The organism is Aestuariispira insulae (genome assembly GCF_003385955.1).
GTDB lineage: Bacteria > Pseudomonadota > Alphaproteobacteria > UBA8366 > Aestuariispiraceae > Aestuariispira > Aestuariispira insulae.
In genome coordinates this window covers 55,366-113,036 of the sequence record NZ_QRDW01000009.1, presented here as the reverse complement: position 1 = coordinate 113,036, position 57,671 = coordinate 55,366, and the positions used below count along the sequence as shown (strand labels likewise).

Below are 57,671 nucleotides of genomic sequence, written 5' to 3'. Positions count from 1 at the left end.
GATGCGTTGATCAATGCCTGGATGTCCGGAGATACCGCCGCGTTGGAACGGATCCAGACCGAGGGGTTTGAAGGACATGAAACGCTGATCGAATCGCTGATTTATGCGCGGAACCGGAACTGGACGGGCCAAATCCGGGATATCATGGCGGAGCCCGGAACCTTTTTCATCGCGGTAGGCGCAGTTCATCTGGTCGGCGATCTTGGGGTGCCAACATTACTGCAGCGAGAAGGGTTTCAAGTCGAACGGGACAGGTGAGGCGGTCAGCCTACATCAACCACTGAAATAATCTGGCAGAATGCGGGCCAGGTTTTCCCGGATCCGGTCTTTCAGGGGGCGATCATAAGCCGCCCGTTCGAAGGTTTGGCCGGTCACCCGTTCATAAAGATTGATGTATTTCTCGGAAAACATTTCCAGCGTTTCAGCAGGGATCTCCGGAATATCATCTCTGTAGGGATCACAGCGTTCGGAAATCCACAGTCGCAGGAATTCCTTGTCCAGGCTTTCCGGCTCCAATCCCTGGGCAATCCGATCCTGATAGCTTTCCGCAATCCAGTAACGGCTGGAATCGGGTGTGTGGATTTCATCGGCAAGGGTGATCCGGCCGTTTTCGTCCACGCCAAACTCATATTTTGTGTCAACCAGGATCAAACCGTTTTTCGCGGCAATCTCACGGCCTCGTGCGAACAGGGCCAGGGAAATCCGGGCCACTTCGTCCCAGGTTCCTTGATCCAACAACCCGTTTTCAACGATTTCCCGAGCGGTGATCGGGGCGTCATGATCACCCTGCGCGGCTTTGGTCGTGGGGGTGATGATGGTCGCCGGCAGCTTGTCATTTTTGGACAGACCGTCGGGGAATTGATGGCCGTACATCACCCGTTCACCACGTTGATACATCGGCCAGATGCTGGTCTCGGTTGATCCGGTCATATAGTCGCGCACCACCATTTCAATGGGCAGCATCTTCAGGTTACGGCCAATCACCACATTGGGATCCGGGAAATCGATCACATGGTTCGGGCAGATATCCTGGGTCTGTTCAAACCAGAAACGCGCCGTTTGGTTCAAAACCTGTCCTTTATGGGGGACGGCAGCCAAAATTCTGTCGAAGGCGGATTGGCGATCGGTGGCGATCATGATGCGCCGACCATCGGGCAGGTCATAGGCCTCGCGTACCTTACCGGTGTAATGGTTCGGCAACTCCGGGTAGGTGGCATCGGTCAGCCGGTTAGCAAGCGCGAGGGTGAAATCCGTTGGGGTCTGCGTCATGGCTGTCGCACCTTCAAGTTTGGGAGCCGACCCATTTGGGCCTGTCACCGGAAAGCCGGAAAAATTCAACGGCCTTCGATATCACCGGGCGCGGCTTGAAACAAGCCAATGCGCCATTGTTGCCTGATTAAAGGGAAAAAGAAGAATGAAATGAAATTTTTGGTTATATTGCTGCCTGCTTGTTATACTCCCGGTCGCACAATCAAAATATGGAATTTATCCAGACGGCGCGGCAGGGGGGGAACGTGGATATTAACCGGTTGGAAACTAACTTTGTAGTAAGCTTGCGGTCTGGCACTTGATTGGCAAAATTAGCGCAGAAACCGGTTTTTTGAGAGGCCAAAAGCCGGTTTGGAGGGGAAGTCAGACAAGGAGTTGGCGTTGTCGCGGGTGAGCAGCCTGAAGATCAAACGCGGATTTGAACCTAGAGCGTCCGGTTTCCGGGACCAGGCGGGTATGCGCCTATGATTACCGACCACGCCGCCGTCAGCAAACAGATCCTGCTTCCTGCCACTTTCCAGGAACGGGGCGCTGCGGTTCCCTTCACCACGCCGGTGATCGCTCATGCCCGTATCCGGAAAATTGATCAGGGAGAATTTGAGGCACTTGTGCCGGGGTTGTCTGGCGGACGCGGAACCTATGTCCTGCCATGGAACAATCTCAAGGACATGGTTTCCATGTCGGTCTATGACCGTCAACTGGCCAAAAGCCTGAAAGCCGAAGGGGCCCTCAGCCCAGCAAAAATCCGGAAAATCGCACTGGATCTCTCGAAGAGCGGTGTCTCTGGCTCTGATCGGGCACAGGCGGCTAAAGAAACCCTGGAACAGGATAATGCCGTCCGGATTCGTATCCGCCAGGTGCTGTTGCAGGCGATTGTCGATCGGTTTGGCGATCAAGACGATCCGATTGATATTGCCGCCATGGATGAGCAGGCGGCCATGGTGGCGGCAGGGCGTGTTTTGGGAGGATTTGCCAGGCGTCAGGGCTTTTCCGGTGATCAATTGATTGATCACCTGATTGAATGGACACGGCTTGTGGAACCTATCGGCTTTCCGGAAAAGGATTGTGCCGGTTATATGCGCTGTTTTGCACAATTGCTGCGGAAAATGAATCGCGATGTGGCGGGCTGGGCGCGCAGTGAGCCGCCGAAATCGCAACGCCTGGCCAATGAACTGGCATTGGCAGCCCAATCCGTTGTGGAACAAACTGAATTTTGCCTGGCATCGATTGATGCCTGCCGGACGAACTTGAAACAAACGATTCTGGATTGGCAATCTACCGGGGCGCTGCTTCGGCAGGAGATCGAACGGATCGACTGGTTGTTGGATGGTTGGGCGCTGATCCTGGAAAAATGGTCCGCAGCGGATGGTTGGGAACGCCATCAGCAACGGGCGCTGGTGCTGGAACTGAATCAATTCATGCCGATCCTGCCGCAAGGAGAGCTGACCGATGTTTCCCATCGCTTCTGGAAGGGCGTGATCGCACAGCAGGATGTGGCTGAGCCGCAGGAAAAAGCGTCACATTTCAATTCTGGCGCTGGTTAAGGGAGCAGACGGATGGGGCAAACAGAAAAGTTGGATGTGCTTTCCCTGGCTATGGGCGAGCTTCAGGCGCCTGAGATCATCAAACTGACCAAGGTTTTGGAAAAGGGCGGGAACCGAAACCTGCCCAGCGCCCAACTGTTGTCGGCCTTGCGGCCGCAATTGCGTAAGATCCGGCCGGACCGCAATCCCAATATGCTGCGGCTTTTCTGTCAGCCCTTCGAAGTGGTTTTGATGAATTTGGATGCGCAAGGCGTTCGTCATGGCCGGATTGAAAGGGATGTGATCAAACCGATCTGGTCCCTGGTCACCGAGGCGGAGGATACAGCCGTCATCCAGGCCATGGAACGTCTGGAAAAACTGATCGGCCAGGCGGACGGGAAATCGATCATCATCGCGGCGAACCAGTTTTGGCAGGCGATTGCCGGGCGACTGGATACCATCATCCAACTAGCGCAATCGGATCCATCCGAACAAAAAGCGCTTAGGAAAAGGCTGAATTGTGAAAATGCGATAGGCGTACTTTCGGAAATTTCGGGCATGATTAGGAATGCGGCCCTGATCCTGTCCATGCGCGACAGTTTGCAGGAACGGCCGATCCAGACATTGGATGAAAAACAGATCGAATGTATCCACAGCCATGTTCAGAAAGCGGCCAAGACCAATCCGGGATCGGAGTATTTTGTTCTTCTTGCCGCGCAAGGGTGCTTACTGCACCCGGCGGATGTCTTCACCTTTTTGAAAGAGATGGATGACAACAATATCGGCGATGTCTCCCTAATCGGTGAAGAGCTGGGCAATGTGGTTTTCGACAACCTGGATCTTGCCGCGGACAAGCTGGAAGATCTGGTGGCCAGCGGAGGCAATGAGATCCAGCTCACCGAGGTGGTGAAAAGCTTCACAAATGAGTTGCTGAACGTGCATGACGTGTTGGCGATCACGTCGGATGTTTCATGGAAGCGGCGGATGACCGCATCGATGAAACGTGTGGCCGAGATTGTCTGCAGCGAGATTTTTGAAGGGTCGGTGGAGATGGTTTTGGATGCCTATGCCGGTGGCGATCCGGATCCGGAAGAGATTGCGGCGGCGGAACGGCGTATCACGGCGGTGTGTGATTGCGTGGTCATGTCTGAATCCCTGGCCATCAAAACCCAGGCCGAGCAGATTCATCGCGAATTGCGCCAGCAATTGAACGGCCTTTGCCAGAAGATCGTTGAAAAAGCGCGAGAGGTGGATGGTGATGATGACCGGGCCCGTTTCCGTTTCATGATCGCGATCAAGATGTTGGAGCTTGCCGCCGGTCCGGATCATGCGGAAAAAGTTTTGCTGGAGGGATTGGAATCGCTGCGCGGACACTAAAGGCCGTTGCGGACCTCACGGAACCAGGACAAGTTTCCCGAAAAATTTCTTCTCCTGAAATGCCGCCTGGGCTTCCCGGATCTGGCTCAAGGGGAAAGTCTGGGCGACCTGCGGTTTTAGAGCACCGGTTTCGATATGCCGAACCACGGCTTCGAAATCCGCCTGTCGCCCCATGGTCGAACCAATCAATTCCAGATGTTTCAGATAAAGCTTGCGCAGATCCAGCGCCACCTTCGGACCGGCGATCGCGCCAGCGGTCACATAACGCCCGCCGCGTCTAAGGATTTTCAACAACGCGGGAAAGCTGTCGCCGCCAACGACATCGGCGGCGACATCGATGCTTTCTTCCGCCAATGTGGCCAGCAAATAGTCAGGATTGCCGGACTGGCGGGTGATCACATGATCGGCCCCCAGTTCCTTCAACGGGGCTTCTTTGCCTTGGCTGCCAACGGCCCACACTTCCGCCCCGCGGATCTTTGCCAGTTGCACCAGGGCGGAACCGACCCCACCGGTCGCGCCGGTGATCAGGATCTTTTCCCCGGCGTTCAGCCGGGCACGATGCAACATACCTTCCGCTGTGACACTGGCACAGGGAAAGCTTGCAAGCTCGATATCGCTGTAGTGGGACTGGATCGCCTTGGCATTCTCGCTGGGCAGGGTGACATATTCGGCAAAACCGCCATCGCATTCGGAGCCGACCACGTCGGAATAATAAAGGCCGTCCGGATCTTTCTCTGAGGGATGATACAGCACAAAATTGACCAATATCCGCTTGCCGATGCGACTTTCCGGCACGGTCGCGCCAACCGCTTCAATTGTGCCTGCGATATCCAGGCCCTGGATGCGGGGGAACTGCATGCCGCCTTCTTGCCAGCCGGAGGCCCCGCCTTCTTCATCCGGTTCGCCATAGGCGCCTTCACGGGTCCAGAGGTCGGTATTGTTGACTCCGGCGGCACCGATCCGGATCAGGACTTCGCCTTTGCCTGGGGCGGGTTTGGGCACATCTTCACGATATTCCAGTTTGTCCGGGCCTCCGTACCCTGTGAGCAGGACGGCTTTCATGATATCGGGCATGGTGGCGGGCTTCCGGTTATGGTCGTTTCCAAGAATGGTAACGATGCACCAAATGCGGATCAAATCCAATCTCACGGTTGATCTGGTGTCGGAAGGGGGCAATCCGTCAGAATATTCCCTTTTGCTTCGCCCCTGGCGGATTGTAGAGTGGATAAGCCTTTGAAGTATCTGGACAGAAATTGATGCAGCAACAATTGGAGCATCTGCTGGAAAAAGTGCAAACCCAGCCGCAGGATGCGGAAAACTGGGTCCGGCTGATGTTATTTGCGATCGCGCAACAGGACCGTGTTCTGCTGACGGAAGTGTGCGCGCTGCGCCAGCAGCTGTTCCAGGATGCCGCTCTTTTGCTGTTCCAGACGGTTTATTCCACCTATGCCAAGGACAATCCGACATTGTTGCAGGCCCTGCCGGCGATGGTGGATGCCGGCGGATGGGAAAGATCCGTTGAACTGGTTCTGGCATTCTTTGCGGGCTGTCAGGAGATTGCCCGGGGTGCCTATGAAACCGGTCTGGCCCGCTGGCAACGCATTGATGCGGCGGCATCTGATCATGGACCGCTTTTTGCGGCGATCCCGCATTTGGCGGAAAGTCGAAATCTGGCGGTCTTGTTCAATCCCCGGGAACCACGCCAGGATCCATTGCCGGAGCTGCAATGGCTGCCGGGGCCGCAACCGGATTCGGTGGATGAGGAGCAGGGGCCGGTTTTTCTGGCCTCTTGCGACGGACGGTATTTCGATCGTTTCGGCACCCGTTTTATAGAAGCTATTCGTGCCCATGGCTGGGTTCATCTCCATATCGCGGACCCGACGGATGACCAGCGGCAACAGCTTGCGGCCCTGGCCGGGCCGGGGGTCAGTGTCACAGTCGAAAACACCGGTTCCTGGCGATCCAGCACCTATTATGCCAGCATGCGATTCTTGCGAGCGGGCGCAATCCGGCAGGCTTTTGGCCGCGATCTGATGATCTTGGATGTGGATATCGACCGTGTCAGTGATCTTGGAAAATTGCAGGAAATGTTGACGGAGGCCGATGTCGGTCTGTTTGATAGCGGTCTTATTCTGCCCTGGCTGAAATATCAGGCGGCTTTCGTTTTCTTGCGCGCTGGGCCGGAGGCGGGCCGATTTCTGGAATGCCTGACGGATTTCCTGTTGCGCCTTCTGCCTGAGAGTGGCTGGTTTGTGGATCAATCCGCTCTGTTGATGACGGTCAATGACATGGTCGGCCGGACCGGGGATATTTCCATTAAACCGCTTTGTTATCTGGATGGTTTCCGGTTTGATGATTATTTTCAGTCCGCTGGCAGCCGGGAGGAAAAACACCGCTTCCGCCGTGATGCGGACGATGGGTTGGAGGTGGGGCATTGAAACGCGAAACACTTGATATCGGCCTGTGGCAGGGTCTTCAGGTCCTGTCCCCGCATTCCGATGACGCGGGGTTTTCCTGCGCGGGGTTGCTTGCCCATGTGGCCCGTCAGCAAATGCCCTGCCTGATCCAGACAATATTTTCACGGTCCAACTATGATCCGTCCGACCCGCAGGCAGATGCGGATGTGGTGACCGCTTTGCGCATGCGGGAAGATGATACCTTTGTCACATGGCTGGGGGGCGGCTGTCAGGTTTCCTGGGAAGGTTTTGAAGAGGCCTATATGCGCAAGGCCGGTTTTGCCGAGATCCTTTCGGGCCAATATGATGATGGGGATCAGGCGCTGATGCCGCCTCTTCTGCAGGCGGTCATGGCAAAGATGGCGGATCGGGTGATCCTGCTGGCCCCGGTTGGGATTGGCAATCATGTGGATCATCTTCTGGTCCGGGATGCGGCGCTTGCCTTGTCACGCCATACCGGTGTTGAACTATATCTTTATGAGGATCTTCCCTATGCGGCGCGGTTGTTGCCAAATGAGGTGGCGGATTATCTGGCCCCGATGGGCAATGCCTTGGGATTTCGGCCCTGCCCGTATGTATTTTCCACACCGGACATCCAGGCGGCCAAACAGGCCGGCGCGGCATGTTACCCTTCCCAAATGCAGGGTGATACCGGCGCGCTCATCGAAAAACAAACAGCAGAGATTGGCGGTGAGGCCTATTGGCGGATCGAATGGCAGGCGGCATGAAAAAAACAAATAAGAGACGGATGGGCTGATGGGTATAGAAATTCAGGCGGCACGCGCAATGGCGCATATTTTCAGTCAGGATATTTATGATCAGGCCAGGATGCTGATGCTGGGCCGTCAGTTCTGCCGCTTCGGACCTGATGAAGTGCCTTCTATTCTTGAAGGAAGCGGATATCAGGTGAAAGACGGCATCTCACCGGAAGCGTCCGTGTTCCACCCCAGCCTGATTGCCGCGGAATCTTATTTCCGGTTGCTCGGCTGCGGGGATGTCAAAAGCATGGATGTTCGCCCGGACGAGGGGGCGGAGATTGTTTTCGATCTGAATAATCCGGTGCTGCCTGAGGGGATGAAAGGTGGTTTTGACTTAATTTATGATGGTGGCACCACGGAACATGTCATCAATATTGTCCAGGCCTATGCTCATATCATTGATATGCTGGCGGTTGGCGGGCATGTGATTCACCATCTGCCTTGCAACGGCTATGTGAATGAAGGCTTTTACCAGGTCAATCCAACCTTTCTGCGGGGAATTTATGATGCCAACGGCATGGAGGTCGTGGCCATGGCGTTTTTCCATTGGACAAACGGTGTCGGCGACTGGTCCTCGGTTCAAGTCTACAATATCCAAGACAAGGCCCATCACCAATTTTATGCAACAGACAGCTTCAAAAACCTTTCTGGTGGCCTGGATCTGGTGTGTCTGGCCCGCAAGCGCGAACAGCAGAGCGGGTTCCAATTGCCTATTCAGGACATGTATCTGAAGTGACCGACCGCTTGGGGCGGGGTTTGATCAATCAACCGAAATGATGGTGCGGTGGGTGCCGCCGCCAAAATCAACCACGACCTGCTGGTATTTCTTGGCGGAAAAATTCTCGATCCGGATCGCCGGTGTCAGATGATAGAGCACATTGGCCAGGAATTGCTGGGCTTTGGCACTGGCCGGATCTTTCGCCAGAACATAGGTCGGGAAAGGATCAAAGGTCAGGCACATGAAATCGAGATTCTGTTCGCTGCAAAACTCATTGACCGCCTCGACAACGCCGAACCCATATTTGCGCGACATTTCATTATTGGCATAGTCATGGCCCAGGATCAGCCCGTCGGGCTTTAGTTTGGGCAGGAACATTTCCAGGTCTTTTTTGACATATTCATATTGATGGTTGGCATCAATATAGACCCAGTCCAGGCTTTCATCTTCAAAATTGTCTATTGCATCATGAGAATAGGCCCGGTGGATCTTTACCACGCCAGCCTCCATCTCCGGGCCGACCGTTTTGACCACATGTTCATAACGTTCTTCCGCATTCTCAGTCCGCGCTTCATGGCCGATATTGGCGGCATAATCGTCATCCGCCCCGGACAGTTCCCAGGGATCAATCAGATGCAGTTTTGCCGGTGCGCATTGATCCAGGATCTTCCGCGACAGATCGGCCATATTGACACCCACTTCGGCGATATGGGCATTCTTGGGCAAGAAGGGCAGAAGCTGTTCTCGGAAATTGGCCAGCAGGAACATCGGATCTCCAAAGGTCGGATACGGTATTTTCTGATTCACACTACATCTTTTTTTTCCGGCCTGTAAATCAAGCCGGGGCCGGAGACGTTATGGATGGGCAGAAAAAATCTCAGCGATCAGTCTGTTCGGCGTTCGGTGCCGTCATATTCATGATCATCGGGGACGCGTCGCCGGTCCGGGCCGAAATACTCCTCAGCCTGATAATAAGGAACGGTTGCGGCCAAAAGATGTTCCAGCTGTTTGCGCAGTTTGATGGCGGAAAGCGGCTTCACCCAGGCGGAATCGGCCCCAACCGCAATGCTTGTTCTTAAGGCTTCCTCGGTTCCGTGACCTAGTAGGGTGGCAACCTTGGGCGGTGGCTCCTGTTCTTTTGGCAGGGAGCGCAGGGCCCGGATGAAAGCAGCGCCAAGCTCGCAAAATTCATCGGTCATTTCGACCAGGATAATCTGGAAGGGCGAGGCTTCATGCGATTCAAGGGCTTCAGCCTCTTCCTTGGCATGTTTTGCCAGATTGATGCCCGCCTGCTGCATGGCCAGCTTGGTTACGCTGGCGCTGTTACGGTCGGGATCGAAAAGCATGATCTGAACATTGTCGAGCGGATCTGGGCGCATGTATTTCAGCCGTCTATGATTCTTGGAAACGGGGGCTCACCAATTAGGGATATTATCCTGATTTCATTCAAATTCTGTTAACGGCGACCTTGTGACAGGCATGAAACCGGTCAGCCGACAGAAATCAGGGACCGGTAACGGCTGTCGCCAAAATCAATTTCCAACTGGTCGTAATCCATCTTTTCGAAATTTCTGATCTGAATGGCCGGGGTTAGATGATAAAGAACATTGGCCATGACCTTTTGCGTGGCGGGCGCGTTGATATCTTTTGCCAGTACAAAGGTCGGGAAGGGTTCGAAAGTGAGAAACAGGAATTCTACGGGGTGGGTCTGGCAAAATTCATTGACCGCTTCGACCACGCCAAAACCATATTTTCGGGCCAGGCTGTTGCGCGCATAATCATGGCCCAAAATCAGCCCGTCCGGTTTTAGTTTCGGCAGATAAGTTTCCAAATCCTGCCGGACATATTCATAGGTGTGATTACCGTCGATATAGATCCAGTCCAGGCTTTCATCGGCAAAATCGTCCGCCGCCTTATCGGAATAGGCACGATGAATGCTGACCTGGTCTTGTTCCCGTTCCTTGGCGAACATTGCCATCACGGTTTCATAGCGGGCTTCGGCCTGTTCGGTTTCAGGGGCTTTCCCCTCTGCCTGGGCATAATCGTCATCGGCGGTGGATAATTCCCACGGATCGATCAGATGCAGTGTTGACGGTGCACATTGATCCAGGATCAAGCGGGAAAACTCGCCGAGATTGACGCCAATCTCTGCAATTTCCGCCTGTTTGGGCAGATGGGGCAAGAGATGTTCACGGGTGTTTGCCAGCAAAAACAAGAATTCTGCTCCTGATCAGGGGACGGGTTGCGGGGGATCATTCTGGCCGAGGCTAAAAATTCCTGCAAGCCGAACCGTTCCTTTACCCATTGTTGTGGTAAGGTTTTCCAGCCAAGGAAGAAATGGGCGGGTGTACGCATTAGACTGGGAAAGCTTGAACAATCGTCTAAGACTTTCAATATGAAGATAAACTGATCCGATACGCCGGGGGCAAATGCGTCGGCCTGTTCGGTGAGGGGGAATAATCAAGGAGCAGGATCCATGACAATGACGGGCCAGGACAGTTTGAACACTCGCCGCACGCTTCACGTTGGCGGAAAAGAATATGATTTTTTTTCGCTGGAAGCCGCTTCCGCGGTGATTGGTGATATCGATCGGCTGCCTTTTTCACTGAAGGTGCTGCTGGAAAATATGCTTCGGTTTGAAGACGGGAAGACAGTCACAACCGAAGATGCCCGGGCGCTGGCCGACTGGCTACGGGATAAAAAATCCGATCATGAAATCGCCTATCGCCCGGCCCGGGTCCTGATGCAGGATTTTACCGGTGTCCCGGCGGTCGTGGACCTGGCGGCCATGCGGTCCGCCATGGTGGCGATGGGGGGAGATCCGGAAAAGATCAACCCGCTTTCACCGGTGGATCTGGTGATCGATCATTCCGTCATGGTAGACTATTTCGGCACGCCCGATGCGTTTGCCAAGAATGAAGAGTTGGAATTTAAACGCAATGGGGAGCGATACAGTTTCCTGCGCTGGGGCCAGACCGCGTTTGACAATTTCCGGGTTGTGCCGCCGGGCACCGGCATCTGCCATCAGGTGAATGTGGAATATCTGGCGCGCACCATTTGGTCATCTGAGGAAAAGGATGGATCCGGGCGCACGGTCGCCTATCCCGACACGCTTGTTGGTACCGATTCCCACACCACCATGGTCAATGGCCTTGGCGTTCTGGGCTGGGGGGTTGGCGGGATTGAAGCGGAAGCCGCAATGCTGGGCCAGCCGGTCTCCATGCTGATCCCCGAGGTGATCGGGTTCAAGCTGACGGGGCGGATGCGCGAAGGCATGACCGCAACCGATCTGGTCTTGATGGTGGTCGAGATGCTGCGCAAAAAGGGCGTGGTTGGCAAATTTGTCGAGTTTTTCGGCCCCGGCCTCGACAATCTCAGCCTGGCGGACCGGGCGACGATAGCCAATATGGCCCCGGAATATGGCGCAACCTGTGGCATTTTCCCGGTGGATAAAGAAACATTGCGCTATCTGGAGTTCACCGGCCGCGACCGGGATCAGGTGGCGCTGGTCGAAGCCTATGCCAAGGCGCAGGGCATGTGGCGCGATGCCGATACACCCGATCCGGTCTTCACCGATATGCTGGAACTGGATCTGGATCAAGTGGAACCCTCGCTGGCAGGCCCGAAACGCCCGCAGGATCGTGTGGCGCTCAGCAATGCCGCGCCAGCATTCGCCGAAGTGGCGCGGGATTATGGTCATGTGGACAAGACCCATGTCGTGGACGGGGCCGACTGGGTGTTGGAAGATGGTGCCGTCGTGATTGCCGCGATCACATCCTGCACCAATACCTCGAACCCGTCCGTTTTGGTGGCAGCCGGTCTTGTGGCGAAGAAGGCACGTGAACGAGGGCTCTCCGTCAAACCCTGGGTTAAGACCTCGCTGGCGCCAGGTTCCCAGGTGGTGACGGATTATCTTGAAGCCGCTGGCTTGCAGGATGATTTGGATGCATTAGGGTTCGATCTGGTTGGCTATGGCTGCACCACCTGTATTGGTAATTCAGGTCCTTTACCGGGCCCTATTGCCAAGGCGGTGGAAGATGGGGATCTGGTCGTGGCGTCGGTTTTGTCGGGCAACCGGAATTTCGAGGGCCGTGTCAGCCCCCATACCCGCGGCAATTACCTGGCCTCGCCGCCTCTGGTGGTGGCCTATGCGATCGCCGGCAATATGAAGATCGATATCACCAGGGAGCCGATCGGAACCGATCCGTCCGGCACGCCGGTATATCTGAAGGATATCTGGCCGTCGAATCGCGAGATTCAGGAGGTGATCGCACAATCCCTGACCCCTGAGATGTTCCAGAGCCGCTATGCCAATGTGTCCGAAGGGCCGAAGCAATGGCGGGACATTCAGGTGGCTGAGGGGCAGACCTATGATTGGGACGAGAGCTCAACCTATGTCCAGCATCCGCCTTTCTTTCAGGATATGTCCCCGGAACCCGAGCCGCTCTCTGATGTGAAAGGGGCCAGGGTGCTGGCATTGCTGGGCGATTCCATCACCACCGATCATATTTCCCCGGCGGGCTCTTTCCGAAAGGATACCCCCGCCGGACAATATCTGCTGGAACGCCAGGTCCGGCCCGAAGATTTCAACTCCTATGGCTCTAGGCGTGGCAATCATGAAATCATGATGCGCGGCACCTTCGCGAATATCAGGATCCGGAACCAGCTGGCGCAAGGCACCGAGGGCGGATTTTCCAGATACCAGGGCGAGATCATGCCGATTTATGATGCGGCCATGAAATATCAGGCCGACGGTGTGCCCCTGGTGGTGATCGGTGGCAAGGAATATGGCACCGGTTCAAGCCGTGACTGGGCGGCCAAGGGGACCAGGCTGCTGGGTATCAGGGCGGTGATTGTTGAAAGCTTCGAGCGGATCCACCGGTCCAACCTGGTGGGCATGGGCGTATTGCCGCTGCAATTCACAAACGGGGAAAATGCGGCCAGCCTGGGCCTGGATGGTTCCGAGAGTTTTGATATCCTGGGTATTGAGCAGGAATTGAAACCACGCATGGATGTTCAATGTGTGATCAACCGGGCTGATGGCTCAAGCCAGACAATTGAGCTTTTGTGCCGGATCGATACTTTGGACGAGGTGGATTATTATCGTCATGGTGGTATTCTCCAATATGTGTTGAGGTCCATCCTGCAAGACTGAGCCCGGTTGGCTCTCTCGACCCGGCTTCATGGGAAAGCAGGACGGTTTGGTCCTGCTTTTTCTATTTCCTTCTGTTAGCAGCTTATTATCCATTTACTGTTAGCCTCTTATCGGATTGACCCGGTCTCGAGGATTGTATGGCGGATAAGCGGCAGTTTTGGTTTCTTTGGATCTATATATTTTGGTCAGCCCAAGCCTGGGCAGAGGAACAGATCATTGATTTCCCGACTTACCATGATGTGCCGCCCTTTGTGGTGGATGCGGATGCCGGGATTGGCTTGACCCATGAATTGGCGGCAATGCTCAGTCGTCATTCGGATGGCCGGTACCTCTTTAAGCCGACTGTTGTGCCGCGCAAACGCTTGGATCTGATGCTGGATCAGGAAATGCCGCTGGTTGTGCCCTGGGTCAATCCACAATGGTTTCCCAATATGCCAAGGGAGGTAGCCTTCTGGACCGGCGGTTTCATGACCGACAATAACGCCATCCTGTCGCCGGCAACCCTGCCGGTTGAATATGAAGGGCCGGTGTCCCTGGCCGGGAAATCGGTTGCCAGTGTATTGGGGCATCGGCTGGTCGGGATCGATGTGATGGTGTCTGGTGGAAAGATAGAGCGGCTGGATGTTTCCTCCTTTTGGTCGGCCATGAAAATGGTGGCTGTCGGCCGGGCCAATGTTGCCATCGTGCCCATGTCTGTAGCCAAATATTACATTGTCCGGCGTGACCTGGCCGGCGTTTATCATTTTTCCATCAAACCCCATTCGGCCTATCGGCGGCATTTCCTGGTGACCCGGGACGAAGCCTTGAAAATTTTCATTCAGGAACAGGTGGCGCGGCTGCGCGAGGATCCGGTTTGGAAATCCATCATGGCCGGATACGGGCTATGATACTGGCTGTTTGCGGCCCGCCCAAACCGAACGCGCACATTGCCTCACTTCTATTTGATGGGCCTTGATTGGTGACCTTTGACGGTCCGTTCTACTTTGAGGCCGTGGAACAGTTACCAAGGTTAGGTCTTAAGGGTATGAAAAAACGGATCAGCGCGCTCATTGCCACGACTTTCATTTTTATTTCTGCTTCTGTTCAGGCGGATCAAAAACGCGCGGTCGTGGTTGAGCTATTCACCAGCCAGGGCTGCAGCAGCTGTCCGCCGGCAGAGGCTTTTCTGCAGGAACTGGCCATGCGTGATGATGTGATTGCGCTGGAATATCACGTGGATTACTGGGATTACATCGGATGGCAGGATCCTTTTGCCGACCCGGCTTTTACCGAGAGGCAGCGGGCCTATGTCCGGAATCTCGGGGATCGCTATGTCTATACGCCTCAGATGGTGATTGATGGTGCGCGCCATGTGGTGGGTTCCAGGCGGCACGAGGTCGAACAGGTGATCCGCCAAATGCGCGATGAACGATCGGCTACCCTGCCGGACATTCGCTTCCGTGAGAATAATGGGGAGATCCATCTCGCGATCTCAGGTCTTCCGCAACTGAAGGGAGAGTATGTGCTGACCCTGGTCGGGTTTGACGGATTGCACGAAACAACCGTGAAACGGGGTGAAAATAGCGGGAAACAACTAAAAAATGCCCGCGTTGTGCGCAGCCTGCAGCGGATTGGCCTGTGGCGGGGGGAAGCCGTGACCCATTTTGCCAGCCGGGATGAAATGGCCGGTGATGGCGGCTGTGCCTTGATCATCCAGGAAAGGGGCACCGGCCGTGTCCTGACCGGTGCCCTGATCAACTTCGCTGCTGGCCAGGCCAGCTGACAGCGGGGCAGTCGAGTTTGATCGCTTGTGGTTATTCTATCGTGACGGCGGTGCCGTTGGCGATGACCATCAGCATAGAGCCCTTTTCGCCGATTGCCTCATAATCCAGATCACAGCCGATAATGGCATTTGCCCCCAATTCGCGGGCACGTTCCATCATGTCTTCCATGGCCATGTCCTTGCCGTCTTTCAGAACCTTTTCATAAGACCCGGACCGGCCGCCGACCACATCGCGGATACCGGCAAAAAAATCCTTCACAATATTGGCACCGAGAATAGTTTCACCGCTGACAATACCGTGATAAGCGGTGATGCTCTTCCCCTCGACGGAATCTGTGGTGGTGACGATCATCTCTATGGCTTCCTTTTGAAGTGGAATATCAATACTCTGCCCGCGCAGGATACCAGACGGGCGAAGGCAGACAACCGTCCTTGGGCGGAATAAGAATATAACGCAGCAGATTAAAAGACAGGGGTAGCTGATATGTCGGAAATTCAGGTGATGGACCGAAAGGCGGTCGCGGGCTGGTGCCTTTTTGACTGGGCGAATTCCGCCTTTCCCACAATCATCAGCACCTTTGTCTTTGCCACCTATTTCACCAAGGCTGTCGCGGAAAACGAAACCGACGGCACGGTCTTGTGGAGCAGTACGGTCGGCTGGGCCGGTCTGGTCGTGGCCCTGTTGGCACCGTTTCTGGGCGCGATCGCCGATTTTGGCGGTCGCCGGAAGTTCTGGCTGGCGATCTTTAGTATGGTCTGTGTGACCAGTTCGGCCGGCCTTTGGTTCGTGGAACCCGATCCAGCCTTTGTGCCCTTGGCGGTCGGGCTGGTTATTTTGGCGACCGTCGGTTTCGAATTCTCGACCGTTTTTTATAACGCGCTGCTGCCGGATGTTGCGCCGCGCGATCATCTGGGGCGGGTGTCGGGCTGGGGATGGGGGCTCGGCTATTTCGGCGGCCTCTGTGCGCTAGTCATCTGCCTTGTGGGATTTGTTCAGGCGGAAACACCCTGGTTTGGGGTCGGTGATGTGGCCGCGGGCGGTGTCCGTGCCACCAGTATTGTGGTGGCGGTTTGGTTCGCCCTTTTTTGTCTGCCGATGTTTCTGTGGGTGCGTGAACATTCCAAACATCAGTTGCCGCTGAACCAGGCGGTGGGTGCGGGCGTGAGAAGCCTGTTTAAAACCCTGCGCGAGGTCCGGCGCTATAAAACCGCCTTCCGGTTTTTACTCGCCCGCATGATTTATAATGATGGTCTGACCACGCTTTTTTCCATGGGCGGTATCTATGCCGGCGTGACATTCGGTATGTCCTTTGAGGAGGTTTTGACCTTTGCCATCACATTGAATGTGACCGCCGGCCTGGGGGCTTTTGTTTTTGCCTGGCTGGATGACAGCCGGGGGGCGAAATGGGTGATTGTGGTGTCCCTGACGTCGCTGATCATGCTTTCGATCGGGATCCTGCTTGTGCAGGACAAAATGGTTTTCTGGGGATTAGGATTGCTGATCGGCATTTTCTTAGGCCCGATCCAGGCCGCCAGCCGAACCATGATGGCCAGGCTTGCCCCCGATGAATTGCGCACCGAGTTTTTTGGCCTTTATGCGTTGTCCGGCCGGGCGACCGCCTTTGCCGGACCGTTGATTTTCTCTCTGGTGACAGAAACCTTCCAGAGTCAGCGCCTGGGAATGTCCACCATTCTGGTTTTCTTCGTCGTCGGCCTTCTGTTGCTTCTGCCACTCAAAATGGGCAAGCCCGGGATGGAAGGGTAAGCCTGACATGAACAAGGGTGACACAGGCTCCCTTCACCTGTGTCACCCTTGCCTTATCCGAACGATCTTGAGAATGATCGGTTTATTTACTCAAACGCTGGCGGTTTGCAGCGAGTTATTCCCGGCTTCAATCCGGGCTAGGACCTGTTTGCGCAGATCGCCATTCTCCTGGTCTTTGACCCCCAGCAATCCGCAGACCCGGCGCATCAGATTGGCTTCATAGCTGTGCAATTCGCCGTCGGCATAGACCACCTCCCACATCATCTCCATGATTTTCAGCCGCTCCGCATGATCGAAATGCGGGGCGAATTTGGAGATGAAATTATGGATATCAACGGCATCTTTTTGTTGTTTCTGCGCTTCTTCCACCAGTTTTCGCGCCGTATCGCAATCGATATTGAAATGCCGTTTGCAGACATGGACGATTGCGGATTTTTCCTGTTCATCGAAATTACCGTCCAGCATGGCCGCTTCGACCATCAGGGCGGCTGCTGCGATATGTAATTCATCCAGCGTATGTTTGTTCCTGTCGGGTTCAGGCTCCCCGGCCTTTTCAAACAGGAAATCTCTAACCTTGGACCACATGACCTGTTATCTCCTTACCATGCGCTTCTCAGTTGATCGGTGTCGCGGCGCTCTTTCTTCGTTGGGCGGCCAGCCCCCTTATCGCGTCTGGCCACATCGAACTGCTCTTCCCGGGCCCGTGGTTGAGGCGGGTCCAGGTCGTTATATAGTTGTTGTGCCTCAACCGCCGGACCGCGACGGTCCGAAAGGCCAAGGATTTCTATCACTCTGATATGGGGTCCCTGAGGGAAAGTGATGACGTCCCCGGGCTTGATCATATGCCCGGGTTTCTTGATCGGTTGCCGGTTGACCCGGACATGCCCGGCAGAGACAACGGTGGAGGCCAGTGTTCTCGTTTTGAAAAAACGAGCATACCAGAGCCATTTATCCAGTCGCAGCTTCTGCGTTTCGCCTTCGCTCATTGTTTGTCAAACAACTCCTTCAATGCGGCGAATGGTGAATTCGGGGATTCTGACACAGTTTTTTTCTTTCGCCTATGGCCTTTCGACCCTGGCACTGAATTTTGTGCATTTTTTGACGGCTTTCGCCCCATTTTGGCCCGATTTGGTTGTTTTCGACCGGTTTTTCCGCGCATTAGATAACAATCCGGATGTTCCGGCCCGGCCGGTTTCGTTCCCAGATCCTTCATCATCGCAACCATGTTTTCTTGACTGCATCCGACAGTTTTCAGCATATCCCCGTCAATTGCGAAGGGACCTTTTCGTGCAGCTGCACGCAATGTTGCCAGTAAATGTTCCAATCTGTCCTGGCGCAGGGCAAGGGGGCCTTTGGCCACATAGCCAAGGCGCGGCCAAATTTCGGATGGCGCATAATCCAGTGGCAAACTGGGCCGGGCGCGGTTGGGAATGGCGGGGATCTCAACCCCGGACCAGACCGCCCAGAGAACCGCCCTTAAACGGATCATGTCGGGTTTCAGATACCGGTCGACAAAGATCCATTGCGTGCCGAAACGGACCCCCCGTTTCCCGAGTGCCTTTCGGTCATCCTGCGACAGGGCCTTGATCGATTGCTGCAAATCCGCGATGGCCAGACTTCCCATCCCTTCGCGCAGCTGGAACAGGATGCCGCGCGCAGGGGCAGTAAGCCCATGATCCTTATCCAGGTTCAACTGGCTGAAACGGGCTTCAATCATTCCTTTCAGCCAGCTTTCTAGCCGATTGACAACCCGGGTCTGCAGGCTGGAATCCACAATGTCATTGGCCAGCAGTGTCACTTGGGGTCCAAGCGGATTATCGCCCTTTTTCAGGCTGGCGATCTCATTATCCTCCCAAACGAGGCGGCCCAGGGGATTGAGTTTGATATCCTTGTTCACCGCTCGTTCAAGGCGGGCTGTGCGCGATTGCATTTCCAGGACTAATGCCGGAGCGGCTGCGGCATGCAGGTTCTTGGCTTCCCTGGTGTCGCGCGCCCGGTCCGGCTGGAAACGGAAGCCGTTGAGGCGGCCAACCATATGGCCTTCAATCATAACCCGGCCATCCTTGGCAACGCTGGACAGCAGGCTTTGCCGTTCTTTGCCGCCGCGTCCGATCAGGGTGGCCCGCTTATCCACAAAACGCTGCATCAATTGCTCATGCAGGGCATCCGAGATCGCATCTTCGATCACCCGGGTGCGTTCCTGCCAATGATCGGAATCACGCACCCAGCTGGACCGGTGGGAGACATAGGCCCAGGTCCGGATCTTGGCCAACCTGGCGGTCAGGACATCGATATCACCATCGGTGCGGTCCAGCTTGCGGATATGGTCCGCGACCCAATCATCGGGCAGGCGGTCATGGTCACAAAGCCGGGTATAAAAGCCGCTGACCAGTTCCGCATGCAGATCGGGGGTAACCTTGCGGAAATCTGGTACCTGGCAGATCTCCCACAAGAGCCGGATCCGGTCCGGTGCATCGGCACGCAGCATGATATCCTCATCCCGCATCAGGGCCATCAGGGTTTGGTGGTCCTCGGCCACCCGGGAGCGCATCAATTCCGCCCGGTTGGGATTGGTTTGCAAGGATCTCAGCAGCAATTTGGGTGATTTGAAATCCAGGCGGCGGTTGCGCCAGTAGATTTTCGGGATCTGTTGGAACTCGTGATTTTCGACCGCTTCGACAATGTCCTCGTCGAAATCCCGCAGATTATTTGTGACGGAAAAGGTTCCGTCATTCATATGGCGTCCGGCGCGCCCGGCGATTTGGCCCACCTCTGCCGGGGTCAGGGCCCGCATATGTTGACCGTCAAATTTGCGGATGCTGGCAAAGGCCACATGGTCCACATCCATGTTCAGCCCCATGCCGATGGCATCGGTCGCCACCAGATAATCCACTTCGCCCGCCTGATACATGGCGACCTGGGCATTGCGGGTCCTGGGGCTGAGCGCGCCCAGGACCACGGCGGTGCCGCCGCGATGCTGACGGATGGTTTCCGCCATGGCATAAACCTCGTTGACCGAAAAGGCGACTACGGCGGTCCGCCTGGGCAGGCGGGTCAGTTTTTTAGGTGATGTATAGCTCAGCGTGGAAAAACGTGGCCGGCTTTCAATCTCCACATCCGGCACTAGCTGTTTGACCAGCGGGGCCATGGTGTCAGAGCCCAAAAACATGGTTTCATCCCGGCCCCGGGCATGCAGCAGGCGGTCGGTGAAGATATGGCCGCGGTCCCGGTCGGCGCAGAGCTGGATTTCATCAATGGCCAGGAAATCGACAAACCTATCCAGCGGCATGGCTTCCACGGTGCAGATATACCATTTTGGATGGGCGGGGATGATCTTTTCCTCGCCGGTGATCAGGGCCACGGAGGAGGCCCCTTTCAGGGCGCAGATCCGGTCATAATTTTCCCGCGCCAACAGGCGCAGGGGAAAGCCGATCATGCCGCTGGAATGGCCCAGCATCCGCTCAATGGCCAGATGGGTCTTGCCGGTATTGGTAGGACCCAAAACGGCCCGTATTCGGCCCCGGCGGGTATCGATTACAGTCATAATTTCTATATCTGGACCGCGCCGGGCCGCTGGACAAGTGAAAATACCGCGAACCCGCATTTTTGGGTTTTTCTTAAAACAGCCTTAAGAAAAAAAGAGTAGCCTACGCAAACCATTACAAGAGACTCTGGAGGATGATCCAGGGTCGGAAGCTGCGCCGGCCGGTTGGGCGGGGAGAGCGTGTTGCGGCGAGGAAACAGATGAATCTTTTCAAGAATATTCCGATTGCGGCCAAGGCCTTTCTGGGCTTTGCGATTGTTTTAGCCTTGCTGGGCGCGATCAGCCTGCTGGGGGTGACGGGGCTGAATGCGACCAGTGGGAGTTTCTCCAATTACCGGCATCTGACGGAGGAAACCAACCGGCTGGGCCAGGTCCGCACCGGCATGTCCAATGCCCGGATCGAGGCGTCACGTTATATCACCACCAATGATGAAGCCGCCCTGGAAGAGTTGCGGTCCCATGTGGGCGATACGCTGTCCGGGCTTGAGGTGGCTAAGGGGGAAAACGAGGAGGCGCAGGCGATTGAGCGGATCAATGCGCTGCAGGCGAAACTGAAAAATTATGCGGAGGTTTTCGAGCAGATTGTCGTGCGTCAGACCGAGATCAATGCCCTGGTGACGGAGAAGATCGACAAGGCCGGCGAGAGCATGGATTACCATTTGGGTGATATCCTGGAAATTTCCTGGGATGCGCAGGATCTGGACAGTGTCTATTATTCCGGCCAGATGTTGCGCAACATCCTTCATGCCCAGCTCTGGACCAACCGCTATCTGGTGAACAGTAACGAAGAGGCCTATCAACGGGCCGTCGAATATCTGGACCTTTATGGTGAGAATATCGGTGAGCTGAAAAAGGTCCTGACTGACTTTTCCCTGAAAAATGCCATTGATCTGGCGCGCAATAATTACGAAGAATACCGCCAGGTCCTGGACCAGATCCATGCGGCTGTCCAGGAACGCGACCGGATGATCGACCAGAGCCTTAACCAGGTTGGGCCGGAGATCGGCACGCTGGCCGCCTCCTTCCAGGAAGAAAACATCGCCCGGCAACAGGCACTGGGCCTTGAATCGGAAGCCGATGTGGCAGAACGGATCACCATCACCATCGTGATTGCGCTCGCCAGCTTTGGCTTAGGCATTCTGTTGGCGTTGGCTGTAGGCCAGGGCATTGCCGGGCCGGTGCGGAAGATGACCTCTGCCATGCAGAAACTGGCCGAAGGGGATCTTGCGACCGAAATCCCGGCCCGGGATCGCAAGGACGAGATCGGGCGGATGGCCGGCGCGGTCCAGATCTTTAAGGAAAATGCAGAACGGGTAGAGCGCCTGCGTCGGGAGCGGGAAGAGGAAAAAGAACGGGCGGAAGCTGAGAAACGGGCTTCCATGACCCGGATGGCCGATGAGTTTGAGGCCAGTGTCGGCCGTGTGGTCGGCTCGGTGACCATGGCGGTAACGCAACTGACTGATTCCGCCCGCTCCATGTCCCAGATCGCGGACGAAAGCAATGAACTGGCAATTAAGGTGGCAGCGGCTGCCACAGAGGCCTCTGCCAATGTGGAGACAGTGGCGGCGGCAACCGAGGAGCTCTCCGCCTCGGTTCAGTCCATGGCGGGGCAGGTGGATAATACCTCCAGCCTGGCCACGGGGGCGGTTGACGATGCGGATGCAGCCTCAAAGTTGGTGGCGGAATTGGACCAGGCAGGTCGCGAGATTAATGAAGTGACCAGCCTGATCACGGATATCGCCGAACAGACCAACCTGCTGGCCTTGAATGCGACCATTGAGGCAGCGCGGGCGGGGGATGCGGGCAAGGGATTTGCCGTGGTGGCCAATGAGGTGAAAAGCCTGGCCAACCAGACCGCCAACGCGACCAGTGAGATTGCCACATCCATCGGCCGGATCCAGGGGGTGAGCGCCCGAGTGGTCGAAGCGATCAATCGTATTTCGGAACGGATCGGGGATATCAATCAGGTGGCGGTGACCGCGTCTGGCGGGGTCTCGGAACAGCGCGAGGCCACAGGCGAGATTGCCAGGAATATTCAGCAGGCCGCCGTTGGCGCCCAGGATGTGTCCAACAATATCACCGGTGTGACCAAGGCTGCGAATGAAACTGGCACCGCGGCGGACAATGTGCTGAATTCCAGCACCCAGCTGGCCGAACAGGCCAAAGAACTGGAAGGCGTGGTCAATCGCTTCGTCAGCCAGATCCGGGCGGGGTGACCCTGATCAATGGCTGATGGGGTGGCTTATTCCGCCGCCACCGGCTTTTTCTTTTCTTTCTTGTTTTTTGCCCCATGTTTGGCCAGGACCTCGACCAAGGTTTCGCGGATTTGTTTCAGTTTGCCGTCATGATCGATCTTCATGCCAAAGACATCCTTCACATAAAAGACGTCGACCACCTGTTCGCCGAAGGTGGAGATCTTGGCCTTGGCGATCTGCAGGCCCAGCCGGGTCAGGGTGCTGGTCACTTCGAACAGGAAGCCAGGCCGGTCACGGCCATTGACCTCAATTACCGTATGGGTGTTGGAAGCCTTGTTGTCGATCAGCACGCGCGGCTGCACGGTGAAAATCTCGGTTCGGCTTTTCAGGCCGCTTTTGGCCCGTTTCTCCAATTCCTGCAGCGGTCGCACCGCGCCGGACAAAACCTTGCGGATCATGCTGTCCAGGCGTTTCAGATCCTCTTTCTGGCCAAAGGGCACACCGTCGGCATTTTGTATCAGGAAGGTGTCGAGCGCCATGCCATTGGCGAATGTATGGATGCGCGCATCGACAATGGAAGCACCGCAAACCGCCATGGCTCCGGAAAGCCTGGAAAACAGGCCCGGATGGTCGGCGGCATAGATGGTCACTTCCGTGACGTCGCGTTCCGGCGCGGTCAGCATATTAATGCAGAGCGGTGCCTCTTCCCCTTCTGCCTGTTTGATCAGATGCACATGACGGACCAGGGATTCCAACGGATAGGATAAAAGATAGGCCGGATTGCACTGGCTGAGATGGTCTTCCAAATCGTCGGCCGGCCAGTTAGGCAGGGCTTCGCGCAGGTTGTTGGCCGCTGCTTCGGCCCGTTTCGATCGACCCTCCGCCATCAAACCGCCGGACATCAAATCTTCCGCCCGGTAATAGAGCTCGCGCAGCAGGGTGGCTTTCCAATTGTTCCAGACCTTGGGGCCGACCGCGCGGATATCAACCACAGTCAGACAAAGCAACAGCCGCAGCCTCTCCGGCGATTGTACCTGGTCGACGAAATCCTGGATGGTTTTCGGGTCGCCCAGATCCCGGCGGAAAGCGGTCTCACTCATCAGCAGGTGATGCAGGACCAGCCAGGCCACCGTTTCGGTCTGTTCACTGGAAAAGCCCAGTTGGGGGCAGACTTCGCGCGCCACATCCGCGCCCAGGATCGAATGATCGCCGCCACGCCCCTTGGCAATGTCATGCAACAGGACGGCGACATACAAGACCTTGCGGCTCAGGACCTTACCAATGATCTGGCTGGCCACGGGGTGGTCGTCGTTCAACTGGCCGTTTTCGATCCGGTTGAGGATACCGATCGCCCGGATGGTATGTTCGTCCGTGGTATAGACATGATACATGTCATATTGCATTTGGGCGACCACACGCCCGAAATCGGGTAGGAATTTGCCCAAGAGGCCGCATTCATTCATATGGCGTAATGTGGTTTCCGGGTCTTCCTGGGCGGTCAGGATATCCAGGAATATCCGGTTGGCGGTTTCATCCTTTTTCACCGACTTGCGGATGAAGCGCAGCTTGCGCGTGATGGATTTCAGCGCGTCCGGATGAATGTCGATCCGGTTGCGCTGGGAGGCGCGGAAAATACGCAGCATGTCTACCGGGTCTTTTTCAAACCGTTTGGCATGTTCGATGGTCAAACGGCCGCCTTCGACCGGAAAACTGTCGATATCCTTGCGGAAGATCTTCATCGGCAGGTTTAAAAGGCGGCGGCGCTTCGAGCTGGCCTCAAAGGTGGCACAGAAAATCCGGGTCAGGTCGCCTACCTCTTTGGCGATCAGGAAATAATGCTTCATGAACCGTTCGACCCCGCTGGCACCGGCATGGTCGGTATAGCCCATGCGGCTGGCCAGTTCCGGCTGGACGTCAAAGGTCAGACGTTCTTCCGGGCGGCCGGTCAAATAGTGCAGATGACAACGAAGGGTCCAGAGGAACTGCTGGGCCTTGGCAAAATGCTCCGCCTCGCGTTTGGTCAGTCGGCTTTGGTCGACCAATTCGGAAATGTCATGAACGCGGTACAGGAATTTGGTGATCCAGTAGAGCGTATGCAGATCGCGTAATCCGCCCTTGCCATCCTTGATATTGGGTTCCAGTACATATCGGGTATCGCCCAACCGGGCATGGCGCTCATCCCGCTCGCTCAGCTTGGCCTCCAGGAACTCACGGTCCTTGCCATCCATGATCGATTTGGCGAATTGTTTCTGCAATTCGGCAAACAGGCTTTTTTCACCAACAATATAGCGCGCTTCCAATATGGCGGTGCAGATGGTCCAATCCGCCTTGGCCTGGCGCAGGCATTCATCAATGGATCGGGTTGACTGCCCGACCTTGAGGCCCAGATCCCAAAGCATATAGAGGATATCCTCAACGATCTGCTCGACCCTTGGCGAGAGCTTGTAGGCATGCAGGAACAGAAGATCCACATCCGATTGCGGTGCCAGCTCCCCCCGGCCAAAACCGCCAACCGCCACAATCGCCAGGGCCTCACCCTTGGTAATCGATCCGCTGGGATATAGATGGCGGGAAGCAACCTCATACATGGTGCGCAGGATCTGGTCGATTACATAGCTGTTGCCGATGACGGCCAGAGCGCCGTTATGATCCTCCATAAAACGCCGTTTGACCTCGTCATACCCCTGGTTCAGCGCCTGCTTGTAGAGCGCCAGCCATTTTGCCCGGCGTTTGGGCGGCGGCAGGTCTTCCGCCAACACGGCTTCCAGATCCTGCAACAGGCCCTGGCGGTTGATGATCTTGCGGCGGTTCTTCAAATCATACATGACGCGATCCATAAGGAGAGCTTTTCCAACCCCTATCAGGTCTGCAGCTGTTTTTCCATCATGTGATAGGCTTTTTCCATGGCCTTTGATGTGTAAGGCATGGTTTCCAACCCGATCTGGCTGAAGAAGGACAGTGCCCCCAGGCAGGCGGTTCTTGTGATGGCCTCGGCGGCATCGGCATGGGCGATCATATCCGGATCGAAAGGTGACGCGCCGCCATGGACCAGCGCGCAGCGGATTTCATAGAGGGCATCCGCCTCCCGTCGGCAGGCCGCATATCCTTTTTCCGGATGATGCAGCAGGGTCAGAAGGGCTGTCCGCTGGGCGACACAATCCGTGATGCGCATATGGTCCCGGGTCATGGTCAGCCGTTCCAGGGCATTGACCCAGATGGTGATCGCTGCCGCGACGGAATTTTCCCGCGACCCGATGGAGTACCAGCTGACCCCATCCAACAGCCGGGCCGCCAGGGGCCAGGGCCGGGTCGGATCACTGATGCTGGTGAGGGCCAGGGCAAAGCCGCGGGGTATGGCGGCAGGAAGATCCCGGACGATCTCGGGCCAACGGACGGGGCGGGGGGATGTGATCTTGTTCACGGCATGATATTCCCCGGCCAGCAGCCGCAGGATATCGCGGGCCCGCTCGACCGTATGAAGGGCTCTTTGTTCCGACATAGGTATGTCGCATTGCGGGATCGTGACCTCCGCCACCATATCGGCCTTGCCGATCCAGGATCTGATGTCCGGATTCTCATGGCTGGCGGCATAGGTGGTGATCGGGGTCATACGTACAGGCCCCAGATCCACCGGGCTGTCGGCGCGAATGCACTCCAGGTGGACCGGCAGGGCATGCCGCCGGTCCGCCAGCTTGCTGCGATGGAACCGCACCGCGCTTGACGTCATACGTGCCAGTTGTTTCTCGTCCAAATCCCGGCTTTCCCGGACAAAGCGCTGGCGCATGGTGTGAAGCAGGGTATGGCGGAAATGATCAGGAGCCGCGCGCCCGGAGAGCGAGCGCGCATTGCCCAAAACCCGGTCTGACAGGGTCTTGAGATGGGGATTATCCGCTTCCAGCCGTTCCGGCGCGCAATCAAACAGGCGGGGTAATAACGCCCGCATGTCGGCAAGGTTCTGTTCGGTCTGGCTCACCATGGGGCCAGTTTAGCAGAGCCTTATTTATCCGTCTCAATCATCTGTTTGAGCGCATAAAGCTGGTCCAGCGCCTCACGGGGGGTGAGCTCATCCGGATTGATATCGCCCAAAGCCTGTTCCAAGGCAGAGGGACCGGCTTCAAGGGCAGGTGCTACGGGCTGTTCCAGCAGGGATTGGAACAGCGGCAGCTCTTCGGCCAATTTGGAGAGCGCCCCGGAGGATTTTTCCCCATTCTCCAGGGTTTGCAAAACCTCTTCCGCCCGTTTCACCACCGGCCCCGGCAGGCCGGCCAACCTGGCCACATGGATGCCGTAAGACCGGTCCGCGGTGCCTTGTGCCACCTCATGCAGGAAGATCACCTCGCCCTGCCATTCCTTGACCCGCATGGAATAGGGCTTCACCGATCCCAAACGGTCGGTCAGCGCGGTCAGCTCATGATAATGGGTGGCAAAAAGCGCGCGGGATTTGTTGGCGTCATGCAGATGCTCGACACAGGCCCAGGCGATGGAAAGACCGTCAAAAGTTGCTGTTCCCCGGCCGATCTCGTCCAGAATGACCAGGGACCGGTCGGTTGCCTGGTTCAAAATGGTGGCGGTTTCGACCATTTCGACCATGAAGGTGGAACGGCCGCGGGCCAGGTCATCGGCAGCACCAACCCGGCTGAACAGCCGATCAATCGCGCCAATATGACAGCGAACTGCCGGTACAAAGCCACCCATCTGGGCCAGGATCGCGATAAGGGCATTCTGGCGCAGGAAGGTGGATTTACCGGCCATGTTGGGGCCGGTGATCAGCCAAAGCCTGCGTTCATTGCCCAGATCCGCATCATTGGGCACGAACGCGTTTTCGCCCGCCTTGCGCAAGGCCTGCTCGACCACCGGATGGCGGCCGCCTTCAATCTCGAAGGCGAGGCTGTTATCGACGCTTGGCCGGCAATAATCCTGCTCAATCGCCAGTTCACCAAGGGAGGATGCCCAGTCAAGGCTGGCCAGGGCATGGGCGGCAATGGCGATCTGGTCGGCCTGCAGGGTAACGTCGCTGGCCAGGCTATCGAACAATTCCTGCTCCAGGGCCTGCGCCTTGTCCTTGGATTCGGAAATGTCGCGTGCCAGTTCGCTCAGTTCCGTGGTGGAATAGCGGGTGGCGTTGGTCATGGTCTGGCGGTGGATGAACTGGTCACCCATCCGGTCCACATTCTTGGCCGTGACCTCGATAAAATAGCCAAGGACATTGTTATGTTTGATTTTCAGGCTGTCGACGCCGGTCTCTTCCTGGTAGCGCGCCTGCAGCGCCATGATCAGCTTCTTGCTTTCCGAGCCCATGACCCGCAATTCGTCCAGGCGCTCGTTATAACCTTCGGCGATAAAACCGCCGTCGCGTGCCATCAGGGGCAGATCTTGGCCCAAGGCCCGGCCCAGCTTTTCCACCAGCGAGAAATGATTGCCAAGATCGGCAATGGCGGTTTTCAATTCCCCGGTCGCTGGATAGGCATCTCCGCTCAGGATCGTGCGGGCAATGGCGGTGGCGGCAAGCCCGTCGCGGATTGCGGCCAGATCCCTGGGGCCGCCGCGGCCCAGGCTCAACCGGCCGAGCGCGCGTTCCAGATCCGGGGTTTCCTTCAACAGCTGACGCAGATCATCGCGCAACTGATCGGCATCGCGGAAATATTGCACCATGTCGAGCCGCCGGTTGATCGCCTCCGGATCGGTCAGCGGTGCCGCAAGCCTGGCACCCAACAGTCTAGCCCCAGCACCGGTCACCGTGCGGTCGATGACCGACAGCAGGCTGCCTTTTCGCTCGCCCGAAAGCGTTTGGACCAGTTCCAGGTTACGCCGGGTCGCGTGGTCAATCTCCATAATCGCGCCTTCGGCGATATGGGAGAGGGTGGAAAGCCTGGGCATCTGGCCGACCTGGGTCAATTCCACATAATCCAGCAGAGCCCCGGCGGCGGCCAGTTCGGCGCGGTTGAAATCGCCATAGGCATCCAGCGAGGCGACGGCGTAAAATTCCTTCAACCGGCTTTCGGCATTGATCGAATCAAAGCGCACATCGGGCTGGGGGGTCAGGATATGCTGCCAGTCGGCAAACAGGTCATAAAGCTCGGGTTTTTCCAGAAGCTTTTGCGGGCAGATCAGCTCCGCGGGGGAAATCCGGCCCAGGATCGCCGGTAGGTTTTCTGCCGCCACCGGCTGGACATGGAAATTGCCGGTGGACATATCGGCCCAGCTCAAACCCATTTCCGCACCGGTCTCGGCAAGCGCTGCCAGATAGTTATGGCTTCTGGCGTCCATCAATGTGTCTTCGGTCAGCGTGCCCGGCGTCACCACCCGGATCACCTCGCGCCGGACCACGGATTTGGAGCCGCGTTTCTTGGCTTCCGCTGGATCCTCGGTCTGTTCACAGACCGCCACTCGGAACCCTTTGCGGATCAGGCGCGACAGATAGGTGTCATGGGCATGAACCGGCACCCCGCACATGGGGATTTCGGATCCATCATGGCTGTGGCCGCGCTTGGTCAGCGTAATATCCAGCGCTGCCGCGGCATCGACCGCGTCCTGGAAGAAAAGCTCGTAAAAATCGCCCATCCGGTAAAACAGCAGGCAATCGGGATGGGCCGATTTGATGGACAGATACTGTTCCATCATCGGGGTGATTTTCGGGGCGGATTTTTTCAGGCGCTGTTCAGTCATGGGCCGCTTCATAGCGAAAAGATGAGCGGATGAAAATAGCCTGATTCCATCTTTGTCACTAGTCCGGCTCAAGAAATAAGGTATGCCTTGTGAAAAGGTGTTATCGCGGCGGAATGCCCTGGGCATCAAATGTCAGGCAGACCAGAATCTTGGTGACTTCGCCCGCTTCGTTGCCCAGCGGCAGATAGATTTCTTCCGACTGCCGGATGCCGGCATAGGGGCCAATGTAATTCAGCCGGACCAGGACCGGCTTCTTTTCCGACCAGCAGCGCTCATAAAAAGCCCAGATCTGGCTGCTCGGCCCCTTTTCCGGAATGTCGGACAGGCATTGATGCATGTAATTGGTCTTCATCCGTTCATTGATGTAATCCCCAATGACGCGAAAGCGGAAATCAAGAGGGCTCTGTTCAATACCCACCAGGATCAGATGGGCAAGAGCCTGTGGGATGGCGATCGGGTCGAAGTCGCTGGCCAGTGGAAGCGTGCGCGATGCCTGGATTTTCTGCCAGTAAAGATAGGTCTGTGCCAACGGGCTCGCCAGCGTATCAGGGTCAATGATGCTGGTGACCATTTCCTTGGGCCGGTTCAAGCCGGTGTTATGCTGGTCAATGATCCTGGATGAGGTCATGCTTGGTGCCAATGGTTGCAATACGAACCATTATCCCGAAAGAAGGTTAAAGATCGGCAAAATTACTGGGGTCAGTCTGAATCCTACATGAAGGATATGTGATGTGTCCGAGAATTCCGCAAGCCTGGGCGGGGCGGCTACATGGTATAAGCTGTTAAAAAGGGCTGAAACGGTGTTCGTTTCAGCCCCGATCGTTAATGTTGGTTCATGCTTTCCAACTGCAGATGCTGGAAGGCATTGACCAGATCCCGCACATCGAAAGTGCTCACTTTTGGATCGTCGCTGGTATCGATCACACCAAACTTTGGTGCCTGGCCGATGGCAAAGGACAGAAAATCATCCTCCGGCAGTCGCCTGTGTGCCGCGACATCTCTGAGTGAGTGCCACATGCAGATCCTCCGTTACTGTTCTTCTTATGGCTAAATTGGCTAGCATGATTCGGGCCAATTCCGGCAAATGAAAAATCGCGGGCAGCGCATCCCTTTGCGGGATATGCGTTATTTTCAATCAAATTTTGAAACTGTTTCCGCCCGTATCACCGATTTATTAGGTTTGCCGGACTAAAATTAGTGACTTATTTGTATAAATTGGCCCCGACGGGCAATAATCTTACTGATATATTGTGAAAACGGGCGGATCCGGGCTTGCCAGTGCCGGGTCTCATGACATATTAGCGACATTTTTCACCAGCAGAGGCGACATTAGGCAAATGCCCGATAAACGGATGACCGAAGAAGATGCTCTTCTTTTCCATGCTCAGGGACGACCCGGCAAACTGGAAATCGCACCGACCAAGCCGCTGACCACCCAGCGCGATTTGAGCCTTGCCTATTCGCCGGGTGTGGCGGTGCCCTGCCTGCGCATCGCCGATGATCCGGCGGCGGCCTATGATTACACCGCGCGCGGCAATACGGTGGCGGTGATTTCCAACGGGACGGCGGTATTGGGCCTTGGCGCGATCGGCGCGCTGGCCTCCAAGCCCGTGATGGAAGGCAAGGCCGTTTTGTTTAAGCGTTTTGCCGATGTGGACGGGATCGATCTGGAGGTGGACACCACCGACGTTGATGAATTTGTCAATTGTGTGCGTTTCCTGGGCAAAAGCTTTGGCGGCATCAATCTGGAAGATATCAAGGCGCCGGAATGTTTCATCATTGAACAGCGCCTGCGCGAGCTGATGGATATCCCGGTTTTCCATGATGACCAGCATGGTACAGCGATCATTGCCGCTGCCGGCCTGCTGAATGCTCTCTATCTGACCGGGCGCGATATCAAGGATTGCAAATTGGTGGTCAATGGCGCGGGTGCCGCGGCCATTGCCTGTGTGGAACTGGTCAAGGCGTTGGGCGTGCAGCATGACAATGTTGTCATGTGCGATTCAAAAGGCGTGATCTATCAGGGCCGAAGCGAAGGCATGAACCAGTGGAAATCCGCCCATGCAGTCAAAACCAAGGACCGCACCCTGGAAGAGGCCATGAAAGGGGCGGATGCCTTTTTCGGCCTGTCCGTCAAAGGTGCGGTGACGCCGAAAATGGTCGAGGAAATGGCCGAGAAGCCAATTATCTTCGCTATGGCCAACCCGGATCCGGAAATCACGCCGGATGAGGTGAAATCCGTGCGCAAGGATGCCATTGTTGCCACCGGCCGGTCTGATTTTGCCAACCAGGTGAATAACGTGCTGGGGTTCCCCTATATCTTCCGTGGGGCCTTGGATGTTCGCGCCTCGACCATCAATGACGAGATGAAAATGGCGGCGGCCCAGGCGATCGCGTCCCTGGCACGCGAAGACGTGCCGGATGAAGTGGCCGCGGCCTATGGTGGGATGAAGTTGGTGTTCGGCCCGGAATATATCATTCCGGCTCCCTTTGACCCGCGCCTGATCGTGGCGGTGCCGGCGGCGGTAGCCAAGGCGGCGATGGATTCCGGTGTTGCCCACAAACCGATCATTGATATGGAAGCCTATAAACAGGAATTGCAGGAACGCCTGGATCCAACCGCCAGCATGCTGAACCTGATCTTTGAAAAGGTCCGGTCGAACCCGCGCCGGGTGGCCTTTGCCGAAGGTGAGGAAGAACGCGTGATCCGCGCAGCCATTGCCTTCCGCAATGCCGGTTACGGCAAACCGGTCTTGATCGGGCGTGAAGACCGGATCAAGCAGACCATGGACCAGTTGGGCCTGGCGGAGGCCGGCGGTGATCTGGAGATTTTCAATGCCCGTCTGTCGCACCGGAATAACCGTTATGCGGATTTCCTCTATAACCGGATGGCGCGCAAAGGTCTGATGTATCGCGATTGCCAGCGTCTGGTGAAGCTGGACAGAAACGTTTTTGCCTCCTGCATGCTGGCGCTGGGCGACACGGATGCGGTCGTGTCCGGCACCACCCGGACATTCTCGGATACCTTCGAGGGGATCAGCCGGGTGATCGACCCGCGGGCGGGTGAACAGGTTATGGGCCTGTTGATCGTTGTGGCCAGGGGCCGCACCATCTTTGTCGCCGATACCTCGATCCACGAACTGCCTGACAGTGAAACCCTGGCGGATATCGCCGAACAGACGGCGGATTTTGCCCGTTCACTGGGTCATGAGCCACGGGTTGCCTTCATGTCCGCATCCAGTTTTGGCAACCCGGTCCGGGCCAAGGCCGATCGCATTGCAGAGGCGGTCAAGGTATTGGATGGGCGCAAGGTGGATTTTGAATATGACGGGGAAATGTCGCCGTCGGTCGCGCTCAATCATGATCATATGAAACGCCTCTATCCCTTCTGCCGCCTCAGCCATTCCGCCAATGTCCTGGTGATGCCGGGCTTGCATACGGCGCATGTTTCGACGCGCCTGCTGCAGGAATTGGGCGGCGGGACCGTGATGGGGCCGTTGTTGATGGGATTGGCCAAACCGGTGCAGATCGTCCAGACCGGGGCCAGCGTTAATGATCTGGTGAATGCGGCCGCCCTGGCGGTGCATGATGCCTTACGTTAAGGGAAGGGTAGAGCCCTTATAAGTACCTGATGTGACAAAAAAACTTCATGTTTTAGCGGGTTGATTTGTTACAGTGGGAAAAGGTATGGCATTGCGATTGATTTCTCGTTCCGGGTCCCCGGTGCGTTTTTGCAATGCCATACAATGTTGGGAATGATGCCGGTGCGCGCTGTCAAGTGGACCCTGGGGGTGACTGTCCCCCTGATCGGGCTTTTGCTGCTGTTGCTGGCCGCTAAACAGATTACGATCTGGGTGGCGGTCAGTTTGGCATGCGTGGCGTTAGGCAGTTTCTATTTTGTCTTGAAAAATCGGTTGAGGACTGAAGCGGTCCTGGAGCGGGAGGTGACCCGCTTGCGCAGCCGGATCGCGGTTCTCTCCGATGACGACCTGCAGCGTTCCAAGATCATTGATGAGATGATCGATACCCTGCCGGATCCACTGATTTTTTTGGATGCGGACCAGAAGATAAACCGGGTCAACCGGGCCGCGCGCGCCTTGGGTGAGGGCGCGAAGGTTGGCAATCAGCTCTCGCGTTTATTCCGCCAGCCTGATTTCATGCGGGCGGTCAACAAGGCTTTGGCGGAAAGTGTCACCCAAGAGGCGGATCTTGTGCTCTCTTCCCCTGTGGCGCAGACCTTTAAAGTCCGGATGCTGCCGATCAATGAGCCGCGCAGCATGCAGCAGTCCCGGAATCGCTCAGCGCTGCTCATGGTGATGCAGGATGTCACCCAGGCCCATCGCATGGAACAGCTTCGGGCGGATTTCGTGGCCAATGTGTCCCACGAGCTGCGAACGCCCCTGACCAGCTTGATGGGGTTCATTGAAACCCTGCGTGGCCCGGCCAAAGATGATGCTAGGGCCCATGAACGTTTCCTGGGCATCATGCAGGAACAATCCAGCCGAATGCTCAGTATCATCGAGGACCTTTTGTCGCTCTCGCGGATCGAGCTGGATGAGCATGCCCGGCCGTCGGAAGAAGTTTATATTGGCGAGGTGCTGCGCAAGGTCGAAGATGTTTTGACCTTGAAGGCAGACAATCGTGACATGCCTATAGTCATTGATGTGCCGGACCAGGTGCCGCCGATCATGGGGGATTCAAACCAATTGATCCAGGTCTTCCAGAATCTTGTCGATAACGCGCTTAAATATGGCAAGCCGGGTACATCGGTCGAGGTCATCGTGCGCCGTGAGGAGGCCAAGCTGAAGGTGGATGTGCGCGATCATGGGGCCGGGATCCCGCGCGAGCATTTGCCGCGCCTCACCGAACGGTTTTACCGGGTCGATACCGCCCGCTCGCGGGAAATGGGAGGGACCGGTCTGGGGCTGGCCATCGTCAAGCATATCGTCAAGCGCCACCGTGGCCGGATTACGGTGGAAAGCGAAGTGGGGCAGGGCACCACATTTACAGTTACATTGCCGATTTCTTAACCAACCGTGAAAATTTTCATATAACTCAGCCGTGACGACAGTCTGAATCCGTCAGTGATTCCAACATCCTTCATGATTCTTCGGGGGCTGTAACGCTCTTGTAACATTTCCATCATAAAAGAGTCGCGCTACAGGTCTAGGAAGGCCCTATCAAGACGCCAGGTCGGCAGTCGGCCACCTGTGTCATTGAGGGAATTAAAACTGTTAACCAGGATGGATATACCCATGAGGTTTCTGAGCAAATCACTTTCCGTTGCTGCGCTTGGCGTAGTGGCATTCGCCGGCGCTGCTGAAGCACGCGACCAGATCCAGATTGTTGGTTCTTCTACCGTTTTTCCGTTTGCAACCGCTGTTGCTGAAACCTTCGGTAAAACCTCCGGCTTCAAAACCCCGGTCATCGAATCCACCGGTTCCGGTGGCGGTCTGAAGCTGTTCTGTGAAGGTGTTGGCGTTCAGCATCCGGACATCACCAACGCTTCCCGTCGCATCAAATCCTCCGAAGTTGAGCGTTGCGCGAAAAACGGCGTGACCGACATCGTTGAGGTTAAAGTTGGTTACGATGGTATCGTTATCGGTAACTCCAAAGCCTCCAACGTTCTGGAAGTCTCCAAAGAGCAGATCTTCCTGGCCCTGGCCAAAGAGATCCCGGGTGCCGACGGCAAACTGATCCCGAACCCGCACACCAAATGGTCTGACATCGACAGCTCCCTGCCGGCGACCAAAATCGAAGTTCTGGGCCCGCCCCCGACATCCGGTACCCGTGACGCTTTCGTTGAGCTGGCCATGGAAGGCGGCGCAAAGAAAATCAAAGTTCTGGCTGACCTGCGCAAGTCCGACAAAAAAGCGTTCAAAGCTGTTGCTCACTCCATCCGTGAAGACGGCGCTTTTGTTGAAGCTGGTGAGAATGACAACCTGATCGTTCAGAAACTGGAAGCCAACCCGAATGCTTTCGGCATCTTCGGTTTCTCCTTCCTGGACCAGAACAGCGACAAAATCCAGGGTTCCAAAGTTGGTGGCACCGAGCCGACCTTCGAGAACATCGCCGACGGTAAATACGGCGTGTCCCGTTCCCTGTATTTCTACGTGAAAAAAGCCCATGTTGGTGTGATCCCGGGTATCGAAGAATACCTGGCTGAATTCACCAGCGAAGGTGCTTGGGGCGACGATGGCTACCTGGCAGACAAGGGTCTGATCCCGATGCCGGCTGAAGAGCGCGCCAAATACAAAAAGGCAACGGAAACGCTTGCCAACCTGACCATGTAAGGTCTTGAGAGATATGGCGGGACCGATGTCTGACAACGGTCCCGCCGATCTTTTTTTTGTTTCTTTTTTTGTTTTTTAAAAACTAGGTCCGGCACATTATGACGACCCTGCTAATCAGTCTCGCATTTCTGGTTCTGGTGGCGCTGGCATTTCGGATTGGACGCACCCGGGTGGTGCGTCTTGGTACGGATGCTCCCGGCGGCGGCCTTCATTCCCTTCCCGGTTATTATGGTGCCTATGCCGTTTTGTGGTGTGTGGTGCCGGCGTTGATCCTGACGGTTGTCTGGTTGATCGCGGAGCCGGTTATCATCCGGGATATGGTTCTGTCCGGTGCCGGCCTGGATCTGGCCGATATGGCCGAAAATCAGGTGAACCTGGTTTATAACGATATCAAGAATATCGCGGCCGGCCTGAAAGATGCCAGCCTGGCCGACCCGGCGATCCAGACAGCGGCACAGCAATATAGCAGCCTGCAAAGCACCAGCTTCATGGCGATGCTTGTGGTCTTTCTCGGTGTCGCGGCGCTGGGATTATTCCTGGCCCTGCAGCGGATCAATCCGAAGATGCGGGCCCGCCAGGCGGTAGAGCGCACCATCATGTGGCTGCTGATCGGCTGTTCCTGTGTGGCGATCCTGACCACCGCCGGGATTGTGATGTCCCTGATTTTTGAAACCATGCGTTTCTTTGCCAAGGTGCCGGTCACAGAGTTTCTGTTCGGCATGGATTGGAGCCCGCAGATGGCCCTGCGGTCCGATCAGGTCGGGTCGTCCGGTGCCTTTGGTGCGGTGCCGATTTTTGCCGGCACCATGCTGATCAGCTTCCTGGCCATGATGGTGGCGGCCCCGATCGGTCTTTATTCCGCGATTTACATGGCGGAATATGCCACGCCGAGATTCCGCAGCACGGTCAAGCCGATGCTGGAGATCCTCGCTGGCATCCCGACAGTGGTTTACGGCTTCTTCGCGGCCTTGACGGTGGCGCCGGTGATCCGGGGGTTCGGGCAGAGCATCGGACTGGATGTAGCATCTGAAAGCGCGCTGGCGGCAGGGTTGGTCATGGGGGTCATGATCATTCCGTTCGTATCTTCGCTGTCTGACGATGTGATTTCCGCAGTGCCCCATTCCCTACGCGAAGGTTCTTACGGGCTGGGCGCGACTAAATCGGAAACCATCAAACAAGTGATTTTCCCGGCGGCGCTGCCGGGCATTGTGGGTTCGCTGCTGCTGGCGGTGAGCCGCGCGATCGGTGAAACCATGATCGTGGTGATGGCGGCAGGGTTGGCCGCGAACCTGACGGCGAACCCGTTCCAGGCGGTGACCACGGTGACGGTACAGATTGTAACCCTTCTGGTGGGTGACCAGGAATTCGATAGTCCCAAGACCCTGGCGGCTTTCGCACTGGGCTTGGTTCTGTTCATCGTTACCCTGATCCTCAACATCATCGCGCTTCGCGTGGTCCGGAAATACAGAGAGCAGTATGACTGATACGGCAATGACAACGGAAGCGATTAAACAAGAAGAACGTCAAAGTAAGATCCGGGCAAACCTAAAGGCCCGCCACGCGGCGGAAAAACGGTTCCGGTCTTACGGCTTGGTGGCGATCGGGGCGGCTTTGCTGGCCTTGTCGACACTGTTTTTCACCATCATTTCCAACGGAGCCAGTGCGCTCTTTCAGACAGAAGTGCGCATGACGATCCAGCTGGATTCGACCTTGGATCCGGAAACCATGCGCGCAGGCGATTATCAGATCCTGATTAAGAAATCCCTGCGCGACATGTTCCCGGATGTTGCCCGCAGGGACCGGAAAGATCTTTATGCAGTGGTCAGCAACGGCGCATGGTACGAGTTGCTGAACCATGTTCAGGCCAATCCGGACCTGGTCGGCCAAACGATTGAGATCTGGCTGCCGGCGGCAGATGACGTTGATATGCTGATGAAAGGCTATATCGACCGAGAACTGCCGGAATCGGATCGTCGGGTGAATGATCAGCAGATCGCCTGGATTGATGCGTTGGTCGCAAATGACGCCATCGAGAAAAAATTCAACACCCGTCTGTTCACATCCGGTGATAGCCGTGAGCCTGAACTGGCCGGTTTTGCCGGTGCGGCTGTTGGCTCTTTCTATACGCTTCTGGTCACCTTGGCGCTTTCCTTCCCGATTGGGGTTGCTGCCGCGGTTTATCTGGAGGAATTCGCACCGAAGAACAAATGGACCGACCTGATTGAGGTGAATATCAACAACCTCGCGGCGGTTCCCTCCATCGTGTTTGGTCTTTTGGGATTGGCCCTGTTCCTGAACTGGTTCGGCCTGCCTCGTTCAGCGCCGTTGGTCGGCGGTATGGTTCTGACTTTGATGACCCTGCCGACCATCATTATCGCCAGCCGGGCCTCTCTGAAATCGGTGCCGCCGTCAATCCGGGAAGCCGCCCTGGGCATGGGGGCAAGCCGCCTGCAGGTTGTCGGCCATCATGTTCTGCCACTGGCGCTGCCGGGTATGCTGACCGGAACCATTATCGGCATGGCCCAGGCTTTGGGTGAGACCGCGCCGCTGCTGATGATTGGCATGGTTGCCTTCATCGCGGATATCCCGGGTGGCCCGACCGATCCGGCCACTGTGATGCCGGTACAGATCTATCTGTGGGCTGACAGCCCGGAACGTGCCTTTGTTGAACGTACCAGTGCAGCCATCATGGCACTGCTGGCATTCCTGATTGCAATGAACCTTTCCGCCGTCCTGCTGCGCAAGCGGTTTGAGCGTCGCTGGTAATAGAGAGAAAGAGGAACGGAAAATGGCTGCTGTTGAGCAAGTAGTTCAGAGTGAACCGGGCACCGGCCGGGTGAAAATGCGCGGTGATAATGTCCGTGTTTATTATGGCGAGAAACAGGCGCTGTTCGATGTCAATCTCGACATCTATGAGCGGGAAGTCACCGCCCTGATCGGCCCGTCCGGCTGTGGTAAATCCACTTTCCTGCGCTGTTTGAACCGCATGAATGATGTGGTGGAAATCTGCCGCGTGGAAGGCTCCATCACCATGGATGGGCAGGATATTTATGCCAAGGATGTGGACCCGGTCCATCTCCGGGCCCAGGTTGGTATGGTGTTCCAGAAACCGAACCCCTTCCCGAAAAGCATCTATGATAATGTTGCTTACGGCCCGCGTATCCACGGCCTGGTCAGCAGCAAGTCACAGCTGGACGATCTGGTGGAAGAGAGCCTGCGCAAGGCATCCATCTGGGAAGAGGTCAAGGATCGCCTAGATGCGCCGGGCACTGGTCTCTCCGGCGGCCAGCAACAGCGTTTGTGTATCGCACGCGCCATTGCGGTTAAACCGGAAGTGATCCTGATGGATGAGCCCTGCTCGGCGTTGGATCCGATTGCAACCGCCAAGATCGAGGATCTGATCCACGAACTGCGCGAGAATTACACCATTGTGATTGTCACCCACAGCATGCAGCAGGCCGCGCGTGTTTCCCAGAAAACGGCGTTCTTCCATCTGGGAAATCTGGTTGAGGTTGGTGACACGGAAAAAATCTTTACCAATCCGGAAGATGAGCGCACTCAGGGCTACATCACCGGGCGCTTCGGTTAAGAGACCAAGGCCGGTTTGAGAATGATTATTTCCAAGCCCGAGTGCTGAGAGGAAAAAAGATGGAATCGGAAGAGCATATCGTCACGGCGTTTGACGACGAATTGGAAAAGCTGACAACCCTGATCAGCCAGATGAGCGGTTTGGCCGAGGCCCAGTTCGCTGCAGTCATGAAAGCGGTTGAAAGCCGGAATGACGAATTGGCGGAACAGGTTCGTGATGGCGATAAGGAAATCGATGATCTGGAAGATCAGATCGAGGCACTGGCGGTGAAAACCATTGCCCTGCGCCAACCAATGGCCAACGATCTGCGCTCTATCGTAGCCAGCATGAAAACAGCGGCTGATATCGAGCGTATCGGGGATTATGCAAAAAATATCGCCAAACGGACCATCGTGCTCAATCAGGTGCCGCGCCTGCCGGTAACCCGGTCTGTGATGCGCATGGGCCAGTCGGTTGCCGAAATGATGAAGGATGTCTTCGATGCCTACCTGCAGGGGGATGCGGAAAAGGCGATCGAGGTCTGGGAAGCGGATGAGGATGTGGATAACCATTATACCAGCCTGTTCCGGGAACTGCTGACCTACATGATGGAAGATCCGCGGCACATTTCGCCCTGCACGCATCTCCTGTTCATCGCAAAAAACATCGAACGGATGGGGGATCTGTGCACCAACGTGGCTGAGACCCTTTATTACAGGGAAAAAGGCGTGCGTCTGTCCCAGACCAGGCCCAAAGGCAATTCGGCAAACCAGATGCTGGTCGAGCCGGACGCTTAAGGCCCGGATGGTATAAGTATTTTTAAGGCCTTTCAGAAGGAAAGGGAAAGTCCTGTGACCAATGGTAAAATTCTGATTGTTGAAGATGAGGCGGCGGTGGTCACCCTGCTTCAATACAATCTTGAAACCGCCGGTTTCGAGGTGGATGCCGCTTATGACGGCGAGGAAGCCATGATCAAGGTTGATGAAATGCAGCCTGACCTGATGCTTCTGGACTGGATGCTGCCCTATGTGTCCGGCGTTGAAATTTGCCGGCGGCTGCGGCGGAAACCAGAAACCAGGGATCTGCCCATCATTATGCTGACCGCCCGGGGGGAAGAGGCCGATGCGGTGCGCGGGCTGGATTCCGGTGCCGATGATTACATGGTGAAACCTTTCTCACCCAACGAATTGGTCGCCCGGATCAATGCTTTGTTACGCCGGTCGCGTCCAGGTCTTGCCCAGGATATGCTGGAAGTTGGGGAATTGAGTATGGACCTGGCCGCATACCGGGTTTTCCGCAATGAAGAAGAAATCAAGCTTGGGCCGACGGAATTTCGTTTGTTGCGCCATTTGATGGAAAATCCGGGACGTGTCTTTTCCCGGGAACAGCTTCTGGACGCGGTTTGGGGACGCGATGTTTATGTTGAATCCCGGACCGTGGATGTTCATATCCGCCGCTTGCGCAAGGCGCTGAACGAAGATGGCGGTCGTGACATTATCCGTACGGTTCGTTCCGCGGGATATGCGTTGGACATGGATTCAGGCGGTGTTGCCGCATAATTCCTGCGATATGACAGATGTAAAAGGGGCCTCCTGTCTGGGGGCCCTTTTTCTGTCTCCTCTATCGACAAGGATGCGGGCCGGGGGTATTCTTTGCGGTAATGCATAAGATGAGGATAAACAGCCGTATGCTGATAGGGGCCGGAGTCGGGGTGGTATAGCAGGCATGTCCACACCCTATCTCGAAATCGTATTGCGTAAGGTTCAAGCCCTTGAGGGCGAACAACGCGGTTACTATGAGCGCGTGGTCACCAGCATTGATACGGTGAAAGCATTTGAAAACAAACAGAATGTTGCTTTCATGGTGTTGGCATACAGTCTGGAGGACTTACCCGAACCACTGCCGGCGGCCATGCCGGAAGTCTCATTCCTCAATCACATGGCCAGTTACCTGCGGAAAAACCAGCTTGTGATCTCAAAGACCCTCTTTTCCGAGGAATTCGCAAGAAGCCCGGCCAAGGTCGCCCATGAAATCGCCCAAGGTTTCGTTGCCCGGGTGGCGGAAGACCTGCTGGAACAATATGGCAATGGCACATTGGATCTGGGTGAATCGAAAGCCTTCAGTTTTCGCTGGCCCTATTATGATGCCGATGATTTCCCCTATGAGGATCTGGATGAGGCCGAAGAGGATTAATCCGATATTTGGCGGAGGGAGCGATTTTTGCGATGCAAAATGACCAGAATTCTCCCACTGTTCTCCCGATTGGTTTTTTCAGAATGAAATCTTTGTGAGATTTGAGAAGGTTAAGAATTCATTAAAAAAGGTTCCAAATTTGTTGCCACTACCTATGGTGACAACAGGTAACCGGTTGAAGATGCTGTTTTGCAGCGCACGACTAACCCCTTGACCCTGGCTGCCGTTATGCCAGAATAATGCCCACGTGGTTGGTGGAATGCCAGGCGCGAATTAGCCTCCCGCAATCCAGTGCGGGGACATGTGATCGATCTCACAACGCGCGGTGGGGTTGGATCTGACCATAACCGACTAGGTTCATGAGCGGGAGCGTTATGCTCCCGCTTTGCTGTCTTGATTCTCGCATAGGTAGAAGTATTGGTGATGGGACGGGGTTACCTCTGATCGTCTGGCAGGGTGATCCGGGCGGTTGTCCCGCACTCAATCTCGCTCTCCAGCTCAAACCGTCCGCCAAGAAGGATGCTGAGGCGGTTGACAATCGAAAGGCCGAGGCCGGTGCCGTTATTGGCGATGGTGGCAGAGTCAGTTTGCTCGTAGGGGTGCAGCACCCGGTCAAGATCTTCCGGGGGGATCCCGGCGCCCGTATCCTTCACTTCGATGATAATTCCCAGACCCTCTTCGCGTTTGAACAGCAGGTCGACATGTCCGGCGACAGGGGTGAACTTGATGGCGTTGGCAATCAGATTGATCAGGATCTGGGACAGGATCCTCCGGTCGGTATAAAGTTGATGGAGGTCTGGATCGACATGGATATTGACCGTGCAGCGGTCTGTGCCCGACTGTCCAGGTAGAAAAGAGGTCAGTTCGTCAAGTAGTTGGCGCAATTCAAACAGGGCCGGTTCGCATCGGGTCTTGCCCGCCTCGATCCGGGACAGATCCAAGAGGTCGTTGATCAGCTTGAGCAGATAGTCCGCCGATCTGTGAATATGGTCGGCATATTCCTGATAGCGGTTTTCCAATGGACCGAAAAAGGCTGAACGCATTAAATCGGAAAACCCGATGATGGCGTTGAGCGGAGTCCGTAATTCGTGGCTCATATTGGCGAGGAAATTTGACTTTGCGCGGCTGGCCTCTATTTCCTTCTGCTGTGATTCCCGTGCCCGCTGGGTAATTTCCACCAATTCCTTTGTACGGGACTGGACGCGTGTCTCCAGTGTGCGGTTCATATTCTCCAACTGTTGCCAGGCGGCAACCTGCATGGTGATGTCTTCTTCGGTGACAACCACCACGAGGTCGCCGTTGACCGGGTCTCTTCCGGGGCGGGCATCCACATGATGCCAACGGCCGACAGTGGGGCTTGAGACATAGGCGTCACATTCAAAAAAGCGCCGATTGCGGCAACATTCCAGCAGAGAGGCCGCCACCAGGTTGCCATAGCGACTCTCGAGGTCAACGATATTGGTGGGATCACTGGTGTTCAGGCCGTAAACACCTGCGGCAGCGGTATTTTGCGTGCGGATGCGACCATCCACTAAGCCGAAGGTACTGACCAGCATGGGGGTGTTTCGGGCTGCCTCGAGCAGTCGGATTGCGTCAGGGTCGCGGATCATATCCAACTGCACATGCCCTTCGATCAGCACGCCATCCCGGTTGCCTTCGATGCGGATCGGACTCATGTCGAGGGTGACAACAGCCGGATTGCCGTGGGGGTAGAGTGTCCAGGCCTCGGTCACATGTTGGCCGGGTGGCGTGCTGTCCACCACTTGGCGCAGGCGATTGCGCACCATGTCACTATCGCTGGAGAAATCCCGGGCAAGAAGTTCGTCCAAGCTGGAAGCCTGCCAAAAATCGAGGGCTGCCCGATTGCCCCACCAGATGGCGTGGTTGGTAATATCGAAAATCCATACCGGTGTCCGTAGAAGCTCAAAAACATCTAACCGGGTTCGGTCTCGGAAATGGTAATTCGCCAGGGGATAACTCATGATCTCTAAGGATTAACCTTCTGTTCACGTGGACAGTATACCCTAACTGACTAACAACGCCTATTTCATTTCCGTTGTCGAATCTGACAAGTTGAGCCGAAGACAGGAAGTTGACAAAGAGGAAAATGGGGGAAGGGCGTGGTTCACGGCTAACGGGCAAAGGAAGCACATGCAGGTAGTGGTCATAGACGACACGCTGATAACCGCGAGGTTGATTGGTGAGTATCTCAAACAGCTCTCTGATGTCACGGTACACACCTACACCGATCCGGTGGAGGGCCTGGAATTCTGTTTGTCCCAGGATATTGATCTGGTGCTGGTTGATTATCTGATGCCGGATATGGACGGCATGGAATACATCAAACGTTACCGCGCGGAACGCACGCCGGAAGAATATCCGGTGATCATGGTCACCGCCATGGAAGATAAGGAAATACTGCGCGAGGCCTTCGAATTAGGGGCCAATGATTTTGTCGATAAACCCGTGGAGCCGATCGAGCTGTTGGCCAGGGGTAAGAATTTGCTGGCACTGCGCCGTAAATCAGTTGAACTGCGGGAGCTTGCGACAGTTGATTCCCTGACAGGGGTCTTCATCCGCCGTCATTTCCTGGAGGAATCAGAGCATGAAGTGGCCAGGGAGCAACGTTATGGCGGCAAATTGTCTGTGATCATGGTGGATGCGGACCATTTCAAGTCGGTGAATGATACCTATGGTCATGCGGCAGGGGATGAAGTCCTGCGCCATCTGGCAAAGTCTTGCAAAGACCATCTCAGGGATCAGGATTTTGTTGGCCGTCTGGGCGGCGAGGAATTTGCCATCATGTTACCGGAAACGGACTTGGTATCGGCGCAAAAGGTTGCTGAGCGCATCCGCGTCAATGTGGCGGAATCTGTCGTCGCGACCAAGGATGGCAGTGAAATTCGCTATACCGTCAGCCAGGGTGTTGCTCAATGGCATTCAGGCGAAAGCCTGTCGGCTATGATGCAAAGGGCCGACGCGGCATTATATGCGGCCAAGGAAGGCGGCCGGAACCGAGTGGAACAAGCGGCCGCCTAATCTCCCGGCATTAATCTGAAAAATCACCGGCCAACGCGTTACGGGTGGCATCCTGCAGCACCACCATATGCGCATATTGCGGATGTTTGAATCCGATGATGACCTGTTGGTCGGCGGACCGAAATTTCTCCGCCTGGCTGTCATTGAATGTGAAATGGACAAATTGCACGGCAGAGGCTTTTCCAGCGGCATTGGTCCGATCGACATCCTCTTCCGGTGTGCCGATGATTTCCTCATCGCCAAACTTGATGAACATGGTTTCTTCAACACCGCCCAGCTTCGAGAGGAACGTGCCGCGCCGAACAGGGTCGTCAATTTCAAACATGACGGTCGCGACCAACTCCCGGCCATTGGGAATAAGCGGATTATAGGCGGCCAGTTCATCCGCCAACTGCTCTTCGCCGCCCTTTTCGATATAGAGCATCTCCTGGATTTGGTGCAGCATGGTGTCGAAGGATTCAAAATAGGCGGTTGCCACAGGACCGATTTCCACACGGCGATTCTTTTTAACCGCGACCAGCGCCTTGCGCCGTTCGGCACGGATTTTCATATATTCCTCATTGGAGAGGATATCGTCGGCGGAAATCTTGCGGGCAGCGGACATGAGACACTCCGTATTAAGAACCATTCTTAACTCTAATAGCTGAGACCATAGGCTTTGGCCATCAAAATTACCGGATGGGGCACTGTTTCCGGCAAAGGCTCGCCTTCTTTGGCCTGGGCCTGGATACCCTGGCCGATATGAAGACCGGCCAGCGGACATTCACTGGCGATGTATTTTGGTTTGCCGCCATCGGCCATTTGTCGGAAGACCGGGCGGCCGATTTTCATGCCGACCTCGAAATTCTCTTTTTGTATGCCCCAGGAGCCGCCATGGCCGGAACAGCGTTCAACCACTTTCAGCTCAACGTCCGGGATCAGTTTCATCAATTCGGCTGCTTTCTGGCCCATGTTTTGTGCGCGCGCATGACAGGCGAGATGGACTGAAACCCCGCCATCCAGCGGGGATAGCCCATCGGCCAATCCTTCCTTGCGGGCAATGTCGACAATATATTCGCTGACATCGAAGGTGGCCTGGGCCAGGGTTTTCAGCTTTTCATTTTCGGGGGCGATCAGGGGCCATTCAAATTTTAGCATCAGGGTACAACTGGGCACCAGGGCAATCACATCATAGCCCTTTTCCACATAGGGCAGCAGGACCGAGGCCACCTTGTCAGCCTTCTCCGAGACCCTGGCCAGATCGCCATGCTCCAATTGCGGCATGCCGCAGCATTCCGGATAGACGACTTCTGTTTCAACACCATTATGGGCCAGGATCGCCCGCGCGGCGGTACCAATATCGGGATTATTATAGTTGGCAAAGCAGGTGGCGTAGATTACCGCCTTGCGGCCGCTGGCCGGGGCCTCTTTGTTGACGGTCGGGGCCGTGTCCTTAGTGCGTTTGATAAAGGTCTTGCCGTGGAATTTCGGCAGTTCCGCCTCTTTATGGATACCGGCAACTGATTGCATGACAGGGCGGGTCAGGCCATTGCGCCGGTCGGAAGCCCAGTTGGTCACCGGTGCCATCAGACCGGCCATTTTGCCGTTTCTATCGGTTTCGGTCAGTTGTCGGGCGGCGGTGCCGACCTCGCCTTTTTTCAACTCGATGGCACGGTAGCGCAGCATCAGATGCGGGAAGTCCAGATTGAATTCATGAGGCGGCACATAGGGGCATTTGGTCATGAAACACAGATCGCACAGCGTGCAGGCATCCACGACCGGCTTAAAATCCTTGGAAGCGACCGTGTCCAATTCGCCGCTTTCGGAATCGTCAATCAGATCGAATAGGCGCGGAAAGGAATCACAGAGATTAAAACATCGGCGGCATCCGTGACAGACATCAAAAACACGGCGCAACTCGGCGTCTAATGCCTCTTCATCATAAAAGTCAGGGTTCTGCCAATCGATAGGATGCCGGATCGGGGCATCAAGACTTCCTTCCCGCATGACGATTTCTCCGCGGTTGCCGTTTCAAGTCAGAATAAGGGGCGCTGTTTCATGGGATCCAACAAAGCGGGATCCGGATCAAAAAAGAGCGGGATGATGGTTCATCCCGCTCTTTCCCGATCAATCATCCAGGCTGTCAAGCGCTTTGGTGAAGCGCCCGGCATGGCTTTTTTCAGCCTTTGCCAGGGTTTCAAACCAATCGGCGATCTCGTCAAAGCCTTCTTCGCGGGCAGTGCGCGCCATACCGGGATACATATCGGTATATTCATGCGTTTCACCGGCAATGGCCGCTTTCAGGTTATCGGACGTCCCGCCGATCGGTTCACCGGTGGCCGGGTCGCCGACTTCTTCGAGAAACTCCAGATGGCCATGGGCATGGCCGGTTTCACCTTCGGCGGTGGATCGGAATACGGCGGCAACGTCATTGTAACCTTCAACATCGGCCTTTTGCGCAAAATACAAATACCGGCGGTTTGCCTGGCTTTCACCGGCAAAGGCCGCTTTCAGATTGTCTTCTGTCTTGGAACCTTTAAGGGACATGGCTTCTCTCCTGATCGGGATGATGCGGTAGTTTCCGCCGGAATCCTTAATTTATCGCCGGTTCGTTGTCCGGCCCCCATACTATGAGCCGATCACGAATCAGAGTCAACAGCTTGGAAATGCTCTAAAAATACACCCAAGCCATTGAAAATGATTATTAATTGTCCTGAAGCCTAATGATAACATCAACCCGGCTGACAGATGTTCCGGAGGGCGGCGGCGGCAGATCGCCGACTGTCAACGTGTCCACGGGAAAGTCGATCAACTCACCGGTCGATTCCCGGTAGAAATGATGATGATCACTTAAGTTGGTATCAAAATAAGACCGTCCGGGTTCCACCACAACTTCGCGCAAGAGGCCGGCATCCTTGAATTGGTGCAGGGTGTTGTAAACAGTGGCCAGTGATACTTTCACTTTCTCGCGCTGGGCCTTGGAATAAAGTTGTTCCGCGGTGACATGATGGGGCGCGCATTCAAACAACAGCCGGGCAAGGGCCAGGCGCTGGCGCGTTGGCCGCAGACCGGCATTGGTCAGCCGGTTCAAGGCGTTGGAATAGGGACGGTCCTGTATCATCATCTTGACTGTTTCCTGCCCAATCAAATGGGGCTGCATTTCCAGAGTCTACCCCTGAATGCCCGGAATTGATAGAAACTTATCGTCAACTGACGAGAACGGGCAAGTGTATTCGGTCCCGGAAGGAAGGTGGGACGGGAATAAGAACCAGTCTTGCGATCCTTGGAATCGGGTCATTATATTGGGATATTGAGCGGAGCAATCGTCCGATCCCGCCTATCCCCTTTTTGAAAGTGTGTCCCCCGTTCCATGGCCCCTGCAAAGAAAAGCAAAAAGACCGGGTCAAAACCGGCTCGAAAACAACCCAAGAAAACCACCCGTGAAACCACGGCATCCAAGAAAACCAAATCGTCCAAGCCCATGGCAAAACAAAAGCGGGTTCGTAAAAATGCGGCCACCACCAACGGGCGCGCCGCCGGGCAGGGTCGCTGGGCCGCGCGCTGGCGCTGGTTCAAACGCCTGCTGGCCCTGAGCATTTGGCTCATGATCGCGGGCGCGGGTCTGCTGCTTTGGTATGCTTGGGATTTACCGAATCCGGATGAAATCATCGCGCGCACCACCCGAAAGCCCATTATTACCGTTCTGGCGGCAAACGGGGTGGAATTGGCCCGTCACGGTGACGATTATGGCGAAGCAGTCAATGTCGCGGACCTGCCGCCCTATTTGCCGCGGGCCTTTTTGGCGACCGAAGACCGGCGCTTTTATGATCATCAAGGGGTGGATCCGATCGGACTGGCCAGGGCGCTGGTGACCAATCTCATGGCGGGCGGGGTGCGCCAGGGCGGCAGCACAATATCCCAGCAGCTTGCCAAAAATCTTTTCCTGAGCCCGGAACGGACCGTGCGACGCAAGGTGCAGGAAGTGCTGCTGGCTTTCTGGCTGGAACATAAATTGACCAAGGATCAGATCCTTTCGGTCTATCTGAACCGGATTTATCTGGGGAGCGGTACTTATGGAGTGGACGCGGCGGCCCGGAAGTATTTCGGCCGTTCGGCGAAGCAGGTGACATTGTATCAGGCGGCGGTTCTTGCGGGCTTGCCGAAAGCCCCTAGCCGTTACAGCCCGCTGGCATCGAGCGAACGATCGGCAGCGCGGGCCAATCAGGTGTTGGATAATCTTGTGGCTGCTGGTTGGCTGGATGCTAAAACCGCCCAGACGGCCAAAAGAAAACAGGTGGCCGTTGCGGCACGTCCGGCCGGGCGCAATGTCCGCTATTTTACCGATTGGGCCGTTGCAAGAGCAACGGCGCTGGTCGGCCGCCCGGATCGTGACATGATCATCCACACCACCTTGATGCCTGCGCATCAGCGTGCGGCGGAGCGTGCGGTGGCCAGTTTGAAAAATAAAGCGGCCTCTGCCGATGCAGGCCAACTGGCCTATGTCGCCATGCGCCCCGACGGGGCCGTAACCGCCATGCTGGGGGGCAAGAACTGGTCTGCCAGCACGTATAATCGGGCTGTCCATGCCCAGCGCCAGCCCGGTTCCGCCTTCAAACCCTTTGTCTTTCTGGCAGGGCTGGAGAATGGGTTTACCCCCGACAGCATCATCGATGACCGTGCGATCACGGTGGAGGGTTGGAGCCCACGTAATGCCAGTGGCACCCACCGGGGCGAGATGACGTTGCGGGAAGGGGCTGCGCGATCCTCCAATTCCGTGGCAGTGGCCCTCATGGAACAGGTGGGCCGGGGCAAGGTGATACAGGCGGCCAGGCGACTGGGCATTTCCACGCCGATGGAGGCGGATCCGGCATTGGCCCTCGGGGTGCATGAGGTAACTCTGCTGGAACTAACCGCGGCCTACAGTGTATTTGCCAATGGCGGCCGTTCCGTTTGGCCTTATGCGATTGAGCGGGTGACCGACGCGGCGGGCGCGGTTCTGTTCCAGTCGGAACGGACAACAGGTGCGTTGGTTGTCGAACCTGTCAGGGTTGCGCAGATGGGGGATCTCCTGCGGGCGGTTGTTGCCTGGGGAACCGGTAAAAGGGCCGGGATCGATGGGCGCGTTGTGCGCGGAAAAACCGGTACGACCCAAAATTACAGAGACGCCTGGTTCATAGGTTATGCGGATGATCTAGTGGCCGGTGTCTGGTTCGGCAATGATGATTCATCGCCGATGAAAAATGTGGGCGGCGGCAATCTGCCGGCCCAGCTATGGAGCCGGTCCGTATCCGGCGCACTTGAACCCTGATATAGTAGGCTGCGCCGGGTATAGACGTCCCTGCGAATGGGCGTTTTAGTCCGTGATGCCGGCGCGGCGGGCAACATTCACCATATTGCCGTTCCGGGACTGGCGGGCGTGATCCATGATTGTATTGCCGGAATAATCCCGCAGGCTCGGATCTGCACCCGCATCCATCAGCATCATGAAAATATCGGGATCCCCGACCCGTGCCGCCATCATTACGGGGGTTACCCCGCGTTTGTTGGAATGATTGACGTTGGCATTGGCATCCAGCAGGAACTGCACGGATTCATACCGGGCCTGCTCGACGGAATAATAAAGGGCAGTATTGCCGAGATCATCGCTCCAATCCGCATCCGCATCAAACTCCATCAGCAATTCCATGATGGAAAGATCTTGATTGGAAGCAGCCTCAAAAAGCGCGGTTTTTCCGTTGCTGTCAGTGCTGTTTGCATTGCCGCCGCGCAAGAGCAGCAAGCGCACACCATCGTAATCTCCGCTTACCGTTTTTTCGACGATTTCGTTTTTCTCCAAAAGGGAAATTTGGCCCAGAGCCTGCCCGGCGGCCAAGCTTGCGGTGGTGAAGATCAAAGCGGTAAACAAGCGACGAAACATTTAGAAGTCCAATTTAGTTTTAAGCCAATCCAACGCCTCTGTTGCTGTCGTGGCGCAGGGGCCAGGCAAAGCAACTGGGCGGTCAATCATCAATACGGGGAGGCCCCGCTCTCTGGCAGCGTCCAGTTTGGCATCAATCATTGAGCCACCACTGTTTTTTGTCACCAGAAGATCTATTCTGTGGCGCGAAAATAGCGCCATTTCGTGTGTATGGTCAAATGGTCCCCGTTCCAGAATGAGCTGGCATTTCGGTGGCCGTTCGGCAAAGGGCGGTTCTTCGATCATACGGGCGAAAATTTCAACCCCTTGAACGTCCCGGAAAAAATGAAAATCGTTGGATCCCACTGTGATCAGGGGCCGCTTGCAAAGGGATGGCAACAGGCGGGCGGCCTCTTCCAGGCTGGCTGCGTGAAGCCAATGATCGCCGGGTTGTGGCTGCCATGCTGGACGTTCCAGCCGCAGCCGCGCCACTTGCCATTCGGCGCAGGCCAGCATGGCGTTGCGGCTGATCTTTTCGGCGAAGGGATGGGTGGCGTCAACCACCAGATTGATATCCTCGACGGCTAAAAACCGGGACAGGCCTGCAACGCCGCCAAATCCACCTGCATGAATTTCGCCGGGGATATCAGCCGGTTTTCTCGTTCGGCCGGCCAGTGAAGTGATCACCCGCACGGGCAGCTCCGATAGCTTTGCCGCCAGGTCCCTGGCCTCACCGGTGCCGCCAAGAATCAGGATCGCAGGATGTTTAATCATCGGCGGATTCACCATCGGGGGCTCCGACATGGGCAAGAATTGTCCCTTTTCGGTCTATCACCAGGATATCAACCCGGGTCTGGCCGGCAAGCGTTGCCAGTGCGGTTTCCCGTGCCTGGCGCCCTATTATTTCGGCAAGCGGCAGATCTGGGCAGCCGTCCAGAACCTGTTTGGCGGTGTTGGCCTCGCGCGCCATGGCAACCTGGTCATCACTGCCACCCAGCTTTTCCACCAGGGCCGCCAGCTTTTCGAAATCCACCTGGCTGCGGGAACTGTGAAGATCGAGATGGCCCTGGGCCATTTTGAGCAATTTGGCAAAGCCACCTGAAATGGTCAGGCGGGGCAGGGGGTGCTTGCGCAGGTATTTGAGCAGCCCGCCGGCGAAATCCCCCATATCGAGCAAGGCTTCGTCAGGAAGGTTGAATGTCTTTTGGACGGTCTCTTCCGACACTTTGCCGGTGGAACCCGCTACATGGGTCAGCCCCGTGGCCCTGGCAACATCAATGCCCCGGTGAATGGAATGGATCCAGGCGCTGCAGGAAAACGGAATGACCACGCCGGTGGTGCCCAGGACCGAAAGGCCGCCGACAATTCCGAGCCTGGGATTCCAGGTCTTCTGGGCGATTTCTTCTCCCTTGTCGATGGCGATGGTCACTTCCGCGTTCAAATCCATGCCGTGGCGTGCGGCCACCACATCCATATTGTCGCGGATCATCTTGCGCGGGCCTGGATTGATCGCCGGTTCGCCCGGCTCGATCGGCAGGCCAGGCTTGGTGACCATACCGACCCCGGGGCCAGCCTTGAAAACCAACCCTTCCCCTTCGTCCAGAAGGCGCACGGCGGCACGGATGGTGGCCCCATGGGTCACGTCCGGATCATCGCCCGCATCCTTGATGACCGCAGCATGGCCCACCACCCCGTCGATACGGGACGATAGCAGGTCAAAAGCCGGTGTCTGGCCCTTGGGCAGGGTAATGGAAACCGGGTCCGGGAAAGCCCCGGACAGCAAGGCCTCATAGGCCGCAGTTGCCGCTGCACAGGCGCATGCACCAGTGGTCCAGCCTTTTTTCAGTTCACCTTCGGGTTTTCTTGCCATAGATTCAGCAGTATTAACATCGCGCATTAGACTGTGAAGCCCCAAGGGCCGCGATGAAATCAGACAGTTTGCCGCATCTCGTTGCCGCAATCCTGTCTTTCTCCGTCGCTTCCCGCGAGGCACATTAGGTTGAAGCGACGGCATAAAGGCCCAAGCGCTTCTGTATGGTATTTGTCGATAGGATACGCCTCATGACTTGGCAAACAAATATTGTTCCCCCGAAAGGCCTGCCGGTTTTTGAACCGGGCTGGGTTTGGTTGGTGGGTGCAGGTCCCGGAGACCCGGGGCTGATCACGCTTCATGGGGTCAATGCCCTCGCCCAGGCGGATGTCATTGTCTATGACGCCCTGGTCGATACACGTATCCTGGATATGGCTAAACCCCATGCCGAGCGTATCTTTGCAGGCAAACGCGGCGGTAAACCATCCCCGACCCAAACGTCGATTTCCGAACGGCTGGTGGAATTGGCCAAGGCCGGCCACCGGGTGTTGCGTTTGAAAGGTGGCGATCCCTTTGTCTTTGGGCGCGGCGGCGAAGAGGCGTTGGCGCTGGTCGGGGCGGGTGTACCCTTCCGCGTCGTGCCGGGTGTGACGGCTGCCATTGCCGGAACCGCCTATGCCGGAATGCCGGCGACCCACCGGGATGCCAATTCGGCGGTGACGTTCATTACCGGCCATTCCATGACCGGTGAGGTGCCGGACAACTTGAATTGGGATGCGGTGACCAATGGCGCGCCTGTATTGATCTTCTATATGGCGATCAAACATTTCGGCCGCATCGCGGAAAAACTGCAAGAATGCGGGCGGCCCGCCGATGAGCCCGTTGCCTTTGTCGCCAGCGCCACCACGGCGGATCAGAAGGTCCATGTCTGCACCTTGGATACGGCTGCAGAGGTGGCAAAAAAAGTGTCTCCTCCGGCGATTGTTGTGGTTGGGCCTGTGGTTAAGTTGCGTGAGCAGCTCGATTGGCTCGGCAAGGCGGCGGAATGGCAGGCAAAAGCCGCGGACCCTGTCTGATGAAAGGGCTGGTCATCGCCGCGCCGTCATCGGGAAGCGGTAAGACGCTGGTGACTCTGGCGCTGTTACGCGCCCTGAAGAATAGGGGCTGCCGCGTCGCCTCGGCCAAGACCGGCCCGGATTATATCGATCCGGCTTTCCATTCGGCGGCCAGTGGCCGGCCCTGCCGCAACCTGGATCCCTGGGCCATGCGGGTTCAAACCATTAGCCATGCGGTTCATGCCTTGGCAGAAGGCGCGGATCTGATTGTCGCCGAAGGGGTGATGGGGCTGTTTGATGGTGCGCGTGACGGCACCGGTTCGACCGCCGATCTGGCGGTGATGCTGGGTTGGCCGGTTGTCCTGGTGGTGGATGTGAAGGGGCAGGCGGCTTCAGCGGCCGCTATGGTTCAAGGGTTTGCCCGTTTCAGAACCGATCTTCGCCTCTCTGGCGTGATTTTCAACCGGGTTGGCGGCAAAGGGCATGTGGATATCCTGTCGCAGGCCATGGCTGAACATCTCCCGGAAATCCCGGTCTTGGGCTTTTTGCCGAAACAGGCGGATTTGGTCATGCCGGAACGGCATCTGGGGCTGGTTCAGGCGGTGGAAAATGCGGATTTGGACCATTTCCTGGAACAGGCTGCCGAATGGGCGGGTGCAGCTGTTGATCTGGACCGGTTGGTGGCGATTGCAACGGCGGCTGACCTGGTGCCCGGAAACGAAGGACCCCTGCCGCCATTGGGACAGCGGATTGCGGTTGCCAAGGATGAGGCCTTTGCCTTTACCTATCAGGAGGTGTTGGATGGCTGGCGGCAGGCGGGTGCGGAGATCTCCTTCTTTTCCCCCCTGGCTGATGAAGCCCCTGATGGCCATGCCGATGCCATCTATCTGCCGGGTGGCTATCCGGAGCTTCATGCCGGGTGTTTGGCCGGCAATCAGAATTTCATGAACGGATTACAGTCGGCGGCTGCACGGCGTGCCTTTGTGTTTGGCGAATGCGGTGGTTATATGACCTTGGGGCAAGGGTTGGTCGACGCGGAAGGACAGCGCCACGAGATGGCGGGTCTACTGCCCCTAGAAACCTCGTTCCAGAAACGCCGGCTGCATCTTGGCTACCGCAAGGCGGTGAGTCTGTCGGACAGCCCGCTGGGCCGGACCGGTCAATATTGGCGCGGGCATGAGTTCCATTATGCCAGCATCGTGGAAGAGGGCGCGGCCGACCGGCTATTCAGGATGCGTGATGCGTTGGACCAGTCCGGGACGGAGGCTGGATTGAAGGTGAATTCTGTTGCCGGGTCCTTCCTGCATCTGATAGACCGCGCCGATGACTGAGACGGATAAAGAAAAACAGCCCTTCTGGCGGACCAAGCGTCTTTATGAGATGAGTGAGGCCGAATGGGAATCCCTGTGCGACGGCTGCGGGCAATGCTGTCTGCATAAGCTTGAAGATGTCGACAGCGGTGAAATCGCGGTCACCAACGTTGCCTGCAAACTGCTGGATATGAAAAGCTGCCGTTGTTCCTCCTATGCCAACCGCTGGGATTTTGTGCCGGACTGTGTCCAGCTGACACCGGAAAAGGCATCGGATCTGGGCTGGTTGCCGGAAACCTGCGCCTATCGGCTGCTGGCGGAAGGCAAAGATCTCCATGACTGGCACCCGTTGCTGAGCGGGGATGCGGACAGCGTCCATAAAGCAGGTATCTCTGTTCGGGACAATGCGGTCTCCGAAGTGGAGATTGATGATCTGGAAGATCATGTGACCGGTTGGATCCTGGACGGCAACAATCCTTTTGACCGCTGACAGTGGGCGCAGCGCTTCTTTTCCGTTCGTTCAGATTTTGCTCAGGCTGAGGAAACTCATGGGATTGAACGGGTTGGAGCCAAAGGAATCCCAGGCAAGACTGGTCATGGATGCAACCTTTGCATTCAGCGCTTTTTGCACCAACGGCACCAGGTTCATATTATAGCGCCCGGCCAATGCCCAGCTAGCGGCATTATCGATAAAGCAATCATCCTGCAGCCGATAGGTGAAACCGGCCTTGTGGAATTGGCTTTGCGGCACCTGCCCGGAAAGTTCGCGGCAAAACCCGTCTGCGACGAAGGTGGCGATATTGCCAAATCGCTGCCAGCCGACAGGTTCAAAAAAGGCCAGATCCACCTGAGGTGCAACCGCCAGAATATCCGTGATCAGGCTTTGCCGGAGAAAGGGGATCTGTTCGATCGCCGCACAAGTAAAAACCAGGATATGGTCAAACCCCGTCAGGCACTCCAGATCCGGTTCATTAAAATCAAACGGAACCGCCCGGTGGGCGACATCTTCCTGGGCAGCAAGCAATCCGCGGAATACCGCCAAGCCGGATGGTGACTGTTCACAGCTGATATAGGTGATGTCACGGCGTCCGGTTTGCGCGAGCAGGCGCCCGAGATTGCGGCCGCATCCGGCGCCCAATTCGATCACTGCCTGGGTTTCGGGCCGCAGCAAGGGGCGTAAATGCCGCATCAGGCTCGCGCGGTGCATCTCCTCATCACCCAATTGATAGCGCCCGTCGAGCGCATAGATTTTTTTATTATCAGGAACATCCGCGAAGTTGCCCAGGTCGACTGGGATCTGGCGGCTAATCCAGTCGGGCAGGCCGCCTGTGGTTGCGCTGCCTTTGCCATCGAGAATGGTTACGGCGGCGTCGAGATCCATACCGCTGATTGTGCCTGTTGCATCGATCAGACCGGTATAGCTGGCCCAGGCATCCTGGTAACAGGCCTTGTGATGGGCGACCATCTGGTTCCATCCAGCCACGATCGTGGGAGCCAGCTGCTGATAAAGCGCATGGTCAAGGTCGGGAAAATCCGTAAGGGCAAGGGTCAGGTCTTCGGGCGAAAAAGTCATTCATTGTCCGATGGATAGACAGGGATTGCTCCCAGTCTAGGTGGCATGGAGCATTTTGAACAGGATAGAAGAGAGGGGGGCGGCAATAACGGATGGAAGGATTGCTTTTTCATCATATCGAATTTTCCGTCCTGCGCGCTTGTGGCTGTAACAGAATCAGCCCAAATATAGCGCCATGGATCTGCTTCGGATATTTGATCGAAAAACGGAGACCCGCAAGGGAATGAACCGGTCCCGGATTGCCGGGATCCGGCTGGGCGATGTCGTGATCGATATTCTTGTCCGGCAGTCGGAGCGGGCGCGGAACCTATCCTTGAAATATGACTCTAAAAAGGACATGGCGGTGCTGGTCCTGCCGCGCGGCATTTCCGAAAAAAGGGGGTTTGCCTTTGTTGAACAACATCAGGACTGGCTGCTCGACCAGATCCGTTCACTGCCCGAACGACTGTCATTTCAGGTTGGCATTTCCATCCCCTACCAAGGGGTTGATCATGTGATCCGCCACGATCCTGATCGCCGCTATGGTGTCCGCGTGACCGAAGGCCCCGGCCTGGCGGTGGCCGGACCGGAAGAGCATTTATCCAGAAGGCTGCGGGATCATCTAAAAAAGGAGGCAAAGGCCCGGATTGTTCCGCTGGCCAAGGATTACGCGGATCAGATCGGCAAGACGGTTGGGCGTATTTCCATCCGCGACCAGAAAACCCGCTGGGGCAGCTGTTCCGCCAAAGGCGACCTGTCTTTCAATTGGCGATTGATCATGGCCCCGCCGGAGGTGCTTGATTATGTGGTTGCTCATGAAGTGGCCCATCTGGCCCAACATAATCACAGTCCGGCTTTCTGGGCGGTTGTGGAACAGATCCAGCCGGAGATGAAGCGCTGGCGCACTTGGTTGAAGCGGCATGGCAACCATCTGCACCGTATCGGATAGAACAATTGCCGGAAGGATTGAATGCATCAGTCCAAATAAGAACATCCGCGACGCAATCCTGCACCGCGGATGTTCCTAACATGCCTTCCCCCCACACTGGTCAAGCATGTTTCCTACCCCGAATCGAGTAGTGGAATAATAGTGGGCGGGAATCGTTGAAACTACTACTAGTTCCCTATATTTGTTAAAAAAAGCTAAACGAATTATCGGGAAATTGCATTTGGATCAGCTGCCACCAATTCTGCCGCCTGAAATACCGGGCCTGCGCAGTCTCCAGACTTTCATCGTAGTGGCGGAATGCCGGAATTACTCTTTGGCTGCGGATTTGCTCGGCTTGTCAAAAGGGTCGGTGTCGCTGCATATCAAATCCCTGGAAGATCAGTTGGGAACCAGACTGTTTCATCGGGCACGCAAAGGGCGACCGATGGAAAGAACCGAAGCCGGTGAACAATATCTGATCAAAATCCGGAAGATGTTCAGCGACCTTGTGCCAAGCTATATCTCGGACCAGGAACCGATTATTGAGCGACTGCCGCTGGAGCAGGCGCATCCAAGGATTGCAGATTTCCATCGGCGTTTGGCGGCGGATGACTATTGTTTCCATCCGGGTACCAGAAGTCATGCGCTTCTCGCGCTGGCGAACAACTATCGATTGCACCAGGGACGCTGGGTCTTTGATTTCTTTGGCCGACGTTCAAGCTATGCCAATCATTTTGGGCTAAAACTGTCGAAGGAAGTGATTGGCCGATATGCTGACCGTGCCCAGCCGACAAACAGCTATAATGTCTATGATTATGACATCATGAAAAGTTTTCATCTGGCTTATGAAACCGGAGAGC

Annotated in this window: 50 protein-coding genes (2 of these 50 only partly in view); 27 read left to right on the top strand and 23 right to left on the bottom strand. The window is 56.2% G+C overall.

Going from position 1 to position 57,671, the window contains the following annotated elements:
- On the top strand, positions 1–258 hold the 3' portion of the coding sequence (locus DFP90_RS17920; RefSeq protein WP_115937914.1) for a TraB/GumN family protein. It extends 624 nt beyond the left edge of the window; the window shows 258 of its 882 coding nt (coding positions 625–882); its start codon lies off the left edge, out of view; its stop codon occupies positions 256–258.
- A gap of 15 nt (positions 259–273) precedes the next feature.
- On the opposite strand, the gene DFP90_RS17915 is transcribed toward DFP90_RS17920, so the two are convergent.
- Positions 274–1,269, bottom strand: a complete 996-nt coding sequence (locus tag DFP90_RS17915) for a phosphoribosylaminoimidazolesuccinocarboxamide synthase (RefSeq protein WP_115937912.1) — start codon at positions 1,267–1,269, stop codon at positions 274–276.
- A gap of 464 nt (positions 1,270–1,733) precedes the next feature.
- Here DFP90_RS17915 and DFP90_RS17910 point away from each other — a divergent pair, with 464 nt between their 5' ends.
- Together DFP90_RS17910 and DFP90_RS17905 are read left to right on the top strand one after the other, a co-directional pair.
- Positions 1,734–2,813, top strand: a complete 1,080-nt coding sequence (locus DFP90_RS17910; protein WP_115937910.1) for a hypothetical protein — start codon at positions 1,734–1,736, stop codon at positions 2,811–2,813.
- Between the two features lie 12 nt (positions 2,814–2,825).
- Positions 2,826–4,169, top strand: coding sequence for a hypothetical protein (locus DFP90_RS17905; protein WP_115937908.1), 1,344 nt, complete (start codon positions 2,826–2,828; stop codon positions 4,167–4,169).
- 15 nt (positions 4,170–4,184) lie between these two features.
- Here DFP90_RS17905 and DFP90_RS17900 read toward each other — a convergent pair whose 3' ends face one another.
- Entirely contained in the window at positions 4,185–5,243 is a 1,059-nt protein-coding gene (locus DFP90_RS17900) for an alcohol dehydrogenase family protein (RefSeq protein WP_218044718.1), read from the bottom strand.
- A 182-nt stretch (positions 5,244–5,425) separates the two neighbouring features.
- Here DFP90_RS17900 and DFP90_RS17895 point away from each other — a divergent pair, with 182 nt between their 5' ends.
- Genes DFP90_RS17895 through DFP90_RS17885 form a run of 3 tightly spaced genes read left to right on the top strand, consistent with a single transcriptional unit; the run spans position 5,426 to position 8,119 of the window.
- Positions 5,426–6,607, top strand: a complete 1,182-nt coding sequence (locus DFP90_RS17895) for a hypothetical protein (protein ID WP_115937906.1) — start codon at positions 5,426–5,428, stop codon at positions 6,605–6,607.
- Positions 6,604–7,353: a PIG-L deacetylase family protein gene (locus DFP90_RS17890; RefSeq protein WP_115937904.1), complete on the top strand. Its 750-nt coding sequence runs from the start codon at positions 6,604–6,606 to the stop codon at positions 7,351–7,353. The genes DFP90_RS17895 and DFP90_RS17890 overlap by 4 nt, the downstream gene beginning before the upstream one ends.
- Before the next feature lie 28 nt (positions 7,354–7,381).
- The gene (locus DFP90_RS17885; protein ID WP_147301053.1) at positions 7,382–8,119 is read left to right on the top strand and encodes a hypothetical protein; all 738 of its coding nucleotides are present in this window, start codon (positions 7,382–7,384) and stop codon (positions 8,117–8,119) included.
- A gap of 24 nt (positions 8,120–8,143) precedes the next feature.
- On the opposite strand, the gene DFP90_RS17880 is transcribed toward DFP90_RS17885, so the two are convergent.
- The 3 genes from DFP90_RS17880 to DFP90_RS17870 all read right to left on the bottom strand — a co-directional run bounded on the left by DFP90_RS17880 (position 8,144) and on the right by DFP90_RS17870 (position 10,316).
- On the bottom strand, positions 8,144–8,908 hold the full coding sequence (locus DFP90_RS17880; RefSeq protein WP_181905436.1) for a class I SAM-dependent methyltransferase: 765 nt from the start codon (positions 8,906–8,908) through the stop codon (positions 8,144–8,146).
- A gap of 77 nt (positions 8,909–8,985) precedes the next feature.
- Complete coding sequence (locus DFP90_RS17875; protein WP_115937896.1) at positions 8,986–9,480, bottom strand: response regulator; 495 nt, start codon at positions 9,478–9,480, stop codon at positions 8,986–8,988.
- 110 nt (positions 9,481–9,590) lie between these two features.
- Positions 9,591–10,316, bottom strand: a complete 726-nt coding sequence (locus tag DFP90_RS17870) for a class I SAM-dependent methyltransferase (protein WP_115937893.1) — start codon at positions 10,314–10,316, stop codon at positions 9,591–9,593.
- Between the two features lie 261 nt (positions 10,317–10,577).
- Between DFP90_RS17870 and acnA the strand changes: the two genes are divergently transcribed.
- The 3 genes from acnA (at position 10,578) to DFP90_RS17855 (ending at position 15,018) form a co-directional block, all read left to right on the top strand.
- Positions 10,578–13,256: an aconitate hydratase AcnA gene (acnA, locus tag DFP90_RS17865; protein ID WP_115937890.1), complete on the top strand. Its 2,679-nt coding sequence runs from the start codon at positions 10,578–10,580 to the stop codon at positions 13,254–13,256.
- Positions 13,257–13,393: 137 nt separating this feature from the next.
- A complete protein-coding gene (locus DFP90_RS17860) occupies positions 13,394–14,143 on the top strand; it encodes a hypothetical protein (RefSeq protein WP_115937888.1) in 750 nt (249 codons plus the stop codon).
- Between the two features lie 137 nt (positions 14,144–14,280).
- Positions 14,281–15,018 carry a DUF1223 domain-containing protein gene (locus DFP90_RS17855; protein ID WP_115937886.1) on the top strand — a complete coding sequence of 246 codons (738 nt, stop codon included), beginning with the start codon at positions 14,281–14,283 and terminating at the stop codon, positions 15,016–15,018.
- Positions 15,019–15,049: 31 nt separating this feature from the next.
- On the opposite strand, the gene DFP90_RS17850 is transcribed toward DFP90_RS17855, so the two are convergent.
- Positions 15,050–15,370, bottom strand: a complete 321-nt coding sequence (locus tag DFP90_RS17850; protein ID WP_115937884.1) for a heavy metal-binding domain-containing protein — start codon at positions 15,368–15,370, stop codon at positions 15,050–15,052.
- A 132-nt stretch (positions 15,371–15,502) separates the two neighbouring features.
- On the opposite strand from DFP90_RS17850, the gene DFP90_RS17845 reads away from it, so the two are divergent.
- Positions 15,503–16,783: an MFS transporter gene (locus DFP90_RS17845; protein WP_115937882.1), complete on the top strand. Its 1,281-nt coding sequence runs from the start codon at positions 15,503–15,505 to the stop codon at positions 16,781–16,783.
- 90 nt (positions 16,784–16,873) lie between these two features.
- Here the strand turns inward: DFP90_RS17845 and DFP90_RS17840 are convergent, their stop codons facing one another.
- From DFP90_RS17840 to DFP90_RS17830, 3 genes are read right to left on the bottom strand one after another with little or no spacing between them, the layout of a single operon-like run.
- The gene (locus DFP90_RS17840) at positions 16,874–17,368 is read right to left on the bottom strand and encodes a tellurite resistance TerB family protein (RefSeq protein ID WP_115937881.1); all 495 of its coding nucleotides are present in this window, start codon (positions 17,366–17,368) and stop codon (positions 16,874–16,876) included.
- A gap of 14 nt (positions 17,369–17,382) precedes the next feature.
- A complete protein-coding gene (locus DFP90_RS17835) occupies positions 17,383–17,769 on the bottom strand; it encodes an RNA-binding S4 domain-containing protein (RefSeq protein WP_115937880.1) in 387 nt (128 codons plus the stop codon).
- Positions 17,766–20,327 (bottom strand): helicase-related protein, encoded by a 2,562-nt coding sequence (locus DFP90_RS17830; RefSeq protein WP_181905435.1) that lies wholly within the window; start codon positions 20,325–20,327, stop codon positions 17,766–17,768. The genes DFP90_RS17835 and DFP90_RS17830 overlap by 4 nt, the downstream gene beginning before the upstream one ends.
- A gap of 200 nt (positions 20,328–20,527) precedes the next feature.
- On the opposite strand from DFP90_RS17830, the gene DFP90_RS17820 reads away from it, so the two are divergent.
- A complete protein-coding gene (locus tag DFP90_RS17820; protein ID WP_181905434.1) occupies positions 20,528–22,543 on the top strand; it encodes a methyl-accepting chemotaxis protein in 2,016 nt (671 codons plus the stop codon).
- Positions 22,544–22,569: 26 nt separating this feature from the next.
- On the opposite strand, the gene DFP90_RS17815 is transcribed toward DFP90_RS17820, so the two are convergent.
- From DFP90_RS17815 to DFP90_RS17795, 5 genes are all read right to left on the bottom strand, one after another.
- The gene (locus tag DFP90_RS17815; protein WP_115937876.1) at positions 22,570–25,347 is read right to left on the bottom strand and encodes a [protein-PII] uridylyltransferase; all 2,778 of its coding nucleotides are present in this window, start codon (positions 25,345–25,347) and stop codon (positions 22,570–22,572) included.
- Between the two features lie 35 nt (positions 25,348–25,382).
- Positions 25,383–26,498, bottom strand: a complete 1,116-nt coding sequence (locus DFP90_RS17810) for a HEPN domain-containing protein (RefSeq protein WP_115937875.1) — start codon at positions 26,496–26,498, stop codon at positions 25,383–25,385.
- A gap of 20 nt (positions 26,499–26,518) precedes the next feature.
- Positions 26,519–29,188 carry a DNA mismatch repair protein MutS gene (gene mutS, locus DFP90_RS17805; protein ID WP_245957112.1) on the bottom strand — a complete coding sequence of 890 codons (2,670 nt, stop codon included), beginning with the start codon at positions 29,186–29,188 and terminating at the stop codon, positions 26,519–26,521.
- 100 nt (positions 29,189–29,288) lie between these two features.
- Entirely contained in the window at positions 29,289–29,816 is a 528-nt protein-coding gene (locus DFP90_RS17800) for a PAS domain-containing protein (protein ID WP_115937874.1), read from the bottom strand.
- Between the two features lie 194 nt (positions 29,817–30,010).
- Positions 30,011–30,205 carry a hypothetical protein gene (locus DFP90_RS17795; protein ID WP_115937873.1) on the bottom strand — a complete coding sequence of 65 codons (195 nt, stop codon included), beginning with the start codon at positions 30,203–30,205 and terminating at the stop codon, positions 30,011–30,013.
- Between the two features lie 320 nt (positions 30,206–30,525).
- Between DFP90_RS17795 and DFP90_RS17790 the strand changes: the two genes are divergently transcribed.
- The 9 genes from DFP90_RS17790 to DFP90_RS17750 all read left to right on the top strand — a co-directional run bounded on the left by DFP90_RS17790 (position 30,526) and on the right by DFP90_RS17750 (position 41,242).
- Positions 30,526–32,790 carry an NADP-dependent malic enzyme gene (locus DFP90_RS17790; protein WP_115937872.1) on the top strand — a complete coding sequence of 755 codons (2,265 nt, stop codon included), beginning with the start codon at positions 30,526–30,528 and terminating at the stop codon, positions 32,788–32,790.
- Positions 32,791–32,934: 144 nt separating this feature from the next.
- Positions 32,935–34,218 carry a phosphate regulon sensor histidine kinase PhoR gene (phoR, locus tag DFP90_RS17785; RefSeq protein ID WP_115937871.1) on the top strand — a complete coding sequence of 428 codons (1,284 nt, stop codon included), beginning with the start codon at positions 32,935–32,937 and terminating at the stop codon, positions 34,216–34,218.
- 225 nt (positions 34,219–34,443) lie between these two features.
- Complete coding sequence (locus DFP90_RS17780) at positions 34,444–35,481, top strand: substrate-binding domain-containing protein (protein ID WP_115937870.1); 1,038 nt, start codon at positions 34,444–34,446, stop codon at positions 35,479–35,481.
- Between the two features lie 98 nt (positions 35,482–35,579).
- Positions 35,580–36,965 (top strand): phosphate ABC transporter permease subunit PstC, encoded by a 1,386-nt coding sequence (gene pstC / locus DFP90_RS17775; protein WP_115937869.1) that lies wholly within the window; start codon positions 35,580–35,582, stop codon positions 36,963–36,965.
- Positions 36,958–38,247: a phosphate ABC transporter permease PstA gene (gene pstA, locus DFP90_RS17770; protein WP_115937868.1), complete on the top strand. Its 1,290-nt coding sequence runs from the start codon at positions 36,958–36,960 to the stop codon at positions 38,245–38,247. Before pstC ends, pstA begins: the two co-directional genes overlap by 8 nt.
- A gap of 76 nt (positions 38,248–38,323) precedes the next feature.
- A complete protein-coding gene (gene pstB / locus DFP90_RS17765) occupies positions 38,324–39,070 on the top strand; it encodes a phosphate ABC transporter ATP-binding protein PstB (RefSeq protein ID WP_218044723.1) in 747 nt (248 codons plus the stop codon).
- 59 nt (positions 39,071–39,129) lie between these two features.
- On the top strand, positions 39,130–39,846 hold the full coding sequence (gene phoU, locus DFP90_RS17760; protein WP_115937866.1) for a phosphate signaling complex protein PhoU: 717 nt from the start codon (positions 39,130–39,132) through the stop codon (positions 39,844–39,846).
- A gap of 54 nt (positions 39,847–39,900) precedes the next feature.
- Positions 39,901–40,608: a phosphate regulon transcriptional regulator PhoB gene (gene phoB, locus DFP90_RS17755; RefSeq protein WP_115937865.1), complete on the top strand. Its 708-nt coding sequence runs from the start codon at positions 39,901–39,903 to the stop codon at positions 40,606–40,608.
- A gap of 166 nt (positions 40,609–40,774) precedes the next feature.
- Positions 40,775–41,242 carry a hypothetical protein gene (locus tag DFP90_RS17750; protein ID WP_115937864.1) on the top strand — a complete coding sequence of 156 codons (468 nt, stop codon included), beginning with the start codon at positions 40,775–40,777 and terminating at the stop codon, positions 41,240–41,242.
- Between the two features lie 434 nt (positions 41,243–41,676).
- On the opposite strand, the gene DFP90_RS17745 is transcribed toward DFP90_RS17750, so the two are convergent.
- A complete protein-coding gene (locus DFP90_RS17745) occupies positions 41,677–43,224 on the bottom strand; it encodes a sensor histidine kinase (protein WP_115937863.1) in 1,548 nt (515 codons plus the stop codon).
- A gap of 169 nt (positions 43,225–43,393) precedes the next feature.
- On the opposite strand from DFP90_RS17745, the gene DFP90_RS17740 reads away from it, so the two are divergent.
- On the top strand, positions 43,394–44,281 hold the full coding sequence (locus DFP90_RS17740; protein WP_115937862.1) for a diguanylate cyclase: 888 nt from the start codon (positions 43,394–43,396) through the stop codon (positions 44,279–44,281).
- Between the two features lie 10 nt (positions 44,282–44,291).
- Here DFP90_RS17740 and DFP90_RS17735 read toward each other — a convergent pair whose 3' ends face one another.
- The 4 genes from DFP90_RS17735 to irrA all read right to left on the bottom strand — a co-directional run bounded on the left by DFP90_RS17735 (position 44,292) and on the right by irrA (position 47,381).
- Positions 44,292–44,885 (bottom strand): DUF3501 family protein, encoded by a 594-nt coding sequence (locus DFP90_RS17735; protein WP_115937861.1) that lies wholly within the window; start codon positions 44,883–44,885, stop codon positions 44,292–44,294.
- Positions 44,886–44,917: 32 nt separating this feature from the next.
- Positions 44,918–46,267, bottom strand: coding sequence for a (Fe-S)-binding protein (locus DFP90_RS17730; protein ID WP_115937860.1), 1,350 nt, complete (start codon positions 46,265–46,267; stop codon positions 44,918–44,920).
- 120 nt (positions 46,268–46,387) lie between these two features.
- Positions 46,388–46,807: a rubrerythrin family protein gene (locus DFP90_RS17725; protein WP_115937859.1), complete on the bottom strand. Its 420-nt coding sequence runs from the start codon at positions 46,805–46,807 to the stop codon at positions 46,388–46,390.
- Positions 46,808–46,964: 157 nt separating this feature from the next.
- Complete coding sequence (gene irrA / locus DFP90_RS17720) at positions 46,965–47,381, bottom strand: iron response transcriptional regulator IrrA (protein WP_115937989.1); 417 nt, start codon at positions 47,379–47,381, stop codon at positions 46,965–46,967.
- A gap of 360 nt (positions 47,382–47,741) precedes the next feature.
- On the opposite strand from irrA, the gene DFP90_RS17715 reads away from it, so the two are divergent.
- On the top strand, positions 47,742–49,568 hold the full coding sequence (locus DFP90_RS17715) for a transglycosylase domain-containing protein (RefSeq protein ID WP_181905432.1): 1,827 nt from the start codon (positions 47,742–47,744) through the stop codon (positions 49,566–49,568).
- A gap of 45 nt (positions 49,569–49,613) precedes the next feature.
- On the opposite strand, the gene DFP90_RS17710 is transcribed toward DFP90_RS17715, so the two are convergent.
- Genes DFP90_RS17710 through DFP90_RS17700 form a run of 3 tightly spaced genes read right to left on the bottom strand, consistent with a single transcriptional unit; the run spans position 49,614 to position 52,026 of the window.
- A complete protein-coding gene (locus DFP90_RS17710; RefSeq protein WP_115937857.1) occupies positions 49,614–50,177 on the bottom strand; it encodes an ankyrin repeat domain-containing protein in 564 nt (187 codons plus the stop codon).
- A complete protein-coding gene (locus DFP90_RS17705; RefSeq protein WP_115937987.1) occupies positions 50,178–50,930 on the bottom strand; it encodes a cobalt-precorrin-6A reductase in 753 nt (250 codons plus the stop codon). It abuts the gene before it with no gap.
- On the bottom strand, positions 50,923–52,026 hold the full coding sequence (locus tag DFP90_RS17700; protein ID WP_115937985.1) for a cobalt-precorrin-5B (C(1))-methyltransferase: 1,104 nt from the start codon (positions 52,024–52,026) through the stop codon (positions 50,923–50,925). The genes DFP90_RS17705 and DFP90_RS17700 overlap by 8 nt, the downstream gene beginning before the upstream one ends.
- A gap of 191 nt (positions 52,027–52,217) precedes the next feature.
- On the opposite strand from DFP90_RS17700, the gene cobA reads away from it, so the two are divergent.
- Genes cobA through DFP90_RS17685 form a run of 3 tightly spaced genes read left to right on the top strand, consistent with a single transcriptional unit; the run spans position 52,218 to position 54,821 of the window.
- Positions 52,218–53,042, top strand: a complete 825-nt coding sequence (gene cobA, locus DFP90_RS17695) for a uroporphyrinogen-III C-methyltransferase (protein ID WP_115937856.1) — start codon at positions 52,218–52,220, stop codon at positions 53,040–53,042.
- Positions 53,042–54,352, top strand: a complete 1,311-nt coding sequence (locus DFP90_RS17690; protein WP_115937983.1) for a cobyrinic acid a,c-diamide synthase CobB — start codon at positions 53,042–53,044, stop codon at positions 54,350–54,352. The genes cobA and DFP90_RS17690 overlap by 1 nt, the downstream gene beginning before the upstream one ends.
- Positions 54,345–54,821: a YcgN family cysteine cluster protein gene (locus tag DFP90_RS17685; protein ID WP_115937855.1), complete on the top strand. Its 477-nt coding sequence runs from the start codon at positions 54,345–54,347 to the stop codon at positions 54,819–54,821. Before DFP90_RS17690 ends, DFP90_RS17685 begins: the two co-directional genes overlap by 8 nt.
- A gap of 30 nt (positions 54,822–54,851) precedes the next feature.
- On the opposite strand, the gene DFP90_RS17680 is transcribed toward DFP90_RS17685, so the two are convergent.
- Positions 54,852–55,904 (bottom strand): class I SAM-dependent RNA methyltransferase, encoded by a 1,053-nt coding sequence (locus tag DFP90_RS17680; protein WP_115937854.1) that lies wholly within the window; start codon positions 55,902–55,904, stop codon positions 54,852–54,854.
- A gap of 223 nt (positions 55,905–56,127) precedes the next feature.
- Here DFP90_RS17680 and DFP90_RS17675 point away from each other — a divergent pair, with 223 nt between their 5' ends.
- Together DFP90_RS17675 and DFP90_RS17670 are read left to right on the top strand one after the other, a co-directional pair.
- Positions 56,128–56,832: a M48 family metallopeptidase gene (locus tag DFP90_RS17675; protein WP_181905431.1), complete on the top strand. Its 705-nt coding sequence runs from the start codon at positions 56,128–56,130 to the stop codon at positions 56,830–56,832.
- Between the two features lie 220 nt (positions 56,833–57,052).
- Positions 57,053–57,671, top strand: the 5' end (the start) of a protein-coding gene (locus DFP90_RS17670; RefSeq protein WP_181905430.1) for a helix-turn-helix domain-containing protein. 659 nt of this gene lie beyond the right edge of the window; only the first 619 of its 1,278 coding nucleotides appear in the window; its start codon is at positions 57,053–57,055; the stop codon falls past the right edge of the window.

Coding starts and splice junctions, on each gene's coding strand:
- irrA (WP_115937989.1), bottom strand. CDS start 47,381: ATGATACAGGACCGTCCCTATTCCAACGCCTTGAACCGGCTGACCAAT.
- DFP90_RS17900 (WP_218044718.1), bottom strand. CDS start 5,243: ATGCCCGATATCATGAAAGCCGTCCTGCTCACAGGGTACGGAGGCCCG.
- phoR (WP_115937871.1), top strand. CDS start 32,935: ATGTTGGGAATGATGCCGGTGCGCGCTGTCAAGTGGACCCTGGGGGTG.
- mutS (WP_245957112.1), bottom strand. CDS start 29,188: ATGACTGAACAGCGCCTGAAAAAATCCGCCCCGAAAATCACCCCGATG.
- DFP90_RS17730 (WP_115937860.1), bottom strand. CDS start 46,267: ATGCGGGAAGGAAGTCTTGATGCCCCGATCCGGCATCCTATCGATTGG.
- DFP90_RS17910 (WP_115937910.1), top strand. CDS start 1,734: ATGATTACCGACCACGCCGCCGTCAGCAAACAGATCCTGCTTCCTGCC.
- phoU (WP_115937866.1), top strand. CDS start 39,130: ATGGAATCGGAAGAGCATATCGTCACGGCGTTTGACGACGAATTGGAA.
- DFP90_RS17690 (WP_115937983.1), top strand. CDS start 53,042: ATGAAAGGGCTGGTCATCGCCGCGCCGTCATCGGGAAGCGGTAAGACG.
- DFP90_RS17855 (WP_115937886.1), top strand. CDS start 14,281: ATGAAAAAACGGATCAGCGCGCTCATTGCCACGACTTTCATTTTTATT.
- DFP90_RS17905 (WP_115937908.1), top strand. CDS start 2,826: ATGGGGCAAACAGAAAAGTTGGATGTGCTTTCCCTGGCTATGGGCGAG.
- DFP90_RS17885 (WP_147301053.1), top strand. CDS start 7,382: ATGGGTATAGAAATTCAGGCGGCACGCGCAATGGCGCATATTTTCAGT.
- DFP90_RS17845 (WP_115937882.1), top strand. CDS start 15,503: ATGTCGGAAATTCAGGTGATGGACCGAAAGGCGGTCGCGGGCTGGTGC.
- DFP90_RS17715 (WP_181905432.1), top strand. CDS start 47,742: ATGGCAAAACAAAAGCGGGTTCGTAAAAATGCGGCCACCACCAACGGG.
- DFP90_RS17850 (WP_115937884.1), bottom strand. CDS start 15,370: ATGATCGTCACCACCACAGATTCCGTCGAGGGGAAGAGCATCACCGCT.
- DFP90_RS17800 (WP_115937874.1), bottom strand. CDS start 29,816: ATGACCTCATCCAGGATCATTGACCAGCATAACACCGGCTTGAACCGG.
- DFP90_RS17735 (WP_115937861.1), bottom strand. CDS start 44,885: ATGTCCGCTGCCCGCAAGATTTCCGCCGACGATATCCTCTCCAATGAG.
- DFP90_RS17780 (WP_115937870.1), top strand. CDS start 34,444: ATGAGGTTTCTGAGCAAATCACTTTCCGTTGCTGCGCTTGGCGTAGTG.
- DFP90_RS17835 (WP_115937880.1), bottom strand. CDS start 17,769: ATGAGCGAAGGCGAAACGCAGAAGCTGCGACTGGATAAATGGCTCTGG.
- acnA (WP_115937890.1), top strand. CDS start 10,578: ATGACAATGACGGGCCAGGACAGTTTGAACACTCGCCGCACGCTTCAC.
- DFP90_RS17750 (WP_115937864.1), top strand. CDS start 40,775: ATGTCCACACCCTATCTCGAAATCGTATTGCGTAAGGTTCAAGCCCTT.
- DFP90_RS17810 (WP_115937875.1), bottom strand. CDS start 26,498: ATGGTGAGCCAGACCGAACAGAACCTTGCCGACATGCGGGCGTTATTA.
- pstB (WP_218044723.1), top strand. CDS start 38,324: ATGCGCGGTGATAATGTCCGTGTTTATTATGGCGAGAAACAGGCGCTG.
- DFP90_RS17745 (WP_115937863.1), bottom strand. CDS start 43,224: ATGAGTTATCCCCTGGCGAATTACCATTTCCGAGACCGAACCCGGTTA.
- DFP90_RS17860 (WP_115937888.1), top strand. CDS start 13,394: ATGGCGGATAAGCGGCAGTTTTGGTTTCTTTGGATCTATATATTTTGG.
- DFP90_RS17815 (WP_115937876.1), bottom strand. CDS start 25,347: ATGTATGATTTGAAGAACCGCCGCAAGATCATCAACCGCCAGGGCCTG.
- DFP90_RS17700 (WP_115937985.1), bottom strand. CDS start 52,026: ATGGCAAGAAAACCCGAAGGTGAACTGAAAAAAGGCTGGACCACTGGT.
- pstA (WP_115937868.1), top strand. CDS start 36,958: ATGACTGATACGGCAATGACAACGGAAGCGATTAAACAAGAAGAACGT.
- DFP90_RS17725 (WP_115937859.1), bottom strand. CDS start 46,807: ATGTCCCTTAAAGGTTCCAAGACAGAAGACAATCTGAAAGCGGCCTTT.
- DFP90_RS17875 (WP_115937896.1), bottom strand. CDS start 9,480: ATGCGCCCAGATCCGCTCGACAATGTTCAGATCATGCTTTTCGATCCC.
- DFP90_RS17820 (WP_181905434.1), top strand. CDS start 20,528: ATGAATCTTTTCAAGAATATTCCGATTGCGGCCAAGGCCTTTCTGGGC.
- DFP90_RS17830 (WP_181905435.1), bottom strand. CDS start 20,327: ATGACTGTAATCGATACCCGCCGGGGCCGAATACGGGCCGTTTTGGGT.
- DFP90_RS17740 (WP_115937862.1), top strand. CDS start 43,394: ATGCAGGTAGTGGTCATAGACGACACGCTGATAACCGCGAGGTTGATT.
- DFP90_RS17680 (WP_115937854.1), bottom strand. CDS start 55,904: ATGACTTTTTCGCCCGAAGACCTGACCCTTGCCCTTACGGATTTTCCC.
- DFP90_RS17895 (WP_115937906.1), top strand. CDS start 5,426: ATGCAGCAACAATTGGAGCATCTGCTGGAAAAAGTGCAAACCCAGCCG.
- DFP90_RS17840 (WP_115937881.1), bottom strand. CDS start 17,368: ATGTGGTCCAAGGTTAGAGATTTCCTGTTTGAAAAGGCCGGGGAGCCT.
- DFP90_RS17705 (WP_115937987.1), bottom strand. CDS start 50,930: ATGATTAAACATCCTGCGATCCTGATTCTTGGCGGCACCGGTGAGGCC.
- DFP90_RS17675 (WP_181905431.1), top strand. CDS start 56,128: ATGAACCGGTCCCGGATTGCCGGGATCCGGCTGGGCGATGTCGTGATC.
- DFP90_RS17790 (WP_115937872.1), top strand. CDS start 30,526: ATGCCCGATAAACGGATGACCGAAGAAGATGCTCTTCTTTTCCATGCT.
- DFP90_RS17710 (WP_115937857.1), bottom strand. CDS start 50,177: ATGTTTCGTCGCTTGTTTACCGCTTTGATCTTCACCACCGCAAGCTTG.
- cobA (WP_115937856.1), top strand. CDS start 52,218: ATGACTTGGCAAACAAATATTGTTCCCCCGAAAGGCCTGCCGGTTTTT.
- pstC (WP_115937869.1), top strand. CDS start 35,580: ATGACGACCCTGCTAATCAGTCTCGCATTTCTGGTTCTGGTGGCGCTG.
- DFP90_RS17795 (WP_115937873.1), bottom strand. CDS start 30,205: ATGTGGCACTCACTCAGAGATGTCGCGGCACACAGGCGACTGCCGGAG.
- DFP90_RS17685 (WP_115937855.1), top strand. CDS start 54,345: ATGACTGAGACGGATAAAGAAAAACAGCCCTTCTGGCGGACCAAGCGT.
- DFP90_RS17915 (WP_115937912.1), bottom strand. CDS start 1,269: ATGACGCAGACCCCAACGGATTTCACCCTCGCGCTTGCTAACCGGCTG.